The sequence below is a fragment of the Pseudomonas sp. FFUP_PS_473 genome (assembly GCF_002858665.1).
Classification (GTDB): domain Bacteria; phylum Pseudomonadota; class Gammaproteobacteria; order Pseudomonadales; family Pseudomonadaceae; genus Aquipseudomonas; species Aquipseudomonas defluvii.
Genome location: NZ_PJQQ01000007.1, coordinates 1 through 57,671 on the forward strand (window position 1 = coordinate 1; position 57,671 = coordinate 57,671).

A 57,671-nucleotide genomic window follows, 5' to 3' on the forward strand; every position below is an offset into this window, starting at 1 on the left:
GAATTTTCCGTTCAACTTCAACCACTTGACTCGCTTCGATCTCTCGTTAGCGGGAGGCGAATTCTACAGCGTTTCAACTCGCTGTCAACCACCTTTTTTCACCGCTGCCGATCTATTCGACCGAAGCACTTCCGACACTATCGCTAAACGTCTAACTCATTGATTACCAAGGAGTTTTCCGTTTCGACTGCGCCGGAAGTGGGGCGAATTATAGACAGTTACGATTCGCCGTCAAGCCTTATTTACAAACTCACTCAGCCTTCAGCGTAATACGCGCAAAGGCCTTCTTGCCGGCCTGGCAAACATGAGTGGCGCCCAACGCGAATACGAAGCCACGATCAACGACCTCGCCATCAATGCGCACACTACCCGCCGCCAGAAGATCGCGAGCCGCAGCAGCATTCTTGACCAGCCCAGCCTTATTAAGGACAGCCGCAATCGGCATATCTTCATCGGCAGGCACTACAACCTCGGGCAGGTCTTCTGGCAACTCGCCATCCTTCATGCGATTGCCCGCGGCACGGTGCGCGTTCGCAGCAGCCTCTTCACCATGGAAGCGCGCAACGATCTCTTCAGCCAGCTTGATCTTGATGTCCCGCGGATTAGCGCCCGCCTCTACATCTGCACGGAATGCATTGATCTCTTCCATGGACCGGAAGCTCAACAACTCGAAGTAACGCCACATCAAGGTGTCCGGGATCGAGACAAGCTTGCTGTACATCACACCCGGCGCTTCCTGGATACCAACATAGTTCCCGAGGGACTTGGACATCTTCTTGACACCATCAAGCCCCTCAAGCAGTGGCATGGTGACAATATTCTGAGGTTCCTGACCGTAACCGCGCTGAAGCTCGCGCCCCATCAGCAGATTGAACTTCTGATCGGTACCACCCAGTTCAACATCCGCCTTCAGCGCTACCGAGTCATACCCCTGCACCAGCGGGTAGAGGAACTCATGGATCGCGATCGGTTGATTGGTGGTGTAGCGCTTATGGAAGTCATCCCGCTCCAGCATACGCGCAACCGTGTATTGGGACGCCAGGCGAATGAAATCAGCCGGGGTCAGCGCATCCATCCAGGTCGAATTGAATGCAACTTCTGTCTTGGCTGGGTCAAGGATCTTGAACACCTGCTGTTTATACGTCTCGGCATTTTCCAGCACCTGCTCGCGAGTCAGCGGCGGACGCGTAGCACTCTTGCCACTCGGATCCCCGATCATCCCGGTGAAGTCCCCAATCAGGAAGATCACCTGATGCCCAAGATCCTGGAACTGACGCAGCTTGTTAATAAGGACGGTATGCCCCAGGTGCAGATCAGGCGCGGTAGGGTCGAAACCCGCCTTGATCCGCAGCGGCTGACCGCGCTTGAGCTTCTCGACCAGTTCGGACTCGACCAGTACCTCTTCCGCACCACGTTTGATCAGCTCTAGCTGCTCTTCAACCGACTTCATGACAGACCCGTAAGGCTCAGATTAAAAGGCCCCAACCATACAAGATCAGCCGTCAATTACAAGTTTTTGGCCTGAATGTGACCCAACACCCGACTGATGACGTCTGCCCGCTTGCTTTGGAAGGGATTTGGTTATATTTTATACAGTTATTTCATCTTCATCATGTCATTCATCTTTTCCATTTCATCTTTTTCAAAGTCAATTTACCCATGAGCAACGAACCGCCTAAAGCGCCTCCGCTTTATCCGAAGAGCCATCTGTTGGCTGCGAGCGGCATTGCAGCCTTACTCAGCCTGGCTTTGCTGGTATTCCCATCCAGCGAAGTCGAGGCCAAGAAAACAACCCTGAACCTTGAGCTGGAAAGCCCAGTCGAGCAGCTTGAGCAACAACAAGCAACGCCACCGCTGGCCAGCGAAGAGACTGCACCCTCACCGTTTGCCCAGATAGACAACGCTGACGAAAAAAACGAGCAAGCTGCCAAGGCGGAGCCTGCACCAACAGCAGAAACAGCAGAAACAGCTAAATCGCCTAGCCACCGCGAAGTCACCGTAGGCCGCGGCGATACGCTGTCGACACTGTTCAACAAAGTCGGCCTGCCAGCCAATGCGGTGCATGAGGTACTGGCCAGTAACAAGCAGGCCAAGCAGTTCAGCCAGCTCAAACATGGCCAGGTTCTGGAAATTGAACTGGACAAGGACGGTCAACTGTCCAGTTTGCACAGCAAGGTCAGCGACCTGGAAACCATCCGCCTGACCAAGACCAGCAACGGCTATGCGTTCAATCGCGAGATCAGCAAACCGACTGTACGCACTGCCTATGTGCACGGTGTCATCAAGAGCTCGCTTTCTGCGTCAGCACAACGTGCCGGCCTGTCTCACAGCCTGACCATGGATATGGCCGGTATCTTCGGCTACGACATCGACTTCGCTCAGGACATTCGCCAGGGTGACGAGTTCGATGTGATTTATGAACAGAAGGTAGTCAACGGCAAGGTCGTAGGCACCGGCAATATCCTTTCCGCCCGCTTCAGCAACCGCGGCAAGAGCTATAGCGCCGTTCGCTATACCAACAAGCAGGGCAACACCAGTTACTACACCGCCGACGGCAACAGCATGCGCAAGGCGTTCATCCGTACACCGGTTGATTTCGCACGTATTAGCTCGCGCTTCTCTGCTGGGCGTAAACACCCGATCCTGAACAAGATTCGCGCGCACAAAGGCGTCGACTATGCAGCGCCACGTGGGACGCCAATCAAAGCCGCCGGCGATGGCAAGGTGCTTCTGGCCGGGCGTCGCGGCGGCTATGGCAACACCGTCATCATTCAGCACGGTAACCGCTATCAGACGCTCTACGGGCATATGCAGGGCTTCGCAAAAGGCGTGAAGACCGGTGGCTCGGTCAAGCAGGGCCAGGTGATTGGTTATATCGGCACCACTGGCCTCTCCACCGGCCCACACCTGCACTATGAATTCCAGGTCAATGGCGTCCACGTCGACCCACTGGGCCAGAAGCTACCCATGGCAGACCCTATCGCCAAGGCTGAACGCCAACGCTTCATGCAGCAGAGCCAACCGCTGATCGCACGCATGGACCAGGAAAAGGCCACCATGCTGGCCTCGAGCAAGCGTTAAGCGATGCCTCTCTATCTGGGGGTGATGTCCGGGACCAGCCTTGACGGCCTGGACATCGCATTGATCGAGCAAGTGCAACAGCTCAAGCCAACGCTGCTCGCCACACATTACATCCCTATGCCGGACACGCTTCGCCAGTCACTACTGGCGTTGTGCGCCAGCGGGCCGGATGAAGTCGCCCGGGCAGCACTTGCCGAAAATGAGTGGGTGGCACTGGCAGCGACCGGAATCCAACAATTGCTGAGTACTCAGCACCTGCAACCCAGTGCCATTCGCGCCATTGGCAGCCACGGCCAGACCATTCGGCATGAACCGGCGCGCGGCTTCACTGTGCAGATCGGCAACCCAGCCCTGCTAGCCGAGCTCACGGGCATCAGCGTCGTCAGTGACTTCCGACGCCGCGACGTCGCCGCAGGCGGCCAGGGCGCCCCTCTGGTACCCGCCTTCCATGAATCGCTGTTCGAGCACCCAGGCGAACGCCTGGCAGTACTCAATGTCGGTGGTTTCAGCAACCTCAGCCTGATCGAGCACGGCATGCCAGTCAGAGGCTTTGACTGTGGTCCGGGCAACGTACTGCTGGACGCCTGGATTCAAGACCGCAAGGGGCTTAGCTTCGATGCAGGGGGCGCTTGGGCTGCGAGTGGGACGGTCATCCCGAGCTTGCTGTCTGCCTTGCTCAGTGACCCGTTCTTCGCGGGAACCGGCCCCAAGAGCACAGGCAGGGAAGTGTTTAACCTTCCATGGCTCAAGCACCACCTCAGCTCACAACCCGTCCACGACGATGCCGACGTACAGGCCACACTGCTGGAGTTGACCGCACAAAGCATCATCAACTCACTGCAGGCAGCCCAACCGGGGACACAGGTACTGTTGGTATGCGGGGGCGGCGCGCACAACGACGTGCTGATAAAGCGCTTGGCCAAACTGCTTCCCGGTGCGCGGGTCAGCAGCACTGACGCTTGCGGCGTCGATCCGGACTGGGTAGAGGCGATGGCATTCGCCTGGTTGGCTCATTGCTGCCTGGAAGGCATTGCGGGCAATCGCCCCAGCGTCACCGGCGCCCGCGGCCCTCGGGTACTTGGCGCTATCTACCCTGCATGAAGCGCACAGCAAAACGCCGCGCAAGTGCGCGGCGTCAGCAGTAAACACCCGGCCTTAGATCGAGAACGAAGAACCGCAACCACAGGTGGTGGTAGCGTTAGGGTTCTTGATCACGAAACGCGAGCCTTCCAAACCTTCCTGGTAATCCACTTCGGCACCTGCCAGGTACTGGAAGCTCATCGGATCGACAACCAAGGCAACGCCTTCGCGCTCCACGACAGTATCGTCTTCGGCAACGTCTTCATCAAAGGTGAAACCATACTGAAAGCCGGAGCAACCGCCGCCGGTTACGAACACTCGCAACTTCAGACGGTCATTACCCTCTTCATCGACCAGGGTCTTCACCTTGTGCGCGGCGCCCTGCGTGAATTGCAAAGCCGTAGGGGTGAAGGATTCGACGCTCATGCTGACTATCTCCCGGCGCTGTGCCGCCATAATGCGTGATGACAGGCATTATCCGCTTCTCCGAGAAAATTGGTCAAGAATTGAAGCAGACCCACGCCACACGTGAAACGACACTGCAAGCGTCTCCCACGTGTGGTTTCCCGCACTTTAAAGGTGATTAAGGCAACAGCCCCGCATGAGACAGACCCATGCGCTCGTCCAGGCCAAAAAGGATGTTCAGGTTCTGTACCGCCTGACCCGACGCGCCCTTGACCAGGTTATCGATGACCGAGAGCACTACGACCAGGTCACCACCTTGTGGCCGATGAACCGCAATACGGCAAACGTTGGCACCCCGCACGCTACGGGTTTCCGGGTGGCTGCCGGCTGGCATGACATCGACAAACGGCTCATCTGCATAACGTTTTTCGAACAGCGCTTGCAGGTCAACCGAGGTATCGGCAACGGTGGCGTACAGGGTCGAGTGGATACCCCGGATCATTGGCGTCAGATGCGGCACAAAGGTCAGACCGACATCACCACCGGCAGCACGGCGCAAGCCTTGGCTAATTTCTGGGAGGTGACGGTGCCCTTTGACCGCGTATGCCTTCATGCTTTCACCGGCTTCGCAGAACAGCGACCCTACGCTGGCGCCACGGCCAGCACCACTGACACCGGACTTGCAGTCGGCGATCAGGCGCGAGGTATCAGCAATGCCGGCCTCAAGCAGTGGCAGGAATCCCAATTGGGTAGCGGTTGGATAGCAACCTGGGACGGCAATCAGGCGAGCCTGGCGAATCTGCTCACGGTTGACCTCGGGTAAGCCATAGACCGCATCCTTGAGCAGTTCAGGTGCACCGTGTGGCTGGCCATACCACTTGGCCCACTCGTCAGCATCCTGCAAACGGAAGTCCGCAGAGAGGTCGATCACCTTGGTACCGGCTGCCAGGAGCTCCCCAGCCAGCGCATGGGCTACACCATGTGGCGTGGCAAAGAAGACCACGTCGCATGCTGCCAATGCCTTGCTGTCGGGCACGCTGAAGGCAAGGCCATCGTAGTGGCCGCGCAGGTTCGGGTACATGTCGGCGACGGCCAGCCCTGCTTCTGATCGCGATGTGATCACCGCCACCTCTGCCTGTGGATGCTGTGCCAACAGACGCAGCAGCTCGACACCGGTGTAACCCGTGCCGCCGACGATACCGACCTTGACCATAACGCGTGCCCCTTCTGAACGAACCGACTGTAGAGTGTAAAGCCAGCGATAATATGGGGCTGTCGCTTTGGTAACAACCGTTGAGATGACGGGGGCCACCCACAGCCACTACTATCCGACCACCGTGAACCCTGAAGGAACTGCAAAACATGCTTTATCTATGGATCAAGGCCCTACACATCGTCAGCGTGGTGTGCTGGTTTGCCGGGCTGTTCTATTTGCCCCGGCTCTTCGTCTACCACGCCCAGAGCCAGGACAGCATCAGCCAGGAACGTTTCGTGATCATGGAGCGCAAGCTGTACCGGGGCATCATGGGGCCGGCGATGATCGCCACTTTCATCTTTGGCATCTGGCTGCTTAGCTTGAACCCCGGCTTCATGAGCCAGGGCTGGATGCACGCCAAGCTGACACTTATCGTGCTGCTGACCGGCTACCACCATATGTGCGGCGCCCAGCTGAAACGTTTTGCACGTGGAGAAAACACTCGCAGCCACGTCTACTACCGCTGGTTCAATGAGGTGCCCGTGCTGATTCTGCTGGGTATCGTCATCCTGGTGGTGGTCAAACCGTTCTAAGCCGAACCTCGTCGGCCACTACCCGCACTGCAGGCGCAACGCCTGTACGTAGCGGTAGTGGCTGCGCCCACCCCAACCTGTAAACTACGCGCCTTGAACAATGCCCCCCTGATTGGAGAACTGCATGACCCGTTACGCCATGATCACCGGTGCCTCCAGCGGCCTCGGCCTGGCACTGGCCGAAGCACTGGCCAGGCGGGGGCGCAACCTGATTCTGGTAGCACGACAACGCGACCTGCTTGAACCTGTCGCCATCGAGCTGACGCAACGTTTCGGTGTAGAAGTTCTGTTCCGCGCCTGCGATCTCGGCGAGCCGCTGCGTCTGTCTGGCTTTCTACTTGAGCTCGAAGAAGGCGAACGGCAAATCGATCTGCTGGTGAACTGTGCGGGCATCCGCTCCTATGGCCCGTTCCTCGCTCAGGAATGGGCAGACGAGCAGGACCTGATCGAAGTGAACATTCTCGCCCTTACCCGCCTTTGCCACGCGCTGGGTAACGCCATGGCAGTTCAGGGCGGAGGGCAGATCCTCAACGTTGCCTCCCTCGCCGCGTTTGCGCCTGGCCCCTGGATGAGCAGCTATGCCGCAAGCAAGGCGTATGTTCTGCACTTCTCCGAAGGGCTACGCGAAGAACTCAAGCGCACCGGCATCAAGGTTTCAGTCCTCTGCCCCGGCCCGGTGCGCTCGTCCAGACGCCGTATTCCACGCCTGGACAACAGCAAGCGCTGCCTGAGCGCCGAGGAAGTGGCGCTGTATACCGTTCGAGCGCTGGAAAAAAACCGCGCCTTGATCCTTCCCGGTCGGCGCAATCGCTGGCTTGCATTCAGCCCGCGAATGCTCTCGCGCTGGCTCACACGCAAGCTGGCCGGTGCCATCAACCAACGCTATCGCCCAAGCAGAATCGAATAGAGGCTGGGCGGCAGGCCCTGCGCTGAGTACACTCAGGCCAGACCACCACCATGGAGCAAGCGTTGTGGAGACTCTCTTCACCAAGATCATCAACCGGGAGATCCCGGCCAAGATCATCTACGAGGACGACCAGGTTCTGGCCTTCCACGATATCGCACCACAGGCCCCCGTACACTTTCTGGTTATCCCGAAAAAGCCTATCCGTACCCTCAATGACCTGACCGAAGAAGACAAAGGCCTGGCTGGCCATATCCTCTTCACCGCTCAGCGCCTGGCCAAAGAGCTGGGCTGCGAAGACGGTTTTCGCGTGGTCATGAACTGCAATGAGCTGGGCGGTCAGACCGTCTACCACATCCATATGCACGTGCTCGGTCAACGCCAGATGCACTGGCCGCCGGGCTGATCCAACGCAAGCCGTGTCATCTGGATTGGGGTAAACTATCGGGCACATTCTTGCGGAGGTGCCCGATGGCTACCGAACGTCACTACTCGCCGCTCGACCGCTTGTTGCTGCAGGCCGACACTGCCATGCGCACCTTGCTGCCCTTCAGCGGCCAACCTTCCCGCCCGTCTCCGGCGATCATCCAGCCCGACAGTGACATGGACGACGAACAAACGCGCCATGTAGCGGGCCTGATGCGCATCAACCATACCGGCGAGGTCTGTGCTCAAGCGCTGTATCAAGGCCAGGCACTGACGGCAAAGCTGCCGCAGGTACGCAAGGCAATGGAACATGCAGCCGAAGAAGAAATCGATCACCTGGCCTGGTGCGAACAGCGCATTCGCCAACTTGGCAGCCACCCCAGTGTGCTAAACCCGTTGTTCTATGGCATGTCATTCGGCATCGGCGCAGTGGCCGGGATGATCAGCGACAAAGTCAGCCTGGGGTTCGTCGCAGCTACCGAGCATCAAGTGTGCAGGCACCTGGATGAGCACCTGGAGCAGATTCCAGCCGAAGATGAGAAATCACGGGCTATCCTCGAGCAGATGCGCATCGATGAAGCACACCATGCCGAGTCCGCGCTGGACGCTGGGGGCTTCCGTTTCCCTGCGCCGATCAAGTTCGGGATGAGCCTTATGGCAAAGGTCATGACTAAAAGCACCTACCGTATGTGACCATCATGGCTGACCGCTTCGATGCTCAAGATCTTGCCCGTGCCGTAGCTGCGGGGATTCTCCAGCCAGGCCAGGATCAGGCCCTGCTGGACTTTCTCAAGCAGCAACCGCAAGAGCGTGCCAGCTTCCAACTGGCGCATGTCGCCTATTACTTTGGCGCACTACTGATCATGGGCGCCATGGGCTGGCTATTGACCGAAGCCTGGATGAGTATCGGTGACAGCGCCCTGCTGCTGGTCGCACTGAGCTACATCGCCCTGCTCACCCTGGCCGGCAAGGCCATGCACCGCAGTGGGCAGGTAATCCCTGGTGGGCTGCTCGCTGCCGTGGCGGTGAGCATTGTGCCGTTGGCAGTGTTCGCACTCGAACGCCTTAGCGGTTTCTGGCCCATGGACGACAGCCAAGGTGACTACCAGAACTACTACCGCTATGTACAAGGTGGGTGGTTGTTGATGGAAGTTGCGGCAGTGGTTGCCGGCCTGCTGATGCTGCGCCTGGTGCCCTTCCCGTTTATTGTGATGCCAATGGCGATCGCCCTCTGGTTCATGTCAATGGACCTGACCGAGTGGGTCTACGGTGACGGATTCAGTTGGGATCAGCGTCGAGAAGTCTCGCTGTGGTTCGGCCTCGGTTTGCTGCTGGTATGCGTCTGGATTGATGGGCGCAGCCGCCAGGACTATGCCTTCTGGGGCTATCTGGCCGGGCTCGCAGCCTTCTGGGGCGGTTTGACATTGATGGACAGCGGCAGCGAATGGGGCAAGGCCATGTACTGCCTGATCAACCTTGGCTTGATGGCCGTGGCTCTTTTGCTGCGCCGCCCCGTGTTCATGGTGTTCGGGGCACTGGGTGTGGCGGCTTACCTGGGGTACCTGTCCTATGATGTGTTCGCTGACTCACTGCTGTTCCCGCTGGTACTGAGCCTGATCGGGATCGCGATTATTGGCCTTGGCGTGTTCTACCAGAAACACCGCGAGCGCTTGAGTACCGCCCTACGTACCCTGCTGCCAACTGCCATCGTGGATTTTCTGCCCGGATTGCGCCGCTAAATGCAGCGCAACAACCGGAGCAACTGACGAAAATAAAAAAGGGGCCCTCGCAAGGGCCCCTTTTTTTGCCTGGAAATTTACGCTGGCATGTTGCGAGCGTAAAAGATTTCCAGCATTTCGTGTTTTACACGCTCAGTCACCTGCGCGCGCTGTTCTGCAGACAAGTTGTTGGTCGCGTCGCCGAACAGGTAGTTGTCCAGTTCGAAGTCCTTGAGCAGCATCTTGGTGTGGAACAGGTTCTCCTGATACACATTGACGTCCGTCAACTGGTAAGCGGACTTGGTATCTTCAGAGAGGTAGTTCTGGATCGAGTTGATCTCGTGATCGATGAAGTGCTTCTTCCCTTCGATGTCACGGGTGAAACCGCGCACACGGTAATCCACAGTCACGATGTCCGAATCGAACTGGTGAATCAGGTAGTTGAGCGCCTTGAGCGGTGAAATAACCCCGCAGGTCGACACATCGATATCCACACGGAAGGTAGCGATGCCATCCACCGGATGAATTTCCGGGTAGGTGTGAACAGTGATATGGCTCTTGTCGAGGTGGGCCAGAATGGTATCTGGCAATGGGCCCGGCGACTCTTCGATCTGGCTGTCGGTCGGGGTGACCGGTTGTTCAGAGATCAGAATGGTCACGCTGGCGCCTTGTGGCTCGTAATCCTGACGGGCAATGTTCAGGATATTGGCACCAATGATATCAACCACATCGGTGAGAATCTGCGTCAGGCGTTCGGCGTCGTACTCTTGGTTGATGTACTCGACGTAGGCCTGCAGGTCCTGAGGGGACTCTGCATAGCAGATATCATAGATGTTGAAGCTCAAGGTCTTTGTCAGGTTGTTGAACCCGTGGAGCTTGAGTTTGCTTTTCACCGTTGAAAACTCTCTATATGTGTGCGGCCCGGCCGCGTGATCAAGCATGCCCGTCAGATGCGAACGACGCACCTGCGTAGGACGGTTAACACCTCTTCGCGATGGCGATTTTGGTTGTCTGGTCGGAGCAGGTCCGAGACAGGGCCAAAGCCCTGAAAAAGGGGCGCATTATGCAGACCTGAAGCCCGGTCTGCCAGAGTGTGCGCCGCTTTTATGATAGTTGAATGTCGACTCAACCCAGCTCGACGATTTCATAGGCGTGAGTAATCTCGACACCCGCACGCCCCAGCATGATCGAAGCCGAGCAATACTTCTCGGCAGACAGCTCAACCGCACGTTTGACCTGAGCCTCTTTCAAACCACGGCCCTTGACCACAAAGCGCAGATGTATCTTGGTGAATACCTTGGGGTCTTCACTCGCACGCTCAGCCTCCAGGAACGCTTCACAGCTTTCTACTGCCTGCCGCGACTTCTTCAAGATGCTGACCACATCGAAGTTGCTGCAACCGCCCAGACCCAGCAGCAGCATCTCCATCGGCCGAACGCCCAGATTACGCCCGCCACTCTCCGGCGGACCATCCATGACCACCACATGGCCACTGCCTGACTCGCCGAGAAACATGGCTTCGCCAGCCCACTGGATACGCGCCTTCATACCTGGACTCCATTAAACATGAAAAAGGCTGCCAGCTTAGACCCTGCGGGCACGTCGGAAAAGCTAAGCGTTCAAGGAAATGTGCCGATACAGGAACACGCGTCTGATAAGCTGACGCCAAATCACTGGCGCAAAAGCCAGGCTACTTACAAAAGTGTCCACGCATCGCTTCTTTCCGGAATTCAGCCATGGTTGCCTTGAACCTCCCAGCCAAGATCAAGAACATCGACAAGTTGCTTGCTCATTGTCAGCGTCGGCATTTCACCGCCAAGAGCAACATCATTTGCGCGGGCGACGAGGCTCATACCCTGTGGTACATCGTCAAGGGTTCGGTGACCATCCTGATCGAGGATGATGAAGGCCATGAGATGATCATCGCCTACCTCAACAGTGGCGACTTCTTTGGTGAACTTGGGCTCTTTGAACCCGAGGGCAAAGAACAGCAACGCAGTGCCTGGGTACGCGCCAAAAGCGAATGTGAAGTGGCCGAAATCACCTATGAGAAATTTCGCGAGCTGGCCCGCCAGGACCCGGACATTCTCTACGCGCTCGGCAGCCAGATGGCACAACGCCTGCGTAACACGACTCGCAAGGTAGGCGACCTGGCCTTTTTCGACGTCACCGGACGCGTAGCCCGCTGCCTGCTGGAGCTATGCAAGCAACCCGACGCAATGACCCACCCGGACGGTATGCAGATCAAGATAACCCGCCAGGAAATCGGCCGGATCGTCGGATGCTCACGGGAGATGGTCGGCCGCGTGCTAAAGGATCTTGAAGAACGCAGCCTGGTTCAGGTCAAGGGCAAGACCATGGTGGTCTACGGTACCCGCTAGTCTTTCGCGATACCCGCAAGCACCGCGCCATAGGCCTGCGCCAACTGTGTAAACAGTGGGGCCTCGGGTACCACTTCGTGCAGGGCAATGTGGCTATCGGCCAGACAACGTTGCTCCAGCTCGCAACACTCATTGAACCGGTTCACTGCGGCGACCATCGTTTCGCGCTCGTTATCCAGCAGCAGTGCACCGTGCACCAGCACGACAGGCCGCTTGCCATTGAGCCCCTGACGCCAGCGCTGAGCCGTACCGACCAGTTTGCGACCATTAAGGTTGACGTTGTAACGACCATCGCAGAACGCCCCCTCGATCTCTCCGACCGAAGCAACCCCGCCCCACTCACGCAGGGCCTCGCACAAGGGTTGGCAAAGTCGCTCATAGGCGCTTTCGATCCGCCCATGATCACCCTCACTGCGCGGCGCAACATAGACCAGGGCAATGTTGATGACCGCTGGTGATTGCGGTACAGGCTCGCCGCCAGTCTCTCGCAACAATATCGGCCAGCCGGCAATCGCCAGTTCCGCACAGGCCGCCTCGAAGCCCTCCAGGCGACTCATGCGCCGAGGCATGACCAAGGCCCGGTCAGTCGGGCGCCAGAACAACACACCATGGTCTTGCTCACCTCGACACACAGCGGCCAGCAAATCCTGCTCGGCACGCAGGCCAGCTTCAACGGTCACGGCAACAGGTTGATCGTTCATCGCATTAACCTTGTCGATACAAAAAAGCCGGCATCGCCGGCTTCAGGGGTTGATCAGTCCAGACCTGGAACCTGGTTCTGTGGCACACGCTCAGGAAAGAACAGACGCTGCAGTTCATAACCTGGATTGTCCGCGCGCATGAACGCTTCGCCGACCAGGAAGGAATACACCTCATTGACTTCCATCAGCTCGACGTCGGCACGGGTCAGAATGCCGCTTTCAGTAATTGCCAGACGATCACGCGGAATGCGTGGCAACAGGTCGAGCGTCGTTTCCAGGCTCACCTCAAAGGTGTGCAGGTTACGGTTGTTGACACCAACCAGCGGGGTATCAAGGACGCTCAATGCCCGATCGAGCTCATCACCATCATGCACTTCGACCAATACATCGAGGCCGACACCTTTGGCAGTGGCCGCCAGCTCAGCCATCTTCACGTCGTCCAACGCGGAAACGATCAGCAGTACGCAGTCAGCACCCAGGGCTCGCGCTTCGACGATCTGGTAAGGATCGATCATGAAATCCTTGCGGATAACGGGCAAGGCACAAGCCGCTCGGGCCTGCTGCAAATACACATCAGCGCCCTGGAAGTAGTCGATGTCGGTCAGTACCGACAGGCAGGTTGCCCCACCCTTCTGGTAACTGACCGCGATGTCGGCCGGAACGAAGTGCTCGCGAATGACACCCTTGCTCGGCGAAGCTTTCTTGATTTCAGCAATAACCGCTGGCTGCTTGCGTGCCGCCTGCTCGATCAGCGCCTTGGCAAAACCACGAGGCGCATCGGCGCTGGCCGCCAGACGCTCAAGTTCGGCCAGGCTCACCCGGGCACTGCGCTCAGCGACTTCTTCGACCTTGCGCGCGAGGATTTTTTCCAGAACCGTCGGCACACTCATCCTTCATTCTCCTGCTTGAATACAGCGGTAAACGCACCCAGCTCCTCAAGTTTTTCGCGGGCAAGACCGGTGTGCAGCGCATCATGTGCCAACGCGACGCCCTCTTTGAGCGAAGAGGCGTGGTCTGCGGCGTACAGTGCTGCGCCCGCATTAAGCACGATCATTTCTGCAGCCTTCTGACCGTTTTCAGTCTTGCGTCGGCCCAAGGCATCGCGAATCAGCTCCAGCGAAGCCGCCGGGCTTTCAACCGACAGCCCATGCAGACTCTGGCTTTTCATGCCAAGGTCTTCAGGCTCGACCCAATACTCGGTAATCTGGTCGTTCTTCAATTCCGCCACAAAGGTCGGCGCGGCCAGGCTGAACTCGTCCAGACCGTCCTTTGAATGCACCACCAGTACATGTTTGCTGCCCAAGCGTTGCAGCACTTCGGCCAACGGCCGGCACAGCGCTTGACTAAACACACCGACCACCTGGTGCTTCACGCCGGCAGGATTCGTCAGCGGGCCAATCATGTTGAACAGGGTGCGCAACCCCAGATCACGGCGAGGGCCGGCAGCGTGCTTCATTGCCCCATGGTGCGACTGGGCAAACATGAAGCCGATACCAACGCTGTCAATGCAACGAGCCACTTGAACCGGGGTCAGGTTCAGGTAGATACCGGCGGCCTCAAGCAGGTCGGCACTGCCACTCTTGCCCGAAACGGCACGGTTACCATGCTTGGCAACCGTGCAACCCGCCGCTGCCACCACAAATGACGAGGCAGTAGAGACATTAAAGATGTTCGCGCCGTCGCCGCCGGTGCCGACGACATCGACAACACCGGCAAGGGTGTTGAGTTCAACTTTATCCGCCAGCTCACGCATCGCCGAGACGGCACCGACGATTTCGTCAATGCTCTCGCTCTTCATGCGCAGCCCCATCATGAAAGCGCCGATCTGCGCTTCGGTGCATTGGCCGGTCATGATCTGACGCATGACGTCGCGCATTTCATCGGTGGAGAGGTCCAACTGACTGACGATACGGGCCAGCGCGCTCTTGATATCCATGTTCGATCCTTAGCGGTGGCCGCCGCTCTGCTTGAGGAAGTTGGCGAACAGCTCGTGGCCCTGTTCAGTGAGGATCGACTCAGGGTGGAACTGCACCCCTTCGATGTTCAGCGTCTTGTGCCGCAGGCCCATGATTTCATCGACAGAACCATCTGCCAGCGCAGTCCAGGCGGTGACCTCAAGACACTCCGGCAAGGTTTCGCGCTTGACCACCAGCGAGTGGTAGCGGGTTACGGTGAGCGGATTGTTCAGGCCCGCAAATACGCCGAGGTCGCGGTGGAACACAGGGCTGGTTTTGCCGTGCATCACCTGACGGGCACGCACCACGTCCCCGCCAAAGGCCTGGCCGATGGACTGGTGGCCCAGGCAGACACCGAGAATGGGCAGTTTCCCGGCAAAATACTTGATTGCCTCCAGCGACACACCCGCTTCAGTTGGGGTGCAAGGGCCGGGGGAAACAACGATGCGTTCAGGCTTGAGCGCCTCGATCTGGGCGATGGTCAGTTCGTCATTGCGAATGACCTTGACCTCTGCACCCAACTCGCCAAGGTACTGCACGACGTTGTAGGTGAAGGAGTCGTAGTTGTCGATCATCAGTAACATCTGGTCAACCTCTTGAGTCTGCTGACTCTGAATACCTGTCTTGCGCCGAAAAGGCGCCATCTTCACTGGCGTGGCGTCTGCTCGGCCAAGGCTACGGCCCGGAACATCGCGCGGCGCTTGTTGATGGTTTCTTCCCACTCCAGCGCGGGCACCGAGTCGGCGACGATGCCGCCACCGGCCTGGACATGCAACTCGCCGTCCTTGATCACCGCCGTGCGGATCGCGATGGCGGTATCCATGTTGCCGTTCCAGGCGAGGTAACCGACCGCACCGCCATACACGCCGCGCTTTACCGGCTCCAGCTCATCGATGATCTCCATCGCACGGATCTTCGGCGCACCCGACAAGGTACCCGCCGGAAGAATCGCGCGTAGCGCATCCATAGCCGAAAGACCTTCCTTCAGTTGACCAGTAACGTTAGAGACAATATGCATCACATTGGAGTAGCGCTCGATCACCATTTTCTCGGTGACCTTGACCGAGCCGGTTTCGGATACCCGACCGGTGTCGTTACGCCCCAGATCAATCAGCATCAGGTGCTCGGCGATTTCCTTGTCATCGGACAGCAGGTCTTCTTCCAGGGCACGGTCGGCTTCTTCGGTTGCACCGCGTGGACGAGTACCGGCGATTGGACGTACGGTGACCAGGTTGTCCTCGACGCGCACCAGTACTTCCGGCGAACTGCCAACGACGTGGAAGTCGCCAAAGTTGAAGAAGTACATGTACGGCGTCGGGTTGAAGCAGCGCAGCGCACGGTACAGGTCGATAGGCGCGGCACTGAAATCAATGGACATACGCTGCGACGGCACAACCTGCATGCAGTCGCCCGCCAGGATGTACTCCTTGATGGTATCGACAGCACGCTCGTAGTCGTCCTGCGTGAAACTGGAGCGGAATGCGGGCTCGGCAGCCTGCAACCCCTTGAAATCCAGGCCACGGCGCGGCGTGATCGGCTGACGCAGTTGCTCGAGTAATTGCTCGAGGCGCGCCTGACCGTCTTCGTAGGCGTTTTCCTGCGCCGGGTCGACCAGCACGATTGCATGGATCTTGCTGGCCAGGTTGTCGAACACCACGACGGCATCAGAAACCATCAGCAAAATATCCGGCACACCCAACGGGTCTGGATTCGGGCATTTGCCCAGGCGCTTTTCCACATAGCGCACGCAGTCATAGCCAAAGTACCCCACCAGACCGCCGTCGAAACGCGGCAGACCAGCGATCGTTGGCACCTTGTAGCGATCTTTGAAGGCCTCGACGAATGCCAACGGATCGTCGACATCATGCTGCTCGACTTCTACACCGTCATGGCTGATGCGAACCTGATAGTCATGCACACGCAACACCGTGCGGCACGGCAAGCCAATGATGGAATAACGCCCCCATTTTTCCCCGCCCTGCACGGATTCGAGCAGGTAGGAGTTGGGCTGGTCGGCCAGCTTCAGGTAAATGGACAGCGGCGTATCGAAGTCGGCCAGGGTTTCGCAGGCAAGCGGAATGCGGTTGTAGCCGGCTGCGGCCAGGCGCAGGAATTCTTCGCGGGTCATGATAGCCTCGTGGCAAGGAGCTATGGGTCGGGCAAGCAAACGTGCCGGGTCAAGCCGGCTAGATAGAAGTCAGGCGCGCCAACGCCAACGGGCCAGTGCCTTGATGACTTTCATCCAGAGTTTGCAGGTGACCACCACGATGGAATCTCTATCAGGGGGGGATTGAACGTCCGACATTAGCTCAGTGTCTGCTTCTAAGCAACCAGGCAAGAGTGCACGAAGGTCATCAATCACCAATGTGGGTGACTCCTCGGCTATCGGACGACCATGGTTATAGCCATAGCTGAGTGCAACACACTTGACGCCAGCAGCCTTCGCCGCCAGCACATCGCTGCGCGAATCACCGACAAACAGCGCGTTTTCTGGCGGCACATTCGCCATTTTCATAACGAACATCAGCGCTGCCGGGTCTGGCTTCTGCTGCGGCAAGGTATCGCCGCCGATGATCCAGCGAAAATAACGGCCGATTTTCATCTGGTCCAGTAACGGGCCAACAAAGCGTTCAGGCTTGTTGGTGATCAGAGCCATTTCCACGCCCTGCTTGCGCAACCAACGCAGCGTATCCTTCACGCCAGGGTAAACCGCCGACAGCGCATGGTTTTCAGCATAGGCCTGCATGAAAATCTCCAGGCCCTTCTCCGCCTCGTCTTCATCGACGGCGGAGTGATCCAGGCCACCGGCCAAGGCGCGGCGTACCAGTACCGCAGCGCCGTTACCGACCCATTGGCGTACAGCCTCAAGGCCAACCGGACGACGGCCCATTTCGAGCAGCATCTGGTCCACAGCGACCGCCAGGTCCGGTACGGAGTCGATCAGCGTGCCATCCAGATCGAACATTACCAGCCTGGGAAGGCTGCCCGGGAACAGCTGCTCGAAACCACTCATGGCCGTGCCAAAGCCAGTTCAGCATGCATTTTGGCGATGACTTCGCGGTAGTCCGGCGCATTGAAGATCGCAGAGCCCGCAACAAAGGTGTCAGCGCCAGCAGCAGCGATCTCGCGGATGTTGTTGACGTTGACGCCGCCATCGATTTCCAGACGGATATCGCGACCACTGGCCTGGATCAGCGCGCGAGCCTCACGCAGCTTGTCGAGGGTGCCGGGAATGAACTTCTGCCCACCAAAGCCTGGGTTAACGCTCATCAACAGGACCATGTCGACCTTGTCCATGACGTACTTCAAGGCATCGAGCGATGTTGCCGGGTTGAACACCAGGCCCGCCTTGCAGCCACCATCACGGATCAGTTGCAGCGAGCGGTCGATGTGCTGGGAAGCTTCTGGGTGGAAAGTGATGTACGTCGCACCGGCTTCAATGAAATCGCCAATGATGCGATCTACCGGGCTGACCATCAGGTGCACGTCGATCGGCGCGGTGACGCCATACTTGCGCAGCGCACTGCAGACCATCGGGCCGATAGTCAGGTTGGGGACGTAGTGGTTATCCATGACATCGAAGTGAACGATGTCGGCTCCGGCCTCCAGCACATTGTCGACTTCCTCGCCCAGGCGAGCGAAATCGGCAGAGAGAATGGAGGGGGCAATAGCGTAGGGCTGCATGGCGCACCTGTAGGGCAGAAATCACGGTGGTGCGCATTGTAGCTCAAGCGACCGGCCAAGGGCTGACCGGTATCAATCACAGCGACAAACAGGTACCAAGGCGTGCCCCCCAGGTTTTGCACCTGAGGGGCACAGGCATCAAGCCGGCTGCTGGGTGCGCAGTTTTTCGCTACGCCCACGCAACCATTCCAGGGTCAGCAGCAGGAGCACCGAGAATGCAATCAGCAAGGTCGCGGCCGCCGCAATGGTCGGGCTCAGGTTCTCACGGATACCGCTGAACATTTGCCGTGGCAAGGTCGCCTGCTGCGGGCCAGCAAGGAACAGGGTGACCACCACTTCGTCGAACGAGGTCGCAAAGGCGAACAAGGCTCCGGAAATGACGCCAGGTGCAATCAATGGCAGGGTCACACGGCGGAACGCTGTCAATGGCGATGCACCCAGGCTGGCCGCTGCACGCACCAGGTTATGGTTGAAGCCCTGCAGGGTTGCCGAAACCGTGATGATCACAAACGGCACACCCAGCACGGCATGCACCAGGATCAGCGAAATGAAGCTGTTTCCCATGCCCAGCGGTGCGAAGAACAGGTAGCTGGCCACACCGATGATCACCACCGGCACCACCATCGGCGAAATCACCAATGCCATCACCAGCGATTTACCAGGGAAGTCGCCACGGGTCAGGCCAATCGAGGCCAACGTACCGAAGACCATTGCCAGCACCATGGCCGCTGGCGCAACGATGATGCTGTTCTTCAGTGCGCGCATCCACTCCGCCGAAGCGAAGAAGTCCTGATACCAGTGCAGCGAGAAGCCCTGCAGCGGGTAGACCAGAAAACTGCCCGAGTTGAATGACAGTGGAATGATGACCAGCACCGGCAACACCAGGAACAGCAGGATCAGCCCGCAGAGGATACGCAAGCTGTAGAACCAGACCCGCTCGATAGGCGACATGTAAGGACTCAACATGGAAAGGCTCCTCAGCTCAGACGACGGCGGCTTGAACCGACCAGCCAGCTATAGATCAAGTACAACAGCACGGTGGCAAGCAACAGCAAACCGCCCAGCGCCGTGGCCATACCCCAGTTGATACTGGTGTTGGTGTAGAAGGCGACGAAGTAGCTGACCATCTGGTCGTTCGGGCTACCCAGCAACGCCGGGGTGATGTAGTAACCGATCGCCAGGATGAACACCAACAGGCAGCCTGCGCCAACGCCCGCATAGGTTTGTGGGAAGTACACCCGCCAGAAGCTGGCGAAAGGATGGCAACCCAGCGAGATGGCTGCACGCATGTAAGTCGGCGAAATGCCCTTCATCACGCTGTAAATCGGCAGGATCATGAACGGCAGCAGGATATGCACCATGGAGATGTACACACCGGTCCGGTTGAACACCAACTCCAGTGGTTTGTCGATGATGCCGATCGCCATCAGTGCGCTGTTGATCAAACCACCAGACTGCAACAGCACGATCCAGGCGGCAACACGCACCAGGATCGAGGTCCAGAACGGCAACAGCACCAAGATCATCAGCAGGTTGCTCTGGCGGGTTGGCAGGTTGGCAAGCAGATACGCCAACGGATAGGCCAACAGCAGACAGATGCCAGTGATGACGAAGCCCATCCACAGGGTACGGGCGAAAATGTCCAGGTAGATCGCCTGGTCAGGGGTAGCCGGGGCCAGCTCGCCCAGATCGTCGATACGATGGTCCAGGGAAGCCAACAGGTAGAACGGGGTGATACTACTGGTGTTACGGCGAATCGCCTGCCAGTAGGCGGGGTCGCCCCAACGCTCGTCCAACTCCTGCAGCGCTTCTTTATAAGAAGCCGGCTCGGCCTTGAACGGAAGGGCACGGGCAGTCTTGGCCAACAGGCTACGGTAGCCAGCCAGCTCCATGTTCAAACGCTTGGACAGGTCGCCCAAGGTCTGGTTCTTGCGCGATTCGGCGAGATCGTCGGCCAATGCCTTGTACACCGGCTCGGCCGGCAGGCTCTTGCCATCCCACTCGCTGACCGCAACGACGGTACGCGGCAAGCCGCTGACCACCTCAGGGTTACCGACACTCTTGTACAACAGCGCAGCGATAGGCACCAGAAACACCAGCAGCAGAAACACTGCCAGAGGTGCGATCAATGCCTGCGCCTTCCAGCGGTTGACCCGCTCGGCATGCGCCAGGCGACGCTTGAGGGAAGGACCGGTGCCTTCGTTCAGGGGCACTGCGATGGCCATAGCGAACTCCGAAAAACTTGATCAAAAGGCGCGTCACCGGAAGGGTGACGCGCCATCAGCACGGCTTACTTGGCTGCCCACGCGTTGAAGCGTTGCTCCAGTTGCTCGCTATTGTCGGCCCAGAACGCCACGTCGATTTGCACCTGATTGGCGATGTTTTCCGGGGTGGTCGGCATGTCTTTCTTGATGCTGTCAGACAACAGGGCGACAGCTTTCGAATTCGCCGGACCGTAAGCGATGTTTTCGGAGTAGGTCTTCTGCTGCTCTGGCTTGACCGAATAGGCGATGAACTTCTTCGCCTCTTCAAGGTTTTTGGCACCCTTTGGAATGGCCCAAGCGTCGAAGTCGTAGATACCGCCGTTCCACACCACCTTCAGGTTGCTTTCTTTCTGAACGGCGGCGATACGACCGTTGTAGGCCGAGCTCATGACCACGTCACCCGAGGCCAGGTACTGCGGTGGCTGAGCACCGGCTTCCCACCACTGGATGCTTGGCTTGAGTTCATCAAGCTTCTTGAAGGCGCGATCCTGGCCTTCCTTGGTCGCCAGCACTTTGTAGACTTCCTTCGGCGCGACACCGTCGGCCATCAAGGCGAATTCCAAGGTGTACTTGGCGCCCTTGCGCAGGCCACGCTTGCCCGGGAATTTCTTGGTATCCCAGAAATCGGCCCAGCTGGTTGGCGCAGATTTCAGTTTGTCGGCGTTGTAGGCCATCACCGTGGACCACACGAAGAAACCTACACCGCACGGCTGAATGGCACCGGGAACATAGTCGGACTCATCACCGAACAGCGCCGGGTCGAGCTCCTCGAACATGCCTTCGTCGCAACCACGCGCCAGCTCTGGCGATTCGACTTCGACCAGGTTCCAGGACACGCTTTTGGTGTCGACCATGGCTTTGACCTTGGCCATCTCACCGTTGTACTCACCCGCAACAATCTTGCCGTTGCCAGCCTTTTCCCAAGGTTCGTAGAACGCCTTGGTCTGGGCTGCCTTATTCGCGCCACCAAAGGAAATCACAGTCAGATCGGCCGCCGCCATGGCCTGGGTTGCTGCGAACAGGCCCAAAGAAAGGGCGGTCAACTTCAAGTGCTTGAGCATTATTATTCTCTCCACAGTGCAGGGTTGGTGAAGCAAACCTCAATGGGCTTCCAGGATCGGATCGAGCGCGCGACCGTGCTCGACCTCCCAGCCCAGCGGTACCACATCGCCCACAGCCAGGGCTGGGTCGAGTTCGGCAATCGGCTGCTTCACGAAGAAATCGGCCTTGCCGCAGACTTCCAGGCGCACCCTTACGTGGTCACCCAGGTAGACGAATTCGGCCACGCGGCCGGAGAAACGGTTGACGCAATGTTCGCTATGACCGTTGAGGCGCACGCGCTCAGGGCGAATCGAAAGGGTTACAGGCTCGCCCGGCTGACCGACGTTGACCGCCAGCGCCTCAACCTTCTCGCCACGCGCCAGTTGCACCTGGCAACGGTCACCGCTCTGGCTGAGCAAACGGCCATTGATACGGTTGTTCTCACCGATGAAGTTGGCAACGAAGGTGTTCTTCGGCTCTTCGTAGAGGGTACGTGGGTCGGCGATCTGCTGAATCTCGCCTTGATGGAACACCGCCACCCGATCCGACATGGTCAAGGCTTCACCTTGGTCGTGGGTCACATACACCACGGTCACGCCCAGGCGTTGGTGCAGGTGTTTGATTTCCATCTGCATGTGTTCACGCAGCTGCTTGTCCAGCGCGCCGAGCGGTTCGTCCATCAGAACCAGCTGTGGCTCGAACACCAGCGCCCGGGCCAAGGCCACACGCTGCTGCTGACCACCGGAGAGCTGGCCCGGATAACGCTGGGCGAAGGCATCAAGCTGAACCATGTTCAGCACACGCTTGACCCGCTCACTGATGTCGGTCTTGCTCAGGCCGCGCACGGTCAGCGGGAACGCCAGGTTCTCGGCAACGGTCATGTGCGGGAACAGTGCATAGTTCTGGAACACCATGCCGATGTCGCGTTTATGCGGCGGTACATTATTGATCGAGCGACCCGCCAGTTGGATCTCGCCAGCGGTCGGGGTCTCAAAGCCAGCCAACATCATCAGGCTGGTAGTCTTGCCCGAGCCCGAAGGCCCCAACAAGGTGAGAAACTCGCCTTTGCGAATGTCCAGATTGAGGTCTTTGACGATTAGCGACTCGCCATCGTAGCTCTTCTGCACACCACGGAAGCTGACCAGCACTTCGCCGGTTGCAGCGCTCGAATTCACCTCACTCATACCCGTACCTTTTTGTTGGATGACTGCCGTAACACAAGCCTAGTGAAGGCAAAAGGCAGCGCAAATCGGGGGTGGAGAGAGATTGACATCAGCCGGGTGGAAGGGTTGTTGTAGGGATTGCCCTACAAGGATGGCGTTTTTAGATATCCGCCGACGCTACTGGAGCCCCCCAACCAATGCCGCCCCCGGCAGGACAGCGTGGGAAGGGCCCGATGGGCCGACGCAAGGTGTCGTATTCAGAACAGTCAGAGCAGCTTGTGCTCCATGGCGTACTTAACCAGCTCAGCCAGCGAGTTGACGTTGAGCTTCTGCATCAGCCGCGCCTTGTGCGTGCTGATGGTCTTGTTGCTCAGGGCCAGTTGCTGGGCAATGTCGTTGACATTGGCACCCTGGGCCAGGCGCTCGAAGACCGAAAACTCACGTTCGGATAGCAGCGAGTGCAGGGGGCGAGCGTCCGTCAGGCCTACCTCAAAGACCATTCGGTCTGCCAGATCGGGATCAATGTAACGCCCCCCTGAAGACACCCGGCGAATCGCCGTCAGCAACAAGGCAGGGTCACTGTCCTTGGTTGCATAGCCGGCGGCGCCAATCTTCAGCGCCCGTGCAGCCATCTGTGCTTCGTCATGCATCGACAGCACCAGGATCGACGGCGGGTTGTTCAGCGCCCGGATACGCGGGATCGCCTCAAGACCATTGACGCCTGGCATCGAGATGTCCAGTAACACCACTTCGCACTCGGTATGACGCAAGGTATCGAGTAGCTGCTCGCCATTGGCGGCCTCGCCCACCACCTGCATGTCCTTGGCCAGGCCGATCAATTGTTTGATGCCTTCGCGCACAATGGTGTGGTCTTCAGCAACCAGTACTCGTATCACGGCCCTGCTCCTGTGTTAATCCAAGGGAATCCGCACGCTCAGGCTGGTGCCCTCGCCCGGTTCACTGTCGAGTGTCATGGTGCCGCCCAGCATCAGCACCCGCTCGCGCATACCAACCAGCCCGAAGGAACTCGGGCGACTATCGTGCATGGCGAAACCAATACCGTCATCACTGATGGTCAGGCATAGCTGCTGCTCATCTTCGGTCAGGCTTATCTCTACAGTATGCGCCTGGGCGTGGCGCATCACATTGGTCAACGCCTCCTGCAAGATACGGAACAACCCTATGGCCTTGGCATCGCTCAAGGGCGGCACGTTTTCAGGCACCTCCACCAGGCAAGGAATCTGCGTACGCGCCTCAAAGCGACGCGCCTGCCATTCGATTGCCGAAGCGATCCCGGCGTCGAGGATCGGCGGGCGCAATGCCGTCGCTACATCGCGCACCAGTTGAAAGAGCTGGGCAATCAGGCGTTTCATGCTCGCCAAGCGTTCATTCAAGCCGGGGTCAAGGTCGGCATAAGCAAGCTCGCACATCGATGTTTCCAGTTTCAGTACGGTGAGCATTTGGCCCAGTTCGTCATGCACCTCGCGGGCGATGCGGGCCTTCTCTTCCTCCCGGACGCTTTCCAGGTGCGCCGACAGCTCACGCAATTGCTCCTGCGAGCGCGCCAACTCCAGTTCGATCACCTTGCTCTGGGTGATGTCCCACACGATGCCGTCCCAGACCACACGCCCATCGCCCAGTGCCCGCGCGGTGGCCTTGATGTCGGCCCAGCGTATGTCGCCCTGACGCGTAACGATTCGCCCCTGCCAGGCCCAGTCACTGTCAGTCTCAAGTGCTCGGTCCTGGACCTGATGATAATGGGCACGGTCATCCGGATGAACCAGGCTGCGCAAGCCCATATGCGGGCGCTGGATTTCAGCCGGCGTATAGCCAACGAGTGCCTCACTGCCCTCACTGATGTAGGGGAACTCCAAGAGACCAACAGGCGGATCCCGCTCCAGGCGAAACACCAGGCCCGGGACGTTGGCTGCAATCCCCTTGAGCCGTGCCTCGCTTTCCTGTTGCGCCGCCAATGCACGGCGACGCTCGGTGACATCGGTCAGGAACACCACCAGGTACTCGGCATCACGAAAACGCAGGAAGCTCAGCGAAACATCCACCGGCAACAGTCGGCCATCAGCGCGCAGGCATTCGGTTTCAAAGCGTTGCGCCGCTTCGTCACAGGAACGCGCACGCTTCCACAGCGTCAACCAGCGATCCATGTGCAGATTGGGCTCGAAGTCGATCAATGGGCGTTCCACCACCTGCCCCGGCGCATAACCGAGCATCGCTTCGGCCGCGCGGTTGGCATAACGTACATGGCTGTCCCAGTTGACCCACAGAATGCCGACGGTACTTTGATCAATCGAAAACTGGCTCAAACGCAGCGCCTGTTCTCGCGCCAAACGCTGGGCAATATTGTCGCGCGCGGCGAGAAGGCTATGTTCCAGCGCATGCTGTTGACGCCGCTGCCAGAGCACAATGGCCATGGCGCTCAGCAACAACGCAAGCAGCAGCAGGCTCAGGTTTTGCCAGAAACCCGGCGACTCGCTCAGGCGCGGGTACTTGGGCTGCAGCCAACGGTTGTGCAGTTTCTCGAGGTCTTTGGGCGGAATCGCCTGCAGCCCCCGCTCAAGTATTTCCGCCAACTGCGGCCAGTCACGTCGCGAGCCGATACGCAGCAACTGCGGCAAGCCAATATCACCGACCACCGCCAGCTCGCTGAATTCGTTCTCGCGAGACAGACGGCTGAGCTGGGCTTCATCCACCACCGCGTAGCGTGCCTGTTCAGTGAGCAACAGCTGTAGAGCCTGGCGCTCCAGTGGCACACCTTGCACATTCAAATTGGGATAGGTGCTGCGCAAATAATCGGCCACCGCACTGGGCATGCGCACAGCCACGCGGTCCGTACTGCTGAGCTTTTCCAGGTCCACCGCTACGGCACCATTACGCGGGCCGACAATCAGCTGCGGCACACGCATGTACGGGTCGCTGAACAACCATAAGCGCAAGCCCGCAGGCGTTTGGGTCAGGCCTGGGGCCATATCGATTTCGCCGCCCACCAGCGCGTGCTCAAGCGCCGACTGGTCAGGATAGTTACGCCATGTCAGGTCCAGCCCCAAACGCTTGCCGAGCCAGTTCATCAACTCGACATTAACCCCCGAAAGCTGCTGAAGCCTGCGGTCGAATTGAGCATAAGGGGCTTGCAGTACCAAACCCACACGCAAGCTGCGATGTTCATCCAGCCACTGCTGTTGGGCCGGATCCAGCTGCAGCGGCGGCGTTGTCGATGCCGCTGCAGCCCACGCGATAAAGGGCAGACAAAAACAGCCGATAAACCACAAGCAGCGCAAACGCTTCATCTTGAATCTCGTCATAGAACGGACGGCCTCAGAGCATGGCCGTCCCGGACAAATACCTTTAGGCTGCCGGTAATAATCTGGCCTGGATAGATCCATGTTCCCACTGAATCGCACAACGCTTCCTGCGTTATGCCTGTCCTTGATACTACCTTGTACCCTAAACGCCGCAGATGGCGAAACGCCAGAGCCGGCGAAAGAGGCACAGCCGACGCCTGTGCAGCGCCAAGCCCTGAACGAACGCAGCCAGGACGATGCCTTGGCACTTGAGCGCCAAGCCCCAAAAGAAGAACAACAAACCCTGCAAGCCGGCAGCGACAGCTTTCTGGCCCTCTGGAAGCCCGCCAATAGCGGCGACCCGGAAGGAGCATTGATCATTCTTGCGGGTGCCGGCGAAACCGCCGACTGGCCAAAGGCTGTTGGCCCACTACGGCGCAAATTTCCGGATGCCGGCTGGCACAGCCTTAGCCTGAGCCTGCCCGACCTGCTCGCTGACAGCCCGCAACCCCGGGCCGAAACACCGGCCAAGCCCGCAGAGCCCAGCGCAGAGGGCCAGCAGGCACCGGCCAAAGACACACCCGCCGACGCCAATGCCAGCGTTGAACAAGCCACGGCCGCCGAAGGCGAAAGTGCCGATAACAGCGAACCGGCAAAAACGCCGGAAGCTCAAAGCAACGCCGATGCCGAACGGATTTTTGCTCGCCTGGATGCGGCCGTCGCTTACGCGCAGCAACAGAATGCCCGTAGCGTTGTACTGCTCGGACATGGCACGGGGGCCTACTGGGCTGCTCGCTACCTGAATGAACGCCAACCGGCGCAGGTACAAAAACTTGTTATGGTCGAAGCACAAACACCGGCCACTGCGGACCAGAACCTGACGGCCCTGGCACCGGGGCTGAAGCTGCCGACGGCCGATTTCTACTACAACCAGCCACGAGCCCGAAAGGCGGCCGAGCAGCGACTACAAGCCAGCAAACGGCTAAAAGGCAGCAACTACCACCAGGTGGCCCTCACTGCCATGCCCGGTAACCGCAACGCCGAACAGGAAAACCTGTTTCGCCGGGTCCGTGGCTGGTTGAGCCCCAGCCAGGACAACTAAAATCCCTGCCGCGTGCGGATGACCGAGTAAGCCTGATGCAGATCACGGGTGTACTCGGTCGCCTCCCGCACACGCTCAGGGCTCGCGCCACTACCCACTAATTTGTCGGGGTGGTGACGGCTCAACAAGCGCCGATAAGCACGCTTGATCTGCTCAGGCGCTGCGCCCACCTCGACACCCAGCAACTTCAGCGCATCCGGATACGCCAGGGTGGCACTGCCCAGCGCGGTTTTCTGAGGTTCATAGTCCTGCGTCAAGGCCTTCACCTTGGCGGCTGACCAGCCCAACGCCTGCCCCCATTGCACAATCAACTCACGTTCATGAGGGCTCGCCCGGCCATCGGCCCAGACCATCCGCAGACACGCACGCAAAACCCCTTCGGCAGCATGCGGTTGCTGCTTGAGGCGACGCAGATAGCGCCCGAGCCGCTCCCGTCCGTTCTTGCCCCGGTTGAACGCTGCAATCGCACGGCGCCGCGCCGGGTCGCTCATTTCCAGGCGCTGCATTTCCTGCCGCGCCTGCTGAATGTGCCCCTCCACCACTCGGCCGTCACTCTTGGCCAGCCGCCCCAACAGCAGGAACAACACCTCATCGTCACGCAACACGGGGCGACCACCCAAGCGCTCACGCACGTGCGCCCAGCTATGCAACTGCAGACGGCGGTCCATCGCCTGACCAAGTAACGCCCCCAGCAAGGCCCCAGGAATGCTGGCAATGGCGAAACCCGCCCCAGCACCAATCACTGTGCTCGGCCACAACATCTCAGCGGCGCTCGCCAGTCATGATGCGTTCGACATCGGCAAGACGCTCAAGCGTGCCCACATCCACCCAATGGCCAGCGAAGTGCTCGCCGCTCACCTGCCCCGTCGTCATCGCCTGGCGCAACAGCGGCGCCAGTTTGAACGCGCCTGGCTGGCAGTCGGCAAAAAGTGCCGGATCAAGCACGGCAATACCGCTGTAGGTCAGGGTGTCAGCCCCCGCCTCGGCGTCGAGCACCCGGCCATCGACCAAACGAAAATCACCCTTGCCGTGATGCCCGGGGTTATCCACCAGCACCAAATGCGCCAAACCCGCCAAGGGCTGACGCAAGCGGGCGAAGTCAAACTCGGTCCAGATATCGCCGTTAACCAGCGCAAACGGCGCATCACCCAGTAGTGGCAACGCCTTGTAGATACCCCCGCCGGTTTCCAGTGGTTCACCTTCCGCCGAGTACTGAATGCTAAGCCCCCACTGCGCACCGTCACCCAGGTAGTCTTCAATCTGCTGGCCAAGCCAGGCGTGATTGATCACGACATCCTTGAACCCGGCGGCAGCCAGTGCCTTCAGGTGATACTCGATCAACGGCACCCCCGCCACTGGCACCAAGGGCTTTGGGGTATGCAGCGTCAGCGGCCGCATGCGCTCGCCTTTTCCCGCAGCCAGGATCATTGCCTTCATGACCGCACTCCGGCTGCCTGCTGCAACTGCGTGATCAACTCACCGAGTTCAGCAAGCTCCGGACGACGGGCAACCACTGCATCTATATAAGCAAAGAAACGCGGCACATCACCCAGGTAGCGTGGTTTGCCATCGCGGTGGCAGATCCGCGCGAAAATGCCGATCACCTTCAGGTGGCGCTGCACGCCCATCAGGTCACTGGCACGGTGGAAACTGTCAAAGTCGCCTTGCACAGGGATGCCCCGTGCTTGCGCACGCTGCCAGTAATCACGCAACCAACCGGCTACGCGGGCCTCTGGCCAGCTCAGAAACGCATCTTTGAACAGGCAGGTGATGTCATAGGTGACCGGGCCATACACGGCATCCTGAAAATCCAGCACGCCCGGGTTCGGGGTACTGAGCATCAGGTTGCGCGGCATATAGTCGCGGTGCACCAGTACCTTGGGCTGATCCAGCGCACTGTCGATCAATAGACCGCTCACACGCTGCCAGGCCGCGTGTTGCGCCTCGCTAAAGGCAAGCCCCAGTTCCCGCCCCACGTACCACTCAGGGAACAACTCCAGTTCGCGGCGCAGCAGCGCGACGTCATAGCTGGGCAATGGCGCCGTCATGGGTAACCGCTGGAACGCTAACAGTGCGTCAACCGCATCATTGAACAAGGTGTCGGCATTGTCGGCATCAATGACATCCAGGTAAGTCTGCTTGCCCATATCACTGAGCAGCAGAAAGCCACGCTGCAGATCCTGCGCATAAATGTTCGGTACATGGATGCCGGCACTGGCCAGCAAATGATCGATATCCACGAAGGGCTTGCAGTTTTCCTGGGGCGGCGGTGCGTCCATGACGATAAAACTGCGGCCATTGGCTTCCCAGCGAAAGTAGCGGCGGAAGCTGGCATCGCTGCTGGCGGCAGTCAGGCTGCCTTGCGGCACCTCGCCCCAGCCCTGGGCCTGGAACAGATTTGCCAGTTGTTCATCGAGCCAGACATTCAAGTGTTGCAGGCGTACATCGTGATCGGGCATTACAAGGGTCTCCGACGGCCCTAGCCGTCAAGCGGGTCATGCTTTATTATCCAGCATCTTTTTCAGACCATCGAGAGGCGTGCGGCCCCACACGCGGGCAGATGGCACGCAGGAAGCCCGGACTAATAAGATGGCATTGAAATCCCCCGCGTTTCGTAAAAAATTCCCGTTGCTGGTTACCGGCGGCTTGCTGGCCATGCAACCTCTGGCGACGTCGTACGTGGTCGCCGCAGAACAGTTCGACTGTCAAGTGTCTGCTGCCGGCGGTTGGGACTGCAAGCCCAAGACCACTACTGCCAACTTGCCTCCACGTCCTGTGCACCCAGGCGCCGCCGTCAGCTCGACCGACGAAACCTCGGCACCCGCTGCCGAAGCGGCTGAAGAGCCGGGCAAAGGCCCGATGCTCGTCACTGAAAGCAAAGGCCGTGTACTGAAATCGCGTAGCGCCGATTACAGCCATCTTGACTGGGTACCCCGTGACAAGCTGACCCCTGCACAACTGGCCGAGACCGGCCCGTACTGTGGTGGCGCCTATGTCGAGCCAACCCGCCCCGGCATGAACGACAGCACCCCGAAAGATGAAGCACCGACCTTCATTGGTGCCAAGGTTTCGCGCTATCAGCAGGAGCAGCAGATCGCTCAGCTCGCCGGTGACGTAGTGATGCGCCAGGGCAGCATGCAGGTCGAGGCCGATGAAGCCAACCTGTACCAGGCTGAAAACCGTGGTGAGCTCAAAGGCAACGTGAAGATTCGCGACAACGGCTCGCTGGTGGTTGGCGATCACGCCGATATTCAGCTCGACACTGGCGAAGCCAAGGTCGACAACGCCGAATACGTGATGCACAAGTCACACATCCGCGGTAACGCCCTGTATGCCAAGCGCGCCGAAAACGCCATCATCCGGCTGAAAGACGGTACCTACACCACCTGTGAGCCGAACAGCAACGCCTGGCAGCTCAAGGGCAACAACATCACCCTGAACCCGGCCACCGGTTTCGGCACCGCGACCAACGTCACCCTGCGGGTCAAGGATTTCCCGGTGTTCTATACACCGTACATCTACTTCCCGATCGACGACCGTCGCCAATCCGGCTTCCTGCCACCGTCGTTCAGCACCAGCAGCGACAGCGGCTTCACGCTGGTCACCCCGTACTACTTCAACCTGGCGCCGAACTACGATGCCACGTTGTACCCGCGCTACATGGCCAAGCGCGGCCTGTTGATGGAAGGCGAGTTCCGCTACCTGACCGAGTCCAGCGAGGGCCAATTCGGCGGCGCCTGGTTGAACGATAAGGAAGACGAACGCAAGCTGCAGTCCGACTACAAGGACCAGCGCTGGATGATCAACTGGCAGCACAAAGGCGGCCTTGACTCGCGCCTGATGACTGAAGTCGACTACACCGACATCAGCGATCCGTACTACTTCCAGGATCTGGAAACCGACCAGATTGGCGTTGAAAGCCGCGACTACGTGAACCAGCAGGGCGCGCTCACCTACCGTGCCGAGGACTACACGGCGCGGTTGAACGTGCAGGCCTACGAGCTGGCGACGATCACCCGGATCACGCCGTACGACCGGTTGCCGCAAATCACCTTCAACGGGAAGCTGCCGTACCATCCAGGCGGGCTGGACCTTTCCTACAAGACCGAGTTTGCACGTTTTGAGCGCGACCTGCGCACCGGCAACTTCATTGATGAAAATGGAAATTCCGACCCGTGGTATGACACTCGCGTTTCGGGCCTGGCACGTGCCAATGGTGACCGAATCAACCTGGCACCACGAATCAGCCTGCCGCTGGAAACCGGTTATGGCTTCCTGAAACCATCGCTGACCTACGTCTACACCGACTACAACCTGGACCTGGATCAGCGCGGGAAAGACACACTGGCCGATGGCGAGACCTTCAAAAGCTCGCAAAACCGTGATGTCCCTGTCTTCAGCGTGGACAGCGGCCTGTACTTCGACCGCAATACCCAATGGTTCGGCAAGAACTACCGCCAGACCCTGGAACCGCGACTGTTCTACCTGTATGTGCCTTACAAAGACCAGACTGATATCCCAGTCTTTGACACCAGCGAAAGCACCTTCAGCTACTCCTCACTCTTCCGTGAGAACCGTTTCACTGGCTCCGACCGCATCGGCGACGAGAACAAACTGTCGCTTGGCGTGACCAACCGCTGGATTGAAGAGAACGGTTTCGAGCGGCAACGCTTCAGCATTGGCCAGGCCCTGTACTTCAAGGACCGCAAAGTCCAGTTGCCGCGCATTGACTGGCGTGATCGCGAAGATGCCCAAGCGAACGTTTCGCCCTACGCCCTGGAATACCAGTACCGCTTCAACCGCGACTGGCGCCTGAACTCCGACTTCAACTGGGATCCGGACAGCCGCAGCACCCGTTCGGGCAGTGCGATGTTCCACTACCAGCCTGAAGACAACGTCAACAAAGTGGTCAACCTCGGCTATCGCTACCGTAACGATGCCGTCCGCTATGACCAGACCACTGGTAAATGGCAAGTGGGTGGTGGCGACTATGGCCAGCCGGGTGACGCGAACTACGTCAAGGACTACTACAAGATCCAGCAGCATGACTTCTCTGTCATCTGGCCGGTCGTTCCGCAGTGGAATGCCATCGCTCGCTGGCAGCATGACTACAACCGCAACCGTACCCTGGAAGCCTTCGGTGGTTTCGAGTACGACAACTGCTGCTGGAAACTGCGTCTGATCAACCGCTACTGGATCGACTACGACGAGTTCAGCCAGGACGCACCAAGCAACGAAAAAGGCGACCACGGCATCTTCCTGCAGATCGTACTCAAAGGTCTCGGTGGCGTAGTGGGCAACAAGGTCGAGACGTTCCTCGACGAAGGCATTCAAGGTTATCGTACACGTGAAGACCAAGCTTATTGATTGTCTGCGCCCGCTGATGCTGGGCGCTGTATTGCTGAGTTCCGCAGTGCATGCCGCGGTACAGGAACTGGACCGCGTGGTGGCCATCGTCGATAACGATGTGGTCATGCAAAGCCAGCTGGACCAACGTGTGCACGAGGTGCAGCAAACCATCGCCAAGCGCGGTTCTGGCGTTCCGCCAGCCAGCGCCCTGGAGCCGCAGGTACTGGAACGCCTGATCGTCGAGAACCTGCAATTGCAGATCGGTGACCGTTCCGGCATCCGCATCACCGATGAAGAGCTGAACCAGGCCATTGGCACCATTGCCCAGCGCAATGGCATGAGCATCGATCAGTTCCGCGCAGCCCTGGCCCGCGACGGCCTCTCCTATGAGGACGCCCGCGAGCAGGTTCGCCGCGAGATGATCATCAGCCGTGTGCGTCAACGCCGTGTAGCCGAGCGCATTCAAGTGTCGGAGCAGGAAGTGAAGAACTTCCTCGCCTCGGACCTGGGCAAGATGCAGCTTTCTGAAGAGTTCCGCCTGGCGAACATCCTGATCCCGACCCCGGAAAGCGCCAACTCGGCTGCAATCCAGGCTGCTGCCAAGCAAGCCGGCGAGGTGTACCAGCAGCTCAAGCAGGGTGCCGACTTCGGCCAACTGGCTATCGCCCGCTCCGCCAGCGAAACGGCACTGGAAGGTGGTGAGATGGGCTGGCGCAAAGCCGCTCAACTGCCGCCACCGTTCGACCGCCTGCTGAGTTCCCTGTCGGTCGGTGATGTTACCGAGCCAGTGCGTACGCCAGGGGGCTTCATCATCCTCAAGCTGCTGGACAAGCGTGGTGGCCAAACCCAGGTTCGTGACGAAGTCCATGTTCGTCACATCCTGATCAAGCCAAGCGAGATCCGCAGCGAAGCCGCAACCAAGCAGTTGGTGGAAAAGCTCTACGACCGGATCAAGGCCGGGGAAGACTTCGCTGAACTGGCCAAGAGCTTCTCGGAAGACCCAGGCTCGGCGCTCAATGGTGGCGACCTGAACTGGATCGACCCGAACGCGCTGGTGCCGGAGTTCCGCGAAGTCATGGCAAGCAGCCAGCAAGGTGTAGTGTCCAAGCCCTTCAAGACCCAATACGGCTGGCACGTACTTGAAGTGCTGGGTCGCCGCGCCACCGACAGCACGACTCAAGCCCGCGAACAACAAGCGTTGACCGTACTGCGCAACCGCAAGTACGACGAGGAGCTGCAGACCTGGCTGCGTCAGATTCGTGACGAAGCCTACGTTGAAATCAAGCTCCCCGGCGCGGCCCAGGCCGCCCAGTGAAACGCCAACGTTTCGCCCTGACACCCGGCGAGCCGGCCGGCATAGGTCCAGACCTGTGCCTGCTGCTCGCTGCACACGCCCAGCCTTACCCTCTGATCGCCATTACCAACCGTGACCTGCTCGCCGAGCGGGCCGCGCAGTTGGGCGTGGCCGTCACACTGCTGCCCGTGTCTGCCGATGCCTTCCCGGATACACCTGCCGACGCAGGCAGCCTGTATGTCTGGGATACACCGCTGCAAACCGCTGTGGTGCCTGGGCAACTGAATAAAGCCAACGCCGCCTTCGTGCTGGAAACCCTCACCCGTGCGGGCCAAGGCTGCCTGGATGGCCATTTCGCGGGCATGATCACCGCGCCGGTGCACAAAGGCGTGATCAACGAGAGCGGTATCGCCTTCTCCGGCCACACCGAGTTTCTTGCTGACCTCACCCACACCCAGCAGGTGGTAATGATGCTGGCGACACGCGGCCTGCGTGTTGCGCTGGTGACCACTCACCTGCCCTTGCGCGACGTGGCCGACGCCATCACCGAGGAGCGGCTGGAGCGCGTCACGCGTATCCTGCATGCCGACCTGGTGAACAAGTTTGGCATCGCCAACCCGCGCATCCTGGTCTGCGGCCTCAACCCGCATGCCGGTGAAGGCGGCCATCTGGGCCGCGAAGAAATCGACATTATCGAACCGACATTGGCGCGCCTGCGCAGCGAAGGCATGGACCTGCGCGGCCCACTGCCCGCCGATACCCTGTTTACCCCCAAATATCTGGAGCACTGCGATGCAGTGCTGGCGATGTACCACGACCAAGGCCTGCCCGTACTCAAGTACAAAGGGTTTGGCGCTGCAGTGAACGTGACCCTGGGCCTGCCGATCATCCGCACTTCGGTTGATCATGGCACCGCCCTGGACCTTGCCGGAACCGGCAAGATCGACACCGGCAGCCTGCAGGTCGCCCTGGAAACCGCCTATCAGATGGCCGAGACCCGTTTATGAGTGAGCAATACCAACACCGGGCGCGCAAGCGCTTCGGCCAGAACTTCCTGCATGACGCAGGCGTTATCGACCGTATCCTGCGTGCCATTCACGCTCGCCCAGGCGAGCGCATGCTGGAAATCGGCCCCGGCCAGGGTGCACTGACCGCAGGCCTGCTGGGCAGTGGCGCAGAGCTGGACGTGGTGGAACTGGACAAGGACCTGATCCCGATCCTCAACCACCAGTTCGCGGGCCGTGACAACTTTCGCCTGCACCAGGGCGACGCCCTGAAGTTCGACTTCACCAGCCTGGGGGCCGCCCCACACAGCCTGCGTGTCGTCGGCAACCTGCCGTACAACATCTCCACCCCGCTGATTTTCCACCTGCTGGATAACGCCGGGCTGATCCGTGACATGCACTTCATGCTGCAGAAGGAAGTGGTCGAGCGCCTGGCCGCAGGGCCTGGTGGCGGCGACTGGGGACGTCTGTCGATCATGGTTCAGTACCATTGCAAGGTCGAGCACCTGTTCAACGTCGGGCCTGGCGCCTTCAACCCGCCTCCCAAGGTTGATTCAGCCATCGTCCGCCTGGTGCCTCACGAAACCCTGCCGCACCCAGCCAAAGACCACCGGCTGCTTGAGCGCATTGTTCGTGAAGCCTTCAACCAGCGCCGCAAGACCTTGCGCAACACCCTCAAGGCGCTGCTCAGCAGCGAGGCGATCGAGGCGGCCAATGTCGATGGCAGCCTGCGTCCGGAGCAACTCGATCTCGCCGCCTTTGTCCGCCTGGCCGACAAACTGGCCGAGCAGAGCGGCGCCGAATAAGCCTCCCGCCGGTCAACCGTGCATTCACGGCTGGCCGGCCGCCCCGCCTTTGGCCTAGACTGAAGCAATTGCAGCATTCGCGTTTGCTTAAGGCCCTTTGCATGTCTGATCCTCGCTACCAGATCGACGTCAGCGTCGTCACCCGATTCCTTCCCGAGCAGTCCCAACCCGACAACGACCGTTATGCCTTCGCCTACACCATCACGGTGCAGAACAACGGCCAGTTGCCCGCCAAGCTGATGTCCCGGCATTGGCTGATCACCAACGGCGATGGCGAAGTCGAAGAAGTACGCGGTGCTGGCGTGGTTGGCCAGCAACCGCTGATCGAGCCCGGAGCCAGCCATACCTACAGCAGCGGTGCGGTCATCAGCACGCGTGTTGGCACCATGCAAGGCACCTACCAGATGTTTGCCGAAGACGGAAAACGCTTCGATGCGATCATCGCTCCATTCAGGCTTGCAGTGCCTGGGGCTCTGCACTGATGGCAGTTTATGCCGTCGGCGACCTGCAAGGCTGCCTGCAACCCCTCAAATGCCTGCTGAAGCGCGTAGCGTTCAACCCTGCCGTCGATACGCTGTGGCTGGTCGGTGACCTGGTCAACCGCGGCCCGGAATCGCTGGAAACACTGCGCTTCCTCTATGGCATGCGTGACTCACTGGTGTGCGTACTGGGCAACCATGACCTGCACCTGCTGGCGGCCGGGCACAATATCGAGCGCCTGAAAAAGAGTGACACCCTGCGCGAGATCATCGAAGCCCCAGACGCAAAAGACCTGCTCGACTGGCTACGCCAGCAAAAGCTGCTGCACTACGACGAGCAACGCGAAATCGCCCTGGTGCATGCCGGCATCCCGCCGCAGTGGAGCCTGAACAAGGCTCGGCGCCTGGCCGCGGAAGTCGAGGAAGTGCTGCGTGATGACACACGCCTGAAGCCCTATCTGGACGGCATGTACGGCAATGAACCGAACAAGTGGGACAAGAGCCTCCACGGGGTGGCACGCTTGCGGGTTATCACCAACTACTTCACCCGCATGCGCTTCTGCACCAGCGACGGCAAGCTCGACCTCAAGGGCAAGGAAGGGGTCGATACCGCCCCGCCTGGCTATGCGCCCTGGTTCAGTCACAAGGAGCGACGCACCCACGGCCTGAAGATCATCTTCGGTCATTGGGCTGCGCTTGAAGGCCGGTGTGACGTACCCGGCCTGTACGCACTGGACACCGGCTGTGTCTGGGGCGGGTCCATGACCCTGATGAACGTCGACACCGGTGAGCGCTTCGAGTGCGAATGCAGCAGCGAAGGCAGCCTGCGCCCACAACCCTCAATGCCTGCAGCCTCTCAGATGGCTGATCACTCCTGAAGGAACCCCCATGAGCGAATTCAAACGCATCCCTCCCGAGCAAGCCCAAGCGCTGCGTGAGCAAGGTGCGGTCGTGGTCGACATTCGCGATCCACAGACCTACGCCGCCAGCCACATCACAGGCGCTCACCACCTGGATAACCAGTCGGTTGCCGACTTCATCCGCAATGCCGACCTTGATGCCCCGCTGGTGGTGGTTTGCTACCACGGTAACTCCAGCCAAAGCGCAGCGGCCTATCTGGTCAGCCAGGGCTTTTCCGACGTCTACAGCCTTGATGGCGGTTTCGAACTGTGGCGTAGCGTCTACCCCGAGCAAACCGCTCAAGGCGACGCCGAATAATTTTTTTCACGGTCCTCCAGCCCACGTCCCCTGTGGGCTGGCGCCAGATCTGACGAACGGTCGTGGCGAACTTATCACGCAACCACCCTTGACCTCCCCGATTCCGAACTATTCTTAGGCTCAGGCCATCCAAAAAGGGGAGAGCCGGTACACCGGCGTGCGGGTCATCGGTAGCGATTTTACAGGTGTTCTGGGGGGTATGAAGCAATCGGGCATCCGGTTGTTTGCCAGCATCAGCTGACTGATCCGGCGTCGGCTCCACGTATCGAGCGAGGTGACGTCATGAGTATTTTTAGCCACTTCCAACAACGTTTCGAGTCCACCCGTCAGGAAGAGCTTTCGCTGCAAGAGTATCTAGAGCTCTGCAAGAAAGATCGCAGTGCCTATGCTTCGGCGGCCGAACGCCTGCTGATGGCTATTGGCGAACCAGAGCTGATCGACACTTCGCACAACTCGAGGCTGTCGCGGATTTTCTCCAACAAGGTCATACGGCGCTACCCGGCCTTTGAAGACTTCCACGGCATGGAAGAATGCATCGACCAGATCGTCTCCTACTTCCGCCACGCCGCTCAGGGCCTGGAAGAGAAGAAGCAGATTCTCTACCTGCTCGGCCCGGTCGGCGGCGGTAAATCGTCACTGGCAGAAAAGCTGAAGCAGTTGATGGAGAAAGTGCCCTTCTACGCCATCAAGGGCTCACCCGTTTTCGAGTCCCCGCTGGGGCTGTTCAATGCCGCGGAAGACGGCAGCATCCTTGAGGAAGAGTACGGCATTCCACGGCGCTACCTGAATACCATCATGTCGCCATGGGCCACCAAACGCCTGTCCGAGTTCGGCGGCGACATCAGCAAGTTCAAGGTGGTCAAACTCTACCCCTCGATCCTCAACCAGATCGCGGTAGCCAAGACCGAGCCAGGCGATGAGAACAACCAGGACATCTCTGCACTGGTCGGTAAAGTCGATATCCGCAAGCTGGAGGAGTACCCACAGAACGACGCTGACGCCTACAGCTACTCGGGGGCATTGTGCCGGGCCAACCAGGGCCTGATGGAATTCGTCGAGATGTTCAAGGCGCCGATCAAGGTCCTGCACCCGTTGCTTACCGCAACCCAGGAAGGTAACTACAACAGTACCGAAGGCCTGGGCGCGATCCCCTACTCCGGGATCCTGTTGGCCCACTCCAACGAATCGGAATGGCACAGCTTCCGCAACAACAAGAACAACGAGGCGTTCATCGACCGGATCTACATCGTCAAGGTGCCGTACTGCCTGCGCGTCAGCGATGAGATCAAGATCTACGACAAACTGCTGTTCAACAGCTCCCTGGCCAAGGCCCATTGCGCGCCCGACACCCTGAAGATGCTTGCCCAGTTCACCGTATTGTCGCGCCTCAAGGAGCCAGAGAACTCCAACATCTACTCGAAGATGCGCGTCTATGACGGCGAAAACCTCAAGGACACCGATCCAAAGGCCAAGTCGATCCAGGAATACCGCGACGCGGCCGGGGTCGATGAAGGCATGAACGGCCTTTCAACCCGTTTTGCCTTCAAGATCTTGTCCAAGGTCTTCAACTTCGACCCACACGAAATCGCCGCCAACCCGGTACACCTGCTGTATGTGCTGGAGCAGCAGATCGAACAGGAACAGTTCCCGGCTGAAGTGCGCGAGCGTTACCTGCGCTACCTGAAAGAGTACCTGGCGCCCCGCTACATCGAGTTCATCGGCAAGGAAATCCAGACCGCTTACCTGGAGTCCTACAGCGAGTACGGTCAAAACATCTTCGACCGCTACGTGCTCTACGCCGACTTCTGGATTCAGGACCAGGAGTACCGCGATCCGGAAACCGGCGAGATCCTCAACCGCATTGCCCTCAACGAGGAGCTGGAGAAGATCGAAAAACCGGCCGGTATCAGCAATCCGAAGGATTTCCGCAACGAGATCGTGAACTTCGTGCTGCGCGCCCGGGCCAACAACAACGGCAAGAACCCGACCTGGCTCAGCTACGAGAAGCTGCGTGTGGTCATCGAGAAGAAAATGTTCTCCAACACCGAGGACCTGCTGCCTGTCATCAGCTTCAACGCCAAAGCCAGCAAAGAGGATCAACAAAAGCACAACGACTTCGTCACACGGATGGTGGAACGCGGTTACACCGACAAGCAAGTCCGGCTGCTCTCCGAGTGGTACCTGCGGGTCAGAAAGTCACAATAACCCGCAACCGGAGCACCGGTTGTCGTTAGCCCAGAGCCTGTGTCAGCAATATCTGCTACACAGGCTTGAGGGAAGTTGTCGGAAAGCTGGCGGCGTGGTTCAGCCACACTCAGTGCGCACCCGAGCAGTCCGTTTCGGATGTTCTGGCCGATTGACCCGCCAAAGGTTTTCCAAGACGGCTTCATAAGGAGCAGTCATGAGCTATGTGATCGACCGACGTCTGAACGGCAAGAACAAGAGCACGGTTAACCGCCAGCGCTTCTTGCGGCGCTACCGCGACCACATCAAGAAAGCCGTCGAGGAGGCCGTAAGCCGCCGCTCCATTACCGATATGGAGCACGGCGAGCAGATCAGTATTCCCGGGCGCGATATTGACGAGCCGGTGCTGCACCATGGCCGCGGCGGCAAGCAGACCGTCGTCCACCCCGGCAACAAGGAGTTTACCGCTGGCGAACATATCGCCCGCCCTCAAGGCGGCGGTGGCGGCAGCGGACGCGGCAAGGCCGGTAACTCCGGCGAAGGCATGGACGAGTTCGTCTTCCAGATCACCCAGGAAGAGTTTCTCGAATTCATGTTCGAGGACCTCGAATTGCCCAACCTGGTCAAGCGTCACCTGGCCGGTACCGACACCTTCAAAACAGTACGCGCCGGTATCAGCAACGAAGGCAACCCGTCACGCATCAACATCATTCGCACATTGCGTTCTGCCCATGCACGGCGTATTGCCCTGTCTGGCAGCAGCCGCGCCAAACTGCGCGAGGCTCAGGAAGAACTTGCCCGACTGAAACAGGAAGAACCTGACAATTTCGGCGACATTCAAGCCATAGAAGCGGAAATAGAGCGGTTGAGTGCGCGCATTCATCGCGTCCCCTTCCTTGATACCTTCGACCTCAAGTACAACTTGCTGGTCAAACAGCCCAACCCAAGCTCAAAAGCCGTGATGTTCTGCCTGATGGACGTTTCCGGGTCCATGACCCAGGCAACCAAGGACATCGCCAAACGCTTTTTCATCCTCCTGTACCTGTTCCTCAAGCGTAACTACGACAAGATCGAAGTCGTGTTCATCCGCCACCACACCAGTGCCCGCGAAGTGGACGAGGAAGAGTTTTTCTATTCACGGGAGACGGGCGGCACCATCGTTTCCAGCGCCCTGAAAATGATGCAGGAGATCATGGCCGAACGTTATCCGGCCAACGAGTGGAACATCTACGCCGCCCAGGCCTCGGACGGCGACAACTGGAATGATGACTCGCCGATCTGCCGCGAGATCCTCAGCAAGCAGATCATGCCCTTCGTGCAGTACTACACGTACGTCGAGATTACCCCACGCGAGCACCAGGCCCTGTGGTTCGAGTATGAGCGCATCGGCGAGTCCTTCCCCGACACATTCGCCCAGCAACAACTGGTATCGGCCGGTGATATCTATCCGGTCTTCCGTGAACTCTTCCAGCGCAGGTTAGTGACATGACCGCCAGAGAACAGAAGCGCCAACCCATTTCCACGGGCTCCGAATGGACGTTCGAACTCATCCAGGCCTATGACCGTGAGATCGGCCGCCTGGCAGAGCGCTATGCCCTGGACACTTACCCCAACCAGATCGAGGTGATCACCGCCGAGCAGATGATGGACGCCTATGCCTCGGTCGGCATGCCGCTGGGCTACCACCACTGGTCGTATGGCAAACACTTTCTCAGCACCGAGAAGTCCTACAGCCGCGGCCAGATGGGCCTGGCGTACGAGATCGTCATCAACTCCGACCCGTGCATCGCCTACTTGATGGAAGAAAACACCATCTGCATGCAGGCGCTGGTGGTGGCCCATGCCTGCTATGGCCACAACAGCTTTTTCAAGGGCAACTACCTGTTCCGCACCTGGACTGACGCCAGCTCGATCATCGACTACCTGGTGTTCGCCAAGCAGTACATCACCCAGTGCGAAGAGCGGCATGGCATTGATGCCGTGGAGGACCTGCTCGATTCCTGCCATGCCCTGATGAACTACGGTGTAGACCGTTACAAACGCCCCTACCCGATCTCTGCCGAAGAAGAACGGCGTCGGCAAAAGGACCGTGAAGAACACCTGCAGAAACAGATCAACGACCTGTGGCGCACCATACCCAAGAACAGCGACAAGAACAGCGACAGAGACAACGCACGCTTCCCCGCCGAGCCACAGGAGAACATCCTGTATTTCATCGAGAAGCATGCACCGCTGCTTGAGCCCTGGCAGCGTGAAGTGGTGCGCATCGTGCGCAAGATCGCCCAGTACTTCTACCCACAACGGCAAACCCAGGTGATGAACGAAGGCTGGGCAACCTTCTGGCACTACACCCTGATGAACGACCTGTACGACGAAGGGCTGGTGACCGACGGCTTCATGATGGAGTTCCTCCAGTCGCACACCAGCGTGGTGTTCCAGCCAGGTTTCGACAGCCCCTACTACAGCGGCATCAACCCTTATGCCCTGGGCTTTGCCATGTACCGCGATATTCGCCGCATGTGTGAAAACCCCACGGAAGAAGACCGTCGCTGGTTCCCCGACATCGCGGGTGGCGACTGGCTCTCGACCATCAAGTTCGCCATGAGCAGCTTCAAGGACGAGAGCTTCATCCTGCAGTACCTGTCGCCCAAGGTCATCCGCGACCTCAAGCTGTTCAGCATCCTCGACGATGACCAACGCGACGACCTGCTGGTGCCTGCGATCCACGACGAAGCCGGCTACCGGACCATTCGTGAAACCCTGGCCGCCCAATACAACCTGGGCAACCGCGAGCCCAACGTGCAGATCTGGAGCATTGACCGGCGAGGCGACCGCTCGCTGACCCTGCGCCATCAGCAGCACGACCGAAAACCTCTGGGGGACTCCACCGAAGAAGTACTCAAGCACCTGCACCGTCTCTGGGGCTTCGATATCCACCTGGAAACCCTGCAGGGCGACCAGATCGTCAAAACCCACCATGTGCCGCCCAAAGGCGAACACTCGGACGGCGATTACGGTCGCCTCGACCTGGCCGTCGTACACCTGTAGCGAAGCCAGCCTCCGTTGCTGCCGGACAGGGTATCCTGTGGCATCAACGGAGGTTTTTTAATGCACATCTACAAGGTCGGCGGCGCGGTACGTGACCGCCTGCTCAACAGGCCCGTAACAGATATCGACTGGGTGGTAGTGGGCGCGACAGTCGAGCAGATGCAAGCCTTGGGCTATCGCCCGGTCGGTGCCGACTTTCCGGTTTTCCTGCATCCACGCAGCGGCGAGGAATATGCGCTGGCACGCACGGAGCGCAAGAGCGGGCGTGGCTATGGCGGGTTCACCTTTCACGCAAGCCCCGAGGTCACCCTTGAAGAAGACCTCATCCGGCGCGACCTGACCATCAATGCCATCGCCGAAGACGAACACGGCCAGGTGTTTGACCCCTACAACGGCATCCGCGATCTAGAAGCACGCATCTTACGCCATGTTTCCCCGGCGTTCGCCGAAGATCCCCTGCGCGTATTACGTGTAGCCCGCTTCGCCGCGCGGTATGCCTACCTGGGCTTCACGGTGGCTCCGGAAACCCTTGAACTGATGCGCCAACTCAGCGCCTCCGGGGAACTCCAGGCCCTTACGGCAGAACGCAGCTGGAAGGAAATCTCCCGCGCACTTATGGAAGACCAGCCACAGGTCTTCATTGAGGTGCTCCGGGCGTGTGGTGCGCTGAAGGAGTTGCTGCCCGAGGTCGATGCGTTGTTCGGTGTACCGCAGCCGGCTGCACACCACCCGGAAATCGACACCGGCCTGCACACCCTCGCCGTGCTGGAACAGGCGGCCGTGCATCAACAGCCCCTCAGCGTGCGCTGGGCTTGCCTGCTGCACGACCTGGGCAAAGGCCTGACCCCTGAAGCGCAATGGCCACAGCACATTGCCCACGAGCATCGCGGGCGGCCCTTGATCAAAGCGGTCAACCAGCGTTTCAAGGTACCGCGAGACTGCCAGGAACTGGCAATACTGGTCGGCGAGTACCACACCCACAGCCACCGGGCCCTGGAGCTCAAGGCGTCGACCCTGCTGGAGCTGTTGCAGAGCTTCGATGTGTATCGCCGCCCAGAGCGTTTTGAGGCGTTCATCGCGGCCTGCGAAATGGACGCCCGTGGGCGCCTTGGGCTGGAACAGCGGGCCTACCCACAAGCGGACTACCTGCGTGGTGCGGCTGCGGCAGCACGCGCGGTCGCAGTCCAGCCATTGGTGCAGCAAGGCCTGACGGGGCAAGCCTTGGGTGATGCGCTTAAATCAGAGCGGCTGAAGGCGCTGAAGGCCTACAAGGACGCGGCCGCACACTAGCACGCCTCATCAGCCTTGGCGGCGCCTGCATCGCCGCCGAGGCTGTCCTGACGCGTCAGTTGCTGACCGCGCCACTCGAACGGTACAGGCGCCAACACCTGTTCGATATGCGAGTCGGCCCACAACTGAGCCATGGTCTTACCGACTTCCACATGAACCAGTTCAGGGGCAATCAGCGACAATGGCCAGAGCACGAAGGCATTTTTCAGAATTTCGGCACGCGGCAGCACCAGACCATCGAAATTACCGACCAGATCGCCGTACAGCAGTACATCGATATCCAGCGGCAGGCCTTTGCGCTCAGGCGCATAACGACCGTTTTCAGCCTCAATGAACTTCAAGCGACGATCCAGCTCCGTCAGCGGCAGATCGGTCTTCGCCACCACCACCAGATTGAAGAACGGGCCACTCTTGATGCCCACCGCCTGGCTCTCGAACACCGCTGAACAGTGCATGTCCACAAGGAACGATGCCAGCGCATCAAGCCCTGCGGTCAAATGCCGTTCTCGCTCGGTATTGCTACCAAGCCCAAGGTAAACCGTGGTCAGAGACATCCGCGCTCAATCTCCACACCCACCCCGCTGGCTTCCGGGACGGCGCCGGGCTTGGTCAGCTTGAGGTGCAACCAGGGAATCTGAAATTCGTCCATCAGCACCTTGGCCAAGCGCTCGGCAAAGGTTTCCACCAGTTGGAACTGCGCCTGCTCGGCAAAAGCCTGGATGCGCGCCGACACACTGGCGTAATCGAGGGCCAGCGTCAGGTCATCACCTGCGGCTGCCGGGCGATTGTCCCAGGCGAATCGCAGGTCCAGCCGCAAGCACTGGCGAATACCGCGCTCCCAATCGTAAGCACCGATGACGGTATCGACTTCCAGCCCTTCGATGAACACTCTGTCCAAGCACTTTTCTCCGCTGCACGACAAGGGCGCCTTGCGCCGTTAGAATCAGGGCGTCCTCGCCCGGAATAGTTAGCATGTTTTGGTTACTGGCATTGCTCGCCTACCTGCTCGGCTCGCTGTCCTTTGCCATCCTACTCAGCCGCCTGAACGGCTGCCCCGACCCGCGCATGAGCGGTTCAGGCAACGCCGGCGCGACCAACATGCTGCGCCTGGCGGGGAAAAAACTCGCCATCCTGACCCTGCTCGGCGATCTCTGCAAAGGCCTGCTGCCCGTACTGATCGCGCAAGCGCTGGGCTTTGGCTTGCAACAACAAGCCTGGATCGGCCTGTACGCCGTCATCGGCCACCTGTTCCCGGTGTACTTTCGCTTTCGTGGCGGCAAGGGCGTTGCCACTGCTGCCGGCATGCTCCTTGGCCTCTACCCGCCGGCCGCTCTACTGGCCATCAGTGCCTGGCTGCTTACCTTCCGCCTGACCCGTACCAGCTCGCTGGCCGCGTTGATCGCCACACCGCTCACCCTGCCCTTGCTGGCCTGGCGCGAACCTGAGGCACTGCTGCCGATAAGCGTACTGACGATACTGATCGTCTGGCGCCATCGCGGCAATCTACGCGACCTTTTCGCCGGGCGCGAACGACACTTCTGAACCTGAAACATGAATGGCTTTCAGCTTCAAAGCGCTGGCAACTGCTCCATCGGCCAACGCGCCTGCACTGTAATTGCCAGGCTTTCGTGCTGCCCGGCGGCCAAACGCTGGCAGCCGGCATAGGCAATCATCGCCCCGTTATCGGTACAGAATGCTGGGCGCGCGTAATACACATTGCCTTTGAGCCCGGCCAGCATGTCTTCCAACGACGCACGCAAGGCCTTGTTCGCGCTCACCCCACCGGCAATCACCAGCCGCTTGAGGCCGGTTTGCTTCAAGGCACGCCGGCACTTGATGGTCAAAGTCTCCACCACTGCCTGCTGGAAGGCCAGCGAGATGTCGCAACGGGTTTGCTCACCGTCGTCCCCAGCGCGCTGGCATTGCTGCCAGGTGTTGAGGGCAAAGGTTTTCAGGCCGCTGAAGCTGAAATCCAGGCCCGGACGATCGGTCATAGGCCGTGGGAAGACAAAGCGCCCCGGTACACCCTGAGCGGCAAGGCGGGCAATCTCCGGCCCGCCCGGATAGTTCAGGCCGATCAGCTTGGCGGTCTTGTCGAACGCCTCACCTGCTGCGTCATCCAGGCTCTCGCCCAACAGTTCGTAGCGACCGATACCATCCACCCGGACCAGTTGGGTGTGGCCACCCGAAACCAGCAAGGCGACGAACGGGAACTCCGGTGGCTGGGCCTCCAGCATCGGCGCCAACAGATGGCCTTCCATATGGTGTACGCCCAACGCCGGGATGCCCCAGGCAAACGCCAGGGCCTGGGCGCAGGAGGCACCCACCAGCAACGCACCGACAAGCCCGGGGCCTGCCGTATACGCGATGGCATCGATCTCGGTCGCGACACAGTCGGCCTCGGCCAGCACCTGCCGGATCAACGGCAGCATGCGCTTGACGTGATCACGCGAGGCAAGCTCGGGCACCACCCCGCCGTAGACACGGTGAAGGTCGATTTGACTGAACAGCGCGTCGGCCAACAAACCGCGTTCACTGTCGTATAATGCGACGCCGGTTTCGTCGCAGGATGTTTCCAATCCCAGTACTAGCATGGGTCTATGCCTTGTATAGGCTGAATTCGAAGGCGCGCATGATAGTCCCCGTACCCGATGCCGACCAGCGGTTTTCGATCAGAGGCTTTGCATTCCGAGCGTCTAAGGGTTAACATCCGCAACCCTTAAAAACCGACGTTCTCCAGCGCACATTTTTGCCACGAGTACGTTGCCCCGGTACTAAATGAAGGTAGCTCTGGATGCCAGCCGTCAAAGTTAAAGAGAATGAACCCTTCGACGTAGCTCTGCGTCGTTTCAAGCGCTCCTGCGAAAAAGCCGGTGTACTGGCTGAAGTTCGTAGCCGCGAATTTTACGAGAAGCCGACTTCCGAGCGTAAGCGCAAGGCTGCTGCTGCAGTTAAGCGTCACGCCAAGAAAGTCCAGCGCGAGCAGCGCCGCGCCGTTCGTCTGTACTAATACAGACGTTCGACCACGCTTCTGCCTAACCCGGTCTAAACGCCGGGTTGTCGGCAGATGATGTTTTACTCAGGCCTAAACACCTGAGCTGCAGAAACCGCTCGTCGGTTGAAGCAGGCCTTCCAATCGTCAGAACTGGCATCACGCCAGCTGTGCACGTCAACACTGACGAGTCCTCACGGGCTGCAGGCGAGCACACTCTTCCACACTTGTGTTATGAACATTCGACCACGCTCGAATGCGCAGCCGTTCCCGCAGCATTAGCGATTACACTGGTCTATCGCCTGATGATGAGAGTGCCATGGCCGGGCTGATACCCCAAAGTTTCATTGACGACCTCCTCAACCGCACCGATATCGTCGATGTGGTGAGTTCACGCGTCCAACTGAAAAAAGCCGGCAAGAACCTCACCGCCTGCTGCCCGTTCCATAAAGAGAAGACCCCTTCTTTCAGCGTCAGCCCCGACAAGCAGTTCTACTACTGCTTTGGCTGCGGCGCTGGTGGCAACGCCCTGGGCTTCATCATGGACCACGACAACCTGGACTTTCCCCAGGCTGTCGAGGAACTGGCCAAAGCGGCCGGCATGGAAGTGCCACGCGAAGAAGGCCAGCGCGGGCACAAGCCCCGGCAACCGACCGATTCACCGCTCTATCCACTGCTGGAAGCCGCCGCGGAGTACTACCGCCAGGCCCTGAAAAGCCACCCGACGCGCAAATCAGCAGTCGAATACCTCAAAGGGCGTGGCCTGTCCGGTGAAATTGCCCGTGACTTCGGCCTGGGCTTCGCCCCGCCCGGCTGGGACAACCTGTTCAAGCACCTCAGCAGCGATACACTGCAGCAAAAAGCCATGATCGACGCCGGGCTGTTGATCGAGAACGCCGAAACCGGCAAACGCTATGACCGCTTCCGCGATCGCGTCATGTTCCCGATCCGCGATAGCCGGGGCCGCGTCATCGCCTTTGGTGGCCGCGTGCTGGGGGACGACAAGCCCAAGTACCTGAACTCCCCGGAGACGCCTGTATTCCACAAAGGCCAGGAGCTGTACGGGCTCTACGAAGCGCGCAAGTTCAACCGCAATCTCGATGAAATTATCGTCGTAGAAGGCTACATGGACGTCATCGCCCTGGCCCAGCAAGGCCTGCGCAATGCCGTAGCCACCCTGGGCACAGCCACCAGCGAAGAACACCTCAAGCGCCTGTTCCGCGTGGTGCCCAGCGTGCTGTTCTGCTTCGACGGCGACCAGGCTGGCCGCAATGCCGCCTGGCGCGCACTGGAAGCTGCACTGCCGAGCCTGCAGGATGGTCGCAAGGCACGCTTCCTGTTCCTGCCCGAAGGTGAAGACCCTGACACCCTGATTCGCGCCGAAGGCACAGACGCCTTCCGCGCACGGATCAACCAGCACGCTCAACCGCTTGCCGATTACTTTTTTCAACGACTGACCGAAGAGGCCGACCCGCGCTCGCTCGAAGGCAAGGCCCACATGGCCACCCTCGCCGTACCGCTGATCGACAAAGTGCCCGGTGCAAACCTGCGCGCCCTGATGCGTAATCGGCTGAAGGAAATTACCGGCCTCAATAGCGAGCAGGTCGAGCAGCTGTCGCACAGTGCGCCCACCGAAGCGCCGCCCAGCTACGACCCGGGCATCGACTACGGTGCGATGCCCGACTACACACCCGATTACAATGATTTTCATCAGCCCGAATACACGCCGCCACAGCAGCAGTGGACACCGAACAAGGGTGGCCAGAAAAAGAAGTGGGACGGCAAGCCATGGGACAAGAAAGGCAAGCCATGGGAGCGCAATGGCCGCAATCAAGAGGCGCCACCACGGGTACCGACCGCCGTCGAGCCACCCACGCTGAGCGCCCTGCGTACACTGCTGCACCACCCGCGACTGGCCAAAAAAGTCGAGGACGCCAGCCACTTCGCTGCCGAAGAGCACCATTACGCTCAGCTACTGGTGGCGCTGCTTGAGGCCTTGCAGAAAAATCCTGAGCTACGCTCATTACAGCTGATCGCACGCTGGCACGGCACTGAACAAGGCCGCTTGCTGCGAGCGCTGGCAGAAAAGGAATGGTTGATCGATGCCGACAACCTTGAACAACAGTTTTTCGACACTATAACTAGCTTGTCCGCTCGCCAACGCGAGCGCAGCCTGGAACATTTGCTCAGGAAAGCACGTCAAAGTGAACTGAGCGCAGAGGAAAAAAATCAGCTGCGCGACCTGTTAAGCCGTAATGTTCCCGCACAAAACCCGACCTCAACTGGCGCGTGAGGTCCATGCTCGGGTATAATCCTCGGCTTGTTTTTTTGCCCGCCAAGACCTTCAGTGGATAGGGTGTTATGTCCGGAAAAGCGCAACAGCAGTCTCGCATCAAAGAGTTGATCACCCGCGGTCGTGAGCAGGGCTACCTGACTTACGCGGAGGTCAACGACCACCTGCCAGAGGATATTTCAGATCCGGAGCAGGTGGAAGACATCATCCGCATGATCAACGACATGGGGATCAACGTATTCGAGAGTGCTCCGGATGCGGATGCCCTTTTGTTGGCCGAAGCCGATACCGACGAAGCCGCCGCCGAGGAAGCGGCCGCCGCGTTGGCAGCTGTGGAAACCGACATTGGTCGCACTACCGACCCAGTGCGCATGTACATGCGCGAAATGGGTACGGTTGAGCTGCTGACCCGTGAAGGCGAAATCGAAATCGCCAAGCGCATCGAGGAAGGCATCCGTGAAGTCATGGGTGCGATTGCCCACTTCCCGGGTACTGTCGACTACATCCTCAGCGAATACGACCGTGTAACCGCCGAAGGCGGCCGTCTGTCCGACGTGCTCAGTGGCTACATCGACCCGGATGACGGCATCGCCGCGCCGGCCGAAATGCCGCCACCGGTCGACACCAAAGCCGCTCCGGCTGCGGTCGCTGATGACGACGAGGAAGAGGCTGCCGAAGCCTCCGACGACGAGGAAGAGACCGAAAGCGGTCCGGATCCGGAAGTGGCTCGCCAGCGTTTCGGCGCAGTGGCCGAGCAGCTCGAAGCAACGGTCAAGGTGCTGAAAAAGCACGGTCGCAACAGCAAGCAAGGCATCGCCGAACTGCTGCAACTGGCCGAGCTGTTCATGCCGATCAAACTGGTTCCAAAACAGTTTGAAGTACTGGTCGAGCGTGTACGTAGCGCCCTGGAACGCCTGCGGGCCCAGGAACGCGCAATCATGCAGCTGTGCGTACGTGATGCACGTATGCCACGTGCCGACTTCCTGCGCATGTTCCCAAGCAACGAAGTCGACCTGACCTGGAGCGGCGATCTTGCCAAGCGCAGCACCAAGTGGGCTGAAGCATTGGGCCGCCTGGACGCCGACATCGTGCGTTGCCAGCAGAAGCTGGTAGACCTGGAAGCAGAAACCGGTCTGACGATTGCCGAAATCAAGGACATCAACCGTCGCATGTCGATCGGTGAGGCCAAGGCCCGCCGCGCGAAAAAGGAAATGGTCGAGGCCAACCTGCGTCTGGTGATCTCCATTGCCAAGAAGTACACCAACCGTGGCCTGCAGTTCCTCGATCTGATCCAGGAAGGCAACATCGGCTTGATGAAGGCGGTGGACAAGTTCGAATACCGTCGCGGCTACAAGTTCTCGACCTACGCCACCTGGTGGATCCGTCAGGCGATTACCCGTTCCATCGCCGACCAGGCTCGCACCATCCGTATCCCGGTACACATGATCGAAACGATCAACAAGCTCAACCGTATTTCCCGGCAGATGCTGCAGGAAATGGGGCGCGAGCCGACGCCGGAGGAATTGGGTGAGCGCATGGAAATGCCTGAGGACAAGATCCGCAAGGTATTGAAGATCGCCAAAGAGCCGATCTCCATGGAAACCCCGATCGGTGACGACGAAGACTCGCATCTGGGCGACTTCATCGAGGACTCGACCATGCAGTCGCCAATTGATGTGGCCACTGTCGAAAGCCTCAAGGAAGCAACCCGTGACGTGCTCTCCGGCCTGACTGCACGCGAAGCCAAAGTGCTGCGCATGCGTTTCGGTATCGACATGAACACCGACCACACCCTCGAAGAGGTCGGCAAGCAGTTCGACGTGACCCGTGAGCGGATCCGTCAGATTGAAGCCAAGGCACTGCGTAAGCTGCGCCACCCGACGCGAAGCGAGCATCTGCGCTCCTTCCTCGACGAGTGATGACAAACCCCGGCCCTTGCGCCGGGGTTTTTCTTTTCATGGCATCTGCATTTAAGACTTTCGCCACTATCCCCTAGGCAAAAGCGCCGTCTACACTCGAATCAGACTACCTGTGTGACGAGGCCGCTATGCTCAGATTGCCGGCCATCCTGTTGCTGCTCCAGCTTCTCTGGAGTGCAACGGCCGGCGCCTTGACCCTGACAGACGAAGAACAAGCCTGGCTCAGTGCGCACCCGCAACTGCGCCTAGGCGTCGATGCTTCCTGGCCACCCTTTGAATACCGGGACCAGGAGGGTCGCTACCAGGGACTGGCCGCCGACTACATCACCTTGCTCGAGGATCGCCTGGGGGTCGCATTCAAACCGATCGAACCGATCAGTTGGACTGCAGTACTGGAGGAGGCTCGAAACGGCAAACTGGATCTGTTGCCAGGCATCATGTCGACGCCTGAACGACAAAGCTACCTGTCCTTTACGCGCCCCTACCTGGATTTTCCGATTGTCATTCTTGCCCATCAGGGCGGCGCGCAACCCCACGACCTGAAAGACCTCTATGGCCTGAAAGTCGCCGTGGTTGAGAACTACGCCCCCCACGAACTGTTACGCACCCATCACCCCGACCTCAATCTGGTCGCCCTGCCCAACGTCAGCTCGACCTTGCAAGCCCTGGCGACAGACCAGGTCGATGCGGTGGTCGGCGACCTGGCATCTAGTATCTGGAGCCTACGCCAGCAGAAGCTGGAAGGCTTGTATGTCAGCGGGGAAACCCCCTATCGCTACCAGTTGGCAATGGCCGTGCCCCGCGAGGATAAAATACTCGTCGCAATCCTCGACAAAGTCCTGGCCGACATGAGCCCTGGCGAGATCAGCAATATCCAGGAGCGCTGGGTCGGCAAGGTGTTGGATCGCCGCACAGGCTGGTACGACCTGCTGATGTATGGCTTGCCAGGGATCCTGGTGCTGCTCACCATCCTGGCGGTGGTCATCTGGAGCAACCGCCGACTCAGCTCCGAGATTTCCAGACGCATCGCCCTTGAACAGGAGTTGCGTAGCAGCGAATACCACTACCGCGGCTTGATCGAGAGCCTTTCGGCCATCGCCTGGGAAGCCGACACCGAAGATTTCACCTACAGCTACGTCTCGCCCCATGCAGAAAACCTGCTGGGCTATCCACTCAGCGACTGGCTCAAGCCCGGCTTCTGGAACAGCATTCTGCACCCCGACGACGCGCTTTGGGCACAGGCCTACTGTGACAGCGAAACCGCTGCAGGACGCGATCACAGCCTCGACTACCGGGTGATCACTGCCGACGGGCGTAGCCTGTGGGTGCGCGACATCGTCAGCCTGATCGAACACGGGCACAAGCCGGTCATGCGCGGCTTGATGATAGACATCAGTGAAGCCAAGAATACCGAACTGGCCCTGCGCCTTTCTGAGCAAAAGTTCGCCTCAGTGTTCCAGCAGTGCCCAGACATCCTGGTTATCGCCCGCCTCAGCGACGGCTGCCTGCTTGAAGTCAACGAAGCCTTCGAGGAGCAGCTTGGCCTGAGCCCGGCACACGTCATCGGCAAGACCGCCACCGAGTTGAACATCTGGGGCATCGAAGGCATAGGCCCCAAATTACTGCGGCGCCTGCAGGCCGGAAAGGTGCGCAACCTTGAGATGCTGTTCAAACGTCGCAATGGCCAGGTGTTTACCGGGCTGACCTCGGTCGAGGCCTTCCAGCTGGATAGCACGCCTGCCCTGGTGGTGGCCGTACGCGACATCAGCCAACTCAAGGAAGCCCAGGATCAGTTGCAAACATCCGAAGAGAAGTTCGCCAAGGCTTTCCATGCCTCACCCGACGGGCTTCTTCTGTCGCGCCAGCGAGACGGCAGGTTGATTGAAGTCAACGAAGGGTTCTGCCGCCTGACAGGCTATGACCTGAGCGTGACGCTGGACCGCACATCGATTGACCTGGGCATCTGGGTTGACCTCAATGAACGCAAACGCCTGCTGGAACTGCTGGAAAGGGACGGCTTCGTGCGCGACTACACCTGCCATATTCGCCGCAGCGACGGGCAGATTCGCCTGTGTGAGCTCTCAGCGCGGCCACTGCCCATCGCCGGCGAAGAGTGCATGCTGACCATCGCGCGCGATATTACCGAGCGCCACCTGATGCAGGAAAAACTGCAACTGGCTGCCACTGTCTTCGAGAATACGGCCGAGGGCGTGCTGATCACCGATACCGAGCAGCGTATCAGTGCGGTCAACCGGGCTTTCAGCGAGATCACCGGCTACAGCGAATTCGAGGCGCTGGGCCAGACACCGCGCCTGCTCGCGTCTGGCCAGCACGACAGCGCCTTCTACGCGGCCATGTGGCACCAACTGACCGCCGAAGGCCACTGGCAAGGCGAAATTCAGAACCGCCGCAAGAACGGCGAAGTGTACCCAGGCTGGCTGACCATCAGTGCCGTACGTAATAGCGGCCGGGAAATCACCCACTTCGTGGCAGTGTTCGCCGACATCTCCAGCATCAAACATGCCCAGGCCAAGCTCGACTATCAGGCGCACCATGATCCACTGACCGGCCTGCCCAACCGTACCCTGTTTGAAAGCCGGCTACAGGCTGCCCTGAGTTGCACACAAACCTCCAAGGCTCAAGGCGCGGTGCTGTTTCTCGACCTGGACCGCTTCAAGCACATCAACGACAGCCTTGGTCACCCGGTCGGCGACCTGCTACTCAAAGGCATCGCCCATCGCCTGAAGGAGCAAGTGCGGGATATCGACACCGTCGCCCGCCTGGGCGGTGACGAGTTCATCATCCTGCTTCCCGGCCTGCACCAACCCAGCGACGCCGAACACATCGCCGCCAAGCTACTGAATTGCTTCAGTGCACCCTTCCAGGCGGGCGAACATGAGTTTTTTACCAGCGCCAGCATCGGTACCAGCCTTTATCCACAGGACGGCAGCGACGTTGCATCACTTATCCGAAACGCCGACGCCGCGATGTACCGTTCCAAAGCCAAGGGCCGCAACCGCGTCGAATCCTACACACGCGACCTGACCGCACAGGCCAGTGCGCGCGTTGCCTTGGAGCATGAACTGCGCAGAGCCATTGAGCGCGACGAACTGAGCCTGTACTACCAGCCTAAGTTCAGCCTGAAAACCCAAAGCCTGATTGGTGCCGAAGCCCTGATTCGCTGGAGCAACCCCACCTTTGGTGATGTTCCGCCCGAACACTTCATTGCGTTGGCAGAAGAGAACGGCATGATTCTGCAACTGGGCGACTGGGTGCTGGAACATGCCTGCCGACAAATGCAGCAATGGAAAGAGACCTACCTCGCCTTCGGCCCACTGTCGATCAACCTGGCGGGGGCCCAGTTACGTCAGCCCAGCCTGGTCAAACGTATTGAACAGTTGCTCAATACCTACCACCTCAGCGCGGGCGACCTGCAGTTGGAGATCACTGAGAACTTCATCATGAGCCAGGCCGAAGAGGCCCTGGCGATTCTGCACCAACTCAAACGCCTGGGCGTACAGTTGGCTATCGACGACTTCGGCACCGGCTACTCATCGCTCAGTTACCTCAAGCGCCTGCCGCTGGACATCCTCAAGATCGATCAGTCATTCATCCGCGGCCTACCGGACGACCCGCATGACGCAGCGATTGCCCGCGCCATTATCGCCCTGGGCCGCAGCATGCAACTGACCATCATTGCCGAGGGCGTAGAGAACCTTGCCCAACAACGCTTCCTCGCGGCCGAGGGCTGCGAACAGATCCAAGGCTACATCGTCAGCTTGCCATTACCACCCGAAGAGTTTGCCGCGACCTTTCTTCGTATAGCAGTTTCAGATCTTTCGGATGGCACAGCCTGGAAACCCTCGTTATAATCCGCGACCACTGAGGGCCTATAGCTCAGTTGGTTAGAGCAGGGGACTCATAATCCTTTGGTCCACGGTTCGAGTCCGTGTGGGCCCACCAACAAAATCAATGGCTTACGCCTAATAAGCGTAGGCCATTTGTGTTTTTGGCCATAAATTTTCCCCGTTTCGTCCCCGTTTCGTCCACACCCCCGCGTAACCCACGCGCTCCCTGGTGCAAAGTACAGGGGCCAAGGCCTGGTATCAGCTCAGATTTCACGTAGCGTCGCGCTCCCCGTCCACGACCGGCGCGATAGCAGCCGAGGCGTCGTTCCACCCCTGCGCAGCAGGCCCACCATCGCGCAGCGATGTGTAGTGGGTTACACATTGCGGCCTCCAGTTTTTTCAAACTGGGGGTTGCATTGGGTGCTGCTCCAAGCGCTTAACTGACTGATAAGACAGTTAAAAGCGACGGAGAAGCGCTATGGCATACGCAATCATCAGGGCAAAGAAACTCAAATCCATGGGAGCAGTGGCGAGGTCGGCGATGCATACATTCAGGATGCAGCCCACCCCCAATGCCGACCCATCACTCACTGGACGAAACCGAACGGTAGGCGCCAAAGGTAAAGACCAGCTACTCGCCGCCTTGGTGCGCACGCTGCCGACCAAAAGACGCAAGGATGCTGTGCTAGCGATTGAATACCTGGTCACAGCGTCCCCTGAAGCGTTCAAGCGTCACGGGGGGCATTTGGGCGACACGGGCGACGGCTACTTTGCCGACGCACTAAAGTGGCTCAGGAAGCGCCACGGGGCTGCGCATGTCCTAAGCGCGACCATCCACCTGGATGAGTCAACGCCGCACCTGGTCGTTTACGTTGTGCCGATTACGGCAGACAAGCGGCTATCGTGCCGTGACTTCCTCGGTGGCCCTCAGAAGCTGAAGGCGATGCAAACCGACTTCCATGCAAAGGTTGGTGCGCGGCGTGGCCTGGAGCGCGGTGTGGAGGGCTCCAAGGCAAAACATGAGGCGGTATCGGCGTTCTACTCGACCATGGCCGCTGCGGGCGAAGCGCCGATGCTGAAGCCCCGCGACTATGCGGCAGCGGCTATCGGTGTGAAGACTGAAGCTTGGCGGCGAGCCGAAGCCGTGGCCAGCGCCAATGCCCAAGGTGCAGCTCGCCATGCACGCTCAAAACGGGCAGCGCTATCGCGCTCCAGGGCAGTGAAAAAAGCAGCTGATCAAGTGTCTGATCGGCAGCAAGCGGTTGAACAACAGGAGCAGCAGTTGCGCAGCAGAGTGCAGGAAGTGGATCGCCGCACCAGGAGCATTGAAGGCCTAGTGACGCAGCTCAGTGAAACAGAGAACAAGGTGGCGGTGCTTACTGCTGAAAGGGTTGCCCTCAAGCGGCGGATCGCGCAGCTAGAGCACAAGCTGAGCAATGAGAAATACCCTGAGCTTCGCTAGCACCTTGCGGAGAATCCGGGGGGCAGCACGACCACCGGCCCATAAAAAACCCGTCCGAGCCTAAGCTAGGACGGGCTCCCCCGGGCGAACTATTAGTTACAGTTCATCCCAGTTGTCGCGGATGAATTCATACAGGCGATAGCACCGGTACAGGCTCATCAAACCACTCAGAGTACGAAAGAATTTCTTCATACCTAAAGGCCTCTGAATGGCCTGCCTCCAGCGTTTTTTCCGGAACACATACGCCTTCGGGCCTGCTCGTTGAAGCGCCCTGTGAGGAGGCCGGTTGATGGCCCCTCAATCAGATCCGGCGCGGGTTACTAGGCCGCGTTGAGGGGGAAAAGGGTCACCCCCCCAATGGATGTCATCCGGTCCTCACAGGACACGAGCGCGACCATGGTACCGTATCAGCAACAGCCAAGCCCACCTGTTTGCAGCTGATCCGCCCGGTTTGCAGGCAACAGCTATCGGGCGTAAACTCAGAAAACGTTGAAGCGCCCTGTGAGGTCAGCAAGCCAGCCACTAACTGAGCTTGCGGAAAAAACCGCCCCTACTAAGGCGGTTTTTTTTCGCCTGTAGGAAAGTGACAGGCCGTCCAGGGGCACCGCCCAACTGCTGATTTCCCGCCCACATCAGCTCTATCTGAAAAATCCGCCGCGAAAAAAAATCGGGGCAGAAAATCACTTATCCCCCTCCCGCCGACGCGCTTTCCGTCGCAAAAAAGTGCAAAGGTCGTGGGTAGTGCAACTGAATGCCCGGCCCAGGCCCGCTGCGGGCTCTGGCAGCTGATCGGCCATTGCACTGAGTGCAAAGTTTTGCAAAGGAATGCAAAGCCATTGCGCGTAAAACTGCCCGCCCCTGGCAGCACACTGCGACATCACACCCAATGGCAATAGGGGTGAGCCCGGATTTTTTCAGAATGCACCGCTCAATTTTGGCGCTGCCTTTTCTGATCCAGCGGGTGCTGGTGAATCGCCCGTAGGCCAGCGGCGGCAAGGGTTCCAGGCTTGATAGTAGGGTTTGAGCGATTGCACTCAACTGCACGTCAGAGCTTGGTGCGGGGACGCAGAGCAATGAGCCTCGCTCGCTCAAAGGACGCTGCGAAAAATCCGCAAACCACCGAGGCCGATCACACGACCCCGGCAGCTATCGTGTTAGCAGCTTTGCTCGCCAGGTGGGGGGTAGGCTCAGGATTTGCCGTTCAGGGTTTTGAGCTTGTGCAACGCAGCGGGCGAGTTCACCGCCACCTCTTTTGAGAGTGCGTTTGGAACAGTAGCCAAGGCTGGCGGCGGTGCATCCTTCTCAGCACCGTCAAAGAGCTTCTCGAACTCGTTCCCGAACGCCCTCCAGACAAGTTCATTCGTCTTTTCTTTTCTCTGGCGCGAACCGTTACACGCACGCAACACACCGTCGTGCAATTCCAAATCGTGGATACATAGAGCCTTGGACAACGTGAAAATCTGCATTAACTCTTCGCGCAAGCCGTCGCGGGCAAG

Annotated in this window: 51 protein-coding genes and 1 tRNA gene (1 of these 52 running past the window's edge); 27 read left to right on the forward strand and 25 right to left on the reverse strand. The window is 59.3% G+C overall.

The window, feature by feature from the left end:
- Positions 1-250 precede the first annotated feature (250 nt).
- Positions 251-1,450: a tyrosine--tRNA ligase gene (gene tyrS, locus CYD26_RS06420; RefSeq protein WP_102052152.1), complete on the reverse strand. Its 1,200-nt coding sequence runs from the start codon at positions 1,448-1,450 to the stop codon at positions 251-253.
- A 209-nt stretch (positions 1,451-1,659) separates the two neighbouring features.
- On the opposite strand from tyrS, the gene CYD26_RS06430 reads away from it, so the two are divergent.
- Positions 1,660-3,081 (forward strand): peptidoglycan DD-metalloendopeptidase family protein, encoded by a 1,422-nt coding sequence (locus tag CYD26_RS06430; protein ID WP_102052153.1) that lies wholly within the window; start codon positions 1,660-1,662, stop codon positions 3,079-3,081.
- A 3-nt stretch (positions 3,082-3,084) separates the two neighbouring features.
- Positions 3,085-4,182: an anhydro-N-acetylmuramic acid kinase gene (locus CYD26_RS06435; RefSeq protein WP_102052154.1), complete on the forward strand. Its 1,098-nt coding sequence runs from the start codon at positions 3,085-3,087 to the stop codon at positions 4,180-4,182.
- 54 nt (positions 4,183-4,236) lie between these two features.
- On the opposite strand, the gene erpA is transcribed toward CYD26_RS06435, so the two are convergent.
- A complete protein-coding gene (erpA, locus tag CYD26_RS06440) occupies positions 4,237-4,587 on the reverse strand; it encodes an iron-sulfur cluster insertion protein ErpA (protein WP_065759005.1) in 351 nt (116 codons plus the stop codon).
- Between the two features lie 157 nt (positions 4,588-4,744).
- Complete coding sequence (gene argC / locus CYD26_RS06445) at positions 4,745-5,779, reverse strand: N-acetyl-gamma-glutamyl-phosphate reductase (protein WP_065759006.1); 1,035 nt, start codon at positions 5,777-5,779, stop codon at positions 4,745-4,747.
- Between the two features lie 149 nt (positions 5,780-5,928).
- On the opposite strand from argC, the gene hemJ reads away from it, so the two are divergent.
- The 5 genes from hemJ to CYD26_RS06470 all read left to right on the forward strand — a co-directional run bounded on the left by hemJ (position 5,929) and on the right by CYD26_RS06470 (position 9,423).
- Positions 5,929-6,354: a protoporphyrinogen oxidase HemJ gene (gene hemJ, locus CYD26_RS06450; RefSeq protein ID WP_102052155.1), complete on the forward strand. Its 426-nt coding sequence runs from the start codon at positions 5,929-5,931 to the stop codon at positions 6,352-6,354.
- Positions 6,355-6,478: 124 nt separating this feature from the next.
- Positions 6,479-7,261 (forward strand): SDR family oxidoreductase, encoded by a 783-nt coding sequence (locus CYD26_RS06455; RefSeq protein WP_065759008.1) that lies wholly within the window; start codon positions 6,479-6,481, stop codon positions 7,259-7,261.
- A 64-nt stretch (positions 7,262-7,325) separates the two neighbouring features.
- Positions 7,326-7,664: a histidine triad nucleotide-binding protein gene (locus CYD26_RS06460; protein WP_028942126.1), complete on the forward strand. Its 339-nt coding sequence runs from the start codon at positions 7,326-7,328 to the stop codon at positions 7,662-7,664.
- Positions 7,665-7,729: 65 nt separating this feature from the next.
- Positions 7,730-8,377 (forward strand): 2-polyprenyl-3-methyl-6-methoxy-1,4-benzoquinone monooxygenase, encoded by a 648-nt coding sequence (gene coq7, locus CYD26_RS06465; protein ID WP_065759009.1) that lies wholly within the window; start codon positions 7,730-7,732, stop codon positions 8,375-8,377.
- Between the two features lie 5 nt (positions 8,378-8,382).
- Positions 8,383-9,423 (forward strand): DUF2157 domain-containing protein, encoded by a 1,041-nt coding sequence (locus CYD26_RS06470; RefSeq protein WP_065759049.1) that lies wholly within the window; start codon positions 8,383-8,385, stop codon positions 9,421-9,423.
- Positions 9,424-9,500: 77 nt separating this feature from the next.
- Here CYD26_RS06470 and speD read toward each other — a convergent pair whose 3' ends face one another.
- Positions 9,501-10,295: an adenosylmethionine decarboxylase gene (speD, locus tag CYD26_RS06475; protein ID WP_065759010.1), complete on the reverse strand. Its 795-nt coding sequence runs from the start codon at positions 10,293-10,295 to the stop codon at positions 9,501-9,503.
- Between the two features lie 232 nt (positions 10,296-10,527).
- Positions 10,528-10,950: an OsmC family protein gene (locus tag CYD26_RS06480; RefSeq protein WP_065759011.1), complete on the reverse strand. Its 423-nt coding sequence runs from the start codon at positions 10,948-10,950 to the stop codon at positions 10,528-10,530.
- Positions 10,951-11,138: 188 nt separating this feature from the next.
- Here CYD26_RS06480 and crp point away from each other — a divergent pair, with 188 nt between their 5' ends.
- The gene (gene crp / locus CYD26_RS06485; RefSeq protein WP_065759012.1) at positions 11,139-11,783 is read left to right on the forward strand and encodes a cAMP-activated global transcriptional regulator CRP; all 645 of its coding nucleotides are present in this window, start codon (positions 11,139-11,141) and stop codon (positions 11,781-11,783) included.
- On the opposite strand, the gene CYD26_RS06490 is transcribed toward crp, so the two are convergent.
- From CYD26_RS06490 to CYD26_RS06550, 13 genes are all read right to left on the reverse strand, one after another.
- Positions 11,780-12,484, reverse strand: coding sequence for a lipoate--protein ligase family protein (locus tag CYD26_RS06490; protein WP_065759013.1), 705 nt, complete (start codon positions 12,482-12,484; stop codon positions 11,780-11,782). The genes crp and CYD26_RS06490 overlap by 4 nt on opposite strands.
- A 53-nt stretch (positions 12,485-12,537) precedes the next feature.
- Entirely contained in the window at positions 12,538-13,374 is an 837-nt protein-coding gene (gene trpC / locus CYD26_RS06495) for an indole-3-glycerol phosphate synthase TrpC (protein ID WP_065759014.1), read from the reverse strand.
- Positions 13,371-14,420, reverse strand: coding sequence for an anthranilate phosphoribosyltransferase (gene trpD, locus CYD26_RS06500; RefSeq protein WP_065759015.1), 1,050 nt, complete (start codon positions 14,418-14,420; stop codon positions 13,371-13,373). The genes trpC and trpD overlap by 4 nt, the downstream gene beginning before the upstream one ends.
- Before the next feature lie 9 nt (positions 14,421-14,429).
- Positions 14,430-15,023, reverse strand: a complete 594-nt coding sequence (locus CYD26_RS06505; RefSeq protein WP_065759050.1) for an aminodeoxychorismate/anthranilate synthase component II — start codon at positions 15,021-15,023, stop codon at positions 14,430-14,432.
- A gap of 62 nt (positions 15,024-15,085) precedes the next feature.
- Positions 15,086-16,567: an anthranilate synthase component I gene (gene trpE, locus CYD26_RS06510; RefSeq protein ID WP_102052156.1), complete on the reverse strand. Its 1,482-nt coding sequence runs from the start codon at positions 16,565-16,567 to the stop codon at positions 15,086-15,088.
- Positions 16,568-16,636: 69 nt separating this feature from the next.
- Complete coding sequence (locus CYD26_RS06515) at positions 16,637-17,452, reverse strand: phosphoglycolate phosphatase (protein WP_065759017.1); 816 nt, start codon at positions 17,450-17,452, stop codon at positions 16,637-16,639.
- Entirely contained in the window at positions 17,449-18,123 is a 675-nt protein-coding gene (gene rpe, locus CYD26_RS06520; protein ID WP_065759018.1) for a ribulose-phosphate 3-epimerase, read from the reverse strand. The genes CYD26_RS06515 and rpe overlap by 4 nt, the downstream gene beginning before the upstream one ends.
- 138 nt (positions 18,124-18,261) lie before the next feature.
- Complete coding sequence (locus CYD26_RS06525; RefSeq protein WP_065759019.1) at positions 18,262-19,089, reverse strand: ABC transporter permease; 828 nt, start codon at positions 19,087-19,089, stop codon at positions 18,262-18,264.
- Positions 19,090-19,100: 11 nt separating this feature from the next.
- The gene (locus tag CYD26_RS06530; RefSeq protein WP_065759020.1) at positions 19,101-20,348 is read right to left on the reverse strand and encodes an ABC transporter permease; all 1,248 of its coding nucleotides are present in this window, start codon (positions 20,346-20,348) and stop codon (positions 19,101-19,103) included.
- A gap of 65 nt (positions 20,349-20,413) precedes the next feature.
- Positions 20,414-21,448 (reverse strand): ABC transporter substrate-binding protein, encoded by a 1,035-nt coding sequence (locus tag CYD26_RS06535; RefSeq protein WP_065759021.1) that lies wholly within the window; start codon positions 21,446-21,448, stop codon positions 20,414-20,416.
- A 39-nt stretch (positions 21,449-21,487) separates the two neighbouring features.
- On the reverse strand, positions 21,488-22,612 hold the full coding sequence (locus CYD26_RS06540; RefSeq protein ID WP_102052157.1) for an ABC transporter ATP-binding protein: 1,125 nt from the start codon (positions 22,610-22,612) through the stop codon (positions 21,488-21,490).
- A gap of 245 nt (positions 22,613-22,857) precedes the next feature.
- The gene (locus CYD26_RS06545; RefSeq protein WP_065759023.1) at positions 22,858-23,487 is read right to left on the reverse strand and encodes a response regulator transcription factor; all 630 of its coding nucleotides are present in this window, start codon (positions 23,485-23,487) and stop codon (positions 22,858-22,860) included.
- Positions 23,488-23,502: 15 nt separating this feature from the next.
- Positions 23,503-25,893, reverse strand: a complete 2,391-nt coding sequence (locus CYD26_RS06550; RefSeq protein ID WP_102052158.1) for a PAS domain S-box protein — start codon at positions 25,891-25,893, stop codon at positions 23,503-23,505.
- 94 nt (positions 25,894-25,987) lie between these two features.
- Between CYD26_RS06550 and CYD26_RS06555 the strand changes: the two genes are divergently transcribed.
- Positions 25,988-26,989, forward strand: coding sequence for an alpha/beta hydrolase family protein (locus CYD26_RS06555; RefSeq protein WP_102052159.1), 1,002 nt, complete (start codon positions 25,988-25,990; stop codon positions 26,987-26,989).
- Here the strand turns inward: CYD26_RS06555 and CYD26_RS06560 are convergent.
- From CYD26_RS06560 to CYD26_RS06570, 3 genes are read right to left on the reverse strand one after another with little or no spacing between them, the layout of a single operon-like run.
- On the reverse strand, positions 26,986-27,750 hold the full coding sequence (locus tag CYD26_RS06560) for a TerB family tellurite resistance protein (RefSeq protein ID WP_102052160.1): 765 nt from the start codon (positions 27,748-27,750) through the stop codon (positions 26,986-26,988). The genes CYD26_RS06555 and CYD26_RS06560 overlap by 4 nt on opposite strands.
- A 1-nt stretch (position 27,751) precedes the next feature.
- Positions 27,752-28,426 carry an N-acetylmuramate alpha-1-phosphate uridylyltransferase MurU gene (murU, locus tag CYD26_RS06565; protein ID WP_102052161.1) on the reverse strand — a complete coding sequence of 225 codons (675 nt, stop codon included), beginning with the start codon at positions 28,424-28,426 and terminating at the stop codon, positions 27,752-27,754.
- A complete protein-coding gene (locus CYD26_RS06570) occupies positions 28,423-29,448 on the reverse strand; it encodes an aminoglycoside phosphotransferase family protein (protein WP_065759028.1) in 1,026 nt (341 codons plus the stop codon). Before CYD26_RS06570 ends, murU begins: the two co-directional genes overlap by 4 nt.
- A 130-nt stretch (positions 29,449-29,578) precedes the next feature.
- Between CYD26_RS06570 and CYD26_RS06575 the strand changes: the two genes are divergently transcribed.
- The 11 genes from CYD26_RS06575 to CYD26_RS06625 all read left to right on the forward strand — a co-directional run bounded on the left by CYD26_RS06575 (position 29,579) and on the right by CYD26_RS06625 (position 43,661).
- Positions 29,579-32,356 carry an LPS-assembly protein LptD gene (locus tag CYD26_RS06575; RefSeq protein ID WP_102052162.1) on the forward strand — a complete coding sequence of 926 codons (2,778 nt, stop codon included), beginning with the start codon at positions 29,579-29,581 and terminating at the stop codon, positions 32,354-32,356.
- Positions 32,337-33,653 (forward strand): peptidylprolyl isomerase SurA, encoded by a 1,317-nt coding sequence (surA, locus tag CYD26_RS06580; RefSeq protein ID WP_065759030.1) that lies wholly within the window; start codon positions 32,337-32,339, stop codon positions 33,651-33,653. Before CYD26_RS06575 ends, surA begins: the two co-directional genes overlap by 20 nt.
- On the forward strand, positions 33,650-34,639 hold the full coding sequence (pdxA, locus tag CYD26_RS06585) for a 4-hydroxythreonine-4-phosphate dehydrogenase PdxA (protein ID WP_102052163.1): 990 nt from the start codon (positions 33,650-33,652) through the stop codon (positions 34,637-34,639). Before surA ends, pdxA begins: the two co-directional genes overlap by 4 nt.
- Positions 34,636-35,442: a 16S rRNA (adenine(1518)-N(6)/adenine(1519)-N(6))-dimethyltransferase RsmA gene (gene rsmA / locus CYD26_RS06590; protein WP_099775988.1), complete on the forward strand. Its 807-nt coding sequence runs from the start codon at positions 34,636-34,638 to the stop codon at positions 35,440-35,442. The genes pdxA and rsmA overlap by 4 nt, the downstream gene beginning before the upstream one ends.
- Before the next feature lie 101 nt (positions 35,443-35,543).
- On the forward strand, positions 35,544-35,924 hold the full coding sequence (gene apaG, locus CYD26_RS06595) for a Co2+/Mg2+ efflux protein ApaG (protein ID WP_099775990.1): 381 nt from the start codon (positions 35,544-35,546) through the stop codon (positions 35,922-35,924).
- The gene (locus CYD26_RS06600) at positions 35,924-36,799 is read left to right on the forward strand and encodes a symmetrical bis(5'-nucleosyl)-tetraphosphatase (protein WP_102052164.1); all 876 of its coding nucleotides are present in this window, start codon (positions 35,924-35,926) and stop codon (positions 36,797-36,799) included. The genes apaG and CYD26_RS06600 overlap by 1 nt, the downstream gene beginning before the upstream one ends.
- Positions 36,800-36,809: 10 nt before the next feature.
- Entirely contained in the window at positions 36,810-37,139 is a 330-nt protein-coding gene (gene glpE / locus CYD26_RS06605) for a thiosulfate sulfurtransferase GlpE (protein ID WP_065759035.1), read from the forward strand.
- Positions 37,140-37,421: 282 nt separating this feature from the next.
- Positions 37,422-39,344 carry a PrkA family serine protein kinase gene (locus CYD26_RS06610; protein WP_065759036.1) on the forward strand — a complete coding sequence of 641 codons (1,923 nt, stop codon included), beginning with the start codon at positions 37,422-37,424 and terminating at the stop codon, positions 39,342-39,344.
- Between the two features lie 196 nt (positions 39,345-39,540).
- On the forward strand, positions 39,541-40,812 hold the full coding sequence (locus CYD26_RS06615; RefSeq protein WP_065759037.1) for a YeaH/YhbH family protein: 1,272 nt from the start codon (positions 39,541-39,543) through the stop codon (positions 40,810-40,812).
- On the forward strand, positions 40,809-42,371 hold the full coding sequence (locus CYD26_RS06620; RefSeq protein WP_065759038.1) for a SpoVR family protein: 1,563 nt from the start codon (positions 40,809-40,811) through the stop codon (positions 42,369-42,371). The genes CYD26_RS06615 and CYD26_RS06620 overlap by 4 nt, the downstream gene beginning before the upstream one ends.
- Positions 42,372-42,431: 60 nt before the next feature.
- Complete coding sequence (locus CYD26_RS06625; RefSeq protein ID WP_102052165.1) at positions 42,432-43,661, forward strand: multifunctional CCA addition/repair protein; 1,230 nt, start codon at positions 42,432-42,434, stop codon at positions 43,659-43,661.
- Here the strand turns inward: CYD26_RS06625 and folK are convergent.
- Both folK and folB read right to left on the reverse strand, forming a co-directional pair.
- Entirely contained in the window at positions 43,658-44,215 is a 558-nt protein-coding gene (gene folK / locus CYD26_RS06630) for a 2-amino-4-hydroxy-6-hydroxymethyldihydropteridine diphosphokinase (RefSeq protein WP_102052166.1), read from the reverse strand. The genes CYD26_RS06625 and folK overlap by 4 nt on opposite strands.
- Positions 44,206-44,559 (reverse strand): dihydroneopterin aldolase, encoded by a 354-nt coding sequence (gene folB, locus CYD26_RS06635; RefSeq protein ID WP_065759041.1) that lies wholly within the window; start codon positions 44,557-44,559, stop codon positions 44,206-44,208. Before folB ends, folK begins: the two co-directional genes overlap by 10 nt.
- 74 nt (positions 44,560-44,633) lie before the next feature.
- On the opposite strand from folB, the gene plsY reads away from it, so the two are divergent.
- Positions 44,634-45,203 (forward strand): glycerol-3-phosphate 1-O-acyltransferase PlsY, encoded by a 570-nt coding sequence (plsY, locus tag CYD26_RS06640; RefSeq protein WP_102052167.1) that lies wholly within the window; start codon positions 44,634-44,636, stop codon positions 45,201-45,203.
- 26 nt (positions 45,204-45,229) lie between these two features.
- On the opposite strand, the gene tsaD is transcribed toward plsY, so the two are convergent.
- Entirely contained in the window at positions 45,230-46,255 is a 1,026-nt protein-coding gene (gene tsaD / locus CYD26_RS06645) for a tRNA (adenosine(37)-N6)-threonylcarbamoyltransferase complex transferase subunit TsaD (RefSeq protein WP_102052168.1), read from the reverse strand.
- A gap of 200 nt (positions 46,256-46,455) precedes the next feature.
- Here tsaD and rpsU point away from each other — a divergent pair, with 200 nt between their 5' ends.
- The 6 genes from rpsU to mobV all read left to right on the forward strand — a co-directional run bounded on the left by rpsU (position 46,456) and on the right by mobV (position 56,175).
- Entirely contained in the window at positions 46,456-46,671 is a 216-nt protein-coding gene (gene rpsU / locus CYD26_RS06650; protein ID WP_002551877.1) for a 30S ribosomal protein S21, read from the forward strand.
- Positions 46,672-46,972: 301 nt separating this feature from the next.
- Positions 46,973-48,946, forward strand: coding sequence for a DNA primase (dnaG, locus tag CYD26_RS06655; RefSeq protein ID WP_102052169.1), 1,974 nt, complete (start codon positions 46,973-46,975; stop codon positions 48,944-48,946).
- Between the two features lie 68 nt (positions 48,947-49,014).
- Positions 49,015-50,865, forward strand: coding sequence for an RNA polymerase sigma factor RpoD (gene rpoD / locus CYD26_RS06660; RefSeq protein ID WP_065759045.1), 1,851 nt, complete (start codon positions 49,015-49,017; stop codon positions 50,863-50,865).
- A 128-nt stretch (positions 50,866-50,993) separates the two neighbouring features.
- On the forward strand, positions 50,994-54,737 hold the full coding sequence (locus CYD26_RS06665; protein ID WP_102052170.1) for a bifunctional diguanylate cyclase/phosphodiesterase: 3,744 nt from the start codon (positions 50,994-50,996) through the stop codon (positions 54,735-54,737).
- A 14-nt stretch (positions 54,738-54,751) separates the two neighbouring features.
- Positions 54,752-54,828 (forward strand) — tRNA-Ile (locus CYD26_RS06670).
- 363 nt (positions 54,829-55,191) lie between these two features.
- Complete coding sequence (gene mobV, locus CYD26_RS06675) at positions 55,192-56,175, forward strand: MobV family relaxase (RefSeq protein WP_102052171.1); 984 nt, start codon at positions 55,192-55,194, stop codon at positions 56,173-56,175.
- Positions 56,176-57,362: 1,187 nt separating this feature from the next.
- Here the strand turns inward: mobV and CYD26_RS06680 are convergent.
- Positions 57,363-57,671, reverse strand: partial view of a hypothetical protein gene (locus CYD26_RS06680; protein WP_102052172.1) — the end only. 417 nt of this gene lie beyond the right edge of the window; 309 of the gene's 726 nt are visible here — the last part of the coding sequence; the start codon falls outside the window, past its right edge; the stop codon is at positions 57,363-57,365.

Excerpts from the sequence above, each read along its gene's own strand:
- rpsU (WP_002551877.1), top strand. The coding sequence starts at position 46,456 with ATGCCAGCCGTCAAAGTTAAAGAGAATGAACCCTTCGACGTAGCTCTG.
- CYD26_RS06610 (WP_065759036.1), top strand. The coding sequence starts at position 37,422 with ATGAGTATTTTTAGCCACTTCCAACAACGTTTCGAGTCCACCCGTCAG.
- trpE (WP_102052156.1), bottom strand. The coding sequence starts at position 16,567 with ATGACCCGCGAAGAATTCCTGCGCCTGGCCGCAGCCGGCTACAACCGC.
- erpA (WP_065759005.1), bottom strand. The coding sequence starts at position 4,587 with ATGAGCGTCGAATCCTTCACCCCTACGGCTTTGCAATTCACGCAGGGC.
- CYD26_RS06505 (WP_065759050.1), bottom strand. The coding sequence starts at position 15,023 with ATGTTACTGATGATCGACAACTACGACTCCTTCACCTACAACGTCGTG.
- CYD26_RS06525 (WP_065759019.1), bottom strand. The coding sequence starts at position 19,089 with ATGTTGAGTCCTTACATGTCGCCTATCGAGCGGGTCTGGTTCTACAGC.
- glpE (WP_065759035.1), top strand. The coding sequence starts at position 36,810 with ATGAGCGAATTCAAACGCATCCCTCCCGAGCAAGCCCAAGCGCTGCGT.
- CYD26_RS06535 (WP_065759021.1), bottom strand. The coding sequence starts at position 21,448 with ATGCTCAAGCACTTGAAGTTGACCGCCCTTTCTTTGGGCCTGTTCGCA.
- CYD26_RS06480 (WP_065759011.1), bottom strand. The coding sequence starts at position 10,950 with ATGAAGGCGCGTATCCAGTGGGCTGGCGAAGCCATGTTTCTCGGCGAG.
- CYD26_RS06435 (WP_102052154.1), top strand. The coding sequence starts at position 3,085 with ATGCCTCTCTATCTGGGGGTGATGTCCGGGACCAGCCTTGACGGCCTG.
- rpe (WP_065759018.1), bottom strand. The coding sequence starts at position 18,123 with ATGCAGCCCTACGCTATTGCCCCCTCCATTCTCTCTGCCGATTTCGCT.
- CYD26_RS06540 (WP_102052157.1), bottom strand. The coding sequence starts at position 22,612 with ATGAGTGAGGTGAATTCGAGCGCTGCAACCGGCGAAGTGCTGGTCAGC.
- trpD (WP_065759015.1), bottom strand. The coding sequence starts at position 14,420 with ATGGATATCAAGAGCGCGCTGGCCCGTATCGTCAGTCAGTTGGACCTC.
- CYD26_RS06470 (WP_065759049.1), top strand. The coding sequence starts at position 8,383 with ATGGCTGACCGCTTCGATGCTCAAGATCTTGCCCGTGCCGTAGCTGCG.
- CYD26_RS06560 (WP_102052160.1), bottom strand. The coding sequence starts at position 27,750 with ATGTTGTGGCCGAGCACAGTGATTGGTGCTGGGGCGGGTTTCGCCATT.
- tsaD (WP_102052168.1), bottom strand. The coding sequence starts at position 46,255 with ATGCTAGTACTGGGATTGGAAACATCCTGCGACGAAACCGGCGTCGCA.
- CYD26_RS06575 (WP_102052162.1), top strand. The coding sequence starts at position 29,579 with ATGGCATTGAAATCCCCCGCGTTTCGTAAAAAATTCCCGTTGCTGGTT.
- CYD26_RS06665 (WP_102052170.1), top strand. The coding sequence starts at position 50,994 with ATGCTCAGATTGCCGGCCATCCTGTTGCTGCTCCAGCTTCTCTGGAGT.
- CYD26_RS06430 (WP_102052153.1), top strand. The coding sequence starts at position 1,660 with ATGAGCAACGAACCGCCTAAAGCGCCTCCGCTTTATCCGAAGAGCCAT.
- CYD26_RS06570 (WP_065759028.1), bottom strand. The coding sequence starts at position 29,448 with ATGCCCGATCACGATGTACGCCTGCAACACTTGAATGTCTGGCTCGAT.
- CYD26_RS06620 (WP_065759038.1), top strand. The coding sequence starts at position 40,809 with ATGACCGCCAGAGAACAGAAGCGCCAACCCATTTCCACGGGCTCCGAA.
- CYD26_RS06555 (WP_102052159.1), top strand. The coding sequence starts at position 25,988 with ATGTTCCCACTGAATCGCACAACGCTTCCTGCGTTATGCCTGTCCTTG.
- folK (WP_102052166.1), bottom strand. The coding sequence starts at position 44,215 with ATGTCTCTGACCACGGTTTACCTTGGGCTTGGTAGCAATACCGAGCGA.
- murU (WP_102052161.1), bottom strand. The coding sequence starts at position 28,426 with ATGAAGGCAATGATCCTGGCTGCGGGAAAAGGCGAGCGCATGCGGCCG.
- CYD26_RS06550 (WP_102052158.1), bottom strand. The coding sequence starts at position 25,893 with ATGAAGCGTTTGCGCTGCTTGTGGTTTATCGGCTGTTTTTGTCTGCCC.
- CYD26_RS06515 (WP_065759017.1), bottom strand. The coding sequence starts at position 17,452 with ATGAGTGGTTTCGAGCAGCTGTTCCCGGGCAGCCTTCCCAGGCTGGTA.
- tyrS (WP_102052152.1), bottom strand. The coding sequence starts at position 1,450 with ATGAAGTCGGTTGAAGAGCAGCTAGAGCTGATCAAACGTGGTGCGGAA.
- plsY (WP_102052167.1), top strand. The coding sequence starts at position 44,634 with ATGTTTTGGTTACTGGCATTGCTCGCCTACCTGCTCGGCTCGCTGTCC.
- CYD26_RS06625 (WP_102052165.1), top strand. The coding sequence starts at position 42,432 with ATGCACATCTACAAGGTCGGCGGCGCGGTACGTGACCGCCTGCTCAAC.
- CYD26_RS06455 (WP_065759008.1), top strand. The coding sequence starts at position 6,479 with ATGACCCGTTACGCCATGATCACCGGTGCCTCCAGCGGCCTCGGCCTG.
- CYD26_RS06490 (WP_065759013.1), bottom strand. The coding sequence starts at position 12,484 with ATGAACGATCAACCTGTTGCCGTGACCGTTGAAGCTGGCCTGCGTGCC.
- CYD26_RS06615 (WP_065759037.1), top strand. The coding sequence starts at position 39,541 with ATGAGCTATGTGATCGACCGACGTCTGAACGGCAAGAACAAGAGCACG.
- argC (WP_065759006.1), bottom strand. The coding sequence starts at position 5,779 with ATGGTCAAGGTCGGTATCGTCGGCGGCACGGGTTACACCGGTGTCGAG.
- hemJ (WP_102052155.1), top strand. The coding sequence starts at position 5,929 with ATGCTTTATCTATGGATCAAGGCCCTACACATCGTCAGCGTGGTGTGC.
- trpC (WP_065759014.1), bottom strand. The coding sequence starts at position 13,374 with ATGAGTGTGCCGACGGTTCTGGAAAAAATCCTCGCGCGCAAGGTCGAA.
- apaG (WP_099775990.1), top strand. The coding sequence starts at position 35,544 with ATGTCTGATCCTCGCTACCAGATCGACGTCAGCGTCGTCACCCGATTC.
- crp (WP_065759012.1), top strand. The coding sequence starts at position 11,139 with ATGGTTGCCTTGAACCTCCCAGCCAAGATCAAGAACATCGACAAGTTG.
- CYD26_RS06530 (WP_065759020.1), bottom strand. The coding sequence starts at position 20,348 with ATGGCCATCGCAGTGCCCCTGAACGAAGGCACCGGTCCTTCCCTCAAG.
- coq7 (WP_065759009.1), top strand. The coding sequence starts at position 7,730 with ATGGCTACCGAACGTCACTACTCGCCGCTCGACCGCTTGTTGCTGCAG.
- mobV (WP_102052171.1), top strand. The coding sequence starts at position 55,192 with ATGGCATACGCAATCATCAGGGCAAAGAAACTCAAATCCATGGGAGCA.
- dnaG (WP_102052169.1), top strand. The coding sequence starts at position 46,973 with ATGGCCGGGCTGATACCCCAAAGTTTCATTGACGACCTCCTCAACCGC.
- rpoD (WP_065759045.1), top strand. The coding sequence starts at position 49,015 with ATGTCCGGAAAAGCGCAACAGCAGTCTCGCATCAAAGAGTTGATCACC.
- rsmA (WP_099775988.1), top strand. The coding sequence starts at position 34,636 with ATGAGTGAGCAATACCAACACCGGGCGCGCAAGCGCTTCGGCCAGAAC.
- CYD26_RS06600 (WP_102052164.1), top strand. The coding sequence starts at position 35,924 with ATGGCAGTTTATGCCGTCGGCGACCTGCAAGGCTGCCTGCAACCCCTC.